Below are 57,671 nucleotides of genomic sequence, written 5' to 3'. Positions count from 1 at the left end.
TCGTAGATCTGCGCCAGTCTGAGGTTGGTATCGTAACTGGAAGGGTCCTGTTCGAGTACTTTTTCAAACAATGCAATGGCTTCCGGCAACTTTCTTTCCTGCCATGCCTTTTGCGCATTTTCATAATTCTCACGCGCTTTTCTTGACATTGTTGCGTCCTGGGCCGACGCGAAAATTGGGATGATGAAGACTACAAAACAAAATATGTAAAGAGCGCGGCGCATTATGGAATGTTCATAAACTTGTGGGTTTGTAACGACATTTTCCATTTCGGATTGCCTTTGATGTAGTCAATGATCAAAGGCAGCATCAGGTCTTGCTTACTCCACTCAGGTTGAAGCAGCAAGGTGCAGTCGTTAGAAACCAATGCGGCGTGCTCTTCGGCGAAGCCAAAATCACTTTTATTGTAAATGATGGCTTTAAGCTCATTTGCATTCCTATAAATGTCGGAATGCGGAATTTTAAATTTTTTGGGAGAAAAACACACCCAGTCCCAACGGCCGGTAAATGGATAAACGCCCGATGTCTCGATGTTGGTTTGGAAGCCGGCTTCCTGTAAAGCACCTGTCAATTCATTCAGGTTGTACATCAAAGGTTCGCCGCCGGTTATCACTGCCAGGCGGCCCGGAAATTTCAATGCGCCGTCTATAATGGCGTTAATGCTGTATTTGGGATGAACGCTTGCATCCCAGGATTCTTTCACGTCGCACCAGTGACAGCCTACTTCGCAACCTCCGAGGCGAATGAAGTAAGCGGCGCGGCCACTGTGCTGTCCCTCACCCTGCAACGTGTAAAAAGCTTCCATAACCGGAAGCTGGCTGGCCAATATGGGAGATGTTTCGGTAAGCAAAATTGAAAATGGTTGTTATTAAACAAGAGCAACAAATAAAGCTCTCTAAAAATCCCACAAAGGTAAGAATTTCAAAATTGCCAGTCCTTTTTGTAAATCATTGTATTATCCACCCAATCCAATAATAAGCCGGTTGCTCCGTTCCATGGCTTTTGCTATTTGTTACCAATTTCTTCTGCCAGTCCGATAAGAAGTCCTTCGGTTCCACGTACATAACATAGCCGGTACGAGTTCTCATACTGGACCACTTCGCCCACCAGGTGAGCGCCATGCTTGGTTAGTCTGGATACCATTTCGTCAATGTCTTCAACGGTGAACATCACACGTAAATAACCCAGGGAGTTCACAGGCGCAGTCCGATGATCTGATATCGTGGCAGGTGTGAGAAATTTCGAAAGTTCGAGTCGACTGTGGCCATCTGGGGTAACCATCATGGCAATCTCCACACACTGAGAACCAAGCCCGGTAACACGGCCAGCCCATTCTCCTTCTACTGTCCCTCGCCCTTCGAGCTTCAGGCCGATCTCTGAGAAAAACGAAATAGCATCGTCAAGGGATTCAACCACGATGCCCATATTGTCCATTCTTAGCAGTTTGTTTTTGTTCATTGTTTTATTCATTCGTTTGTTTCATTCCATTGCGTTTCCGTCTATGGGTTGCCTGAATGTAGAAGAACCCGATGGGGAAATATACTTATGGCCCCCCATTTGACATACGACAGGAAATTTATGGCCATCATTCTTAATTGTAATTTGCCGGCGGCCCCGCTAGACAACGCCTTAGTATACTATCTTGACCGCCTTCAAATTCCTGGTAGGCTGTCACGGTAGTTACGTCTTTATGCTTTGCTATTTTTCTCCACTGGGGCGATGCGTTATAAACCCCTTTCAGAGAAATAAGCTACCCATTTTTCCCAGCTTTTGCGGTTCTGAAACATTCCGTGAATGAATACAATCGTCTTCTTCAGAGATTTTAGTTGTGGATGAAATGTGCTTACAGCAATAACAATACCGTATCCCCGGAAAGCAAAAACAGGAGAGACCGAATTTTTTTCAGACGATGATCAGCCAAACACAACTTGGTCGCTACCCAGCAGGGGATGCAAGCGCTTTTGACTCTTGCCGGGTACGATTTTTAAAGAGGGCGGCCAGTCAACAACTAAAACCATTTTTGAAATGAAGATGAAAATCAACAAACTTTACAAAACTGCCACCGTACTGCTGATCGGTACGGTAATGCTTGGAACTATCTCGTGTTCAATGGAGGATCATAACCTGCCAGTTGGAGCATCGATCAAACCGAAAGGACCTAAGCCGGCTTTTGCTCCGGAGATCCACGAGGAAATGTGGGCCGTGATTGAAAAGCTGCTCAGCTACGGTGATCCTCCCATCTACACACTTACCCCTCAGCGGGCCAGAATGAACCACACGGTGAAAGATGCGGTCATGGACCTGCTTGCAGAAAACAACATAACCCCGCCAAAACCACAGGTTGACACTACGGGGGCAGACATCCCGGTTATCGGCGGTTCGATCCATGCCCGGATTTATACGCCTAAGAGCGGCATGGGGCCATTTCCTGTGATCGTGTATTATCATGGCGGTGGCTGGGTGATAGCTAACATTGACGTGTACGACCCATCGGCTGCGGCCCTATCTGAAAAAGTGGGTGCCGTGGTTGTTTCAGTAGGATATCGCAAAGGGCCGGAACACAAGTTCCCGACAGCACACAATGATGCAGTTTCGGCCTATGAATGGGTGTTAACTAATATGTCTTTGCTGAAAGGAGATAGTGCCAGGATCGGTGTTGCCGGTGAAAGTGCAGGAGGAAACCTGGCTGCCAACGTAAGTATCAAGGCGCGCGACAATGGCTGGGCCATGCCAAAACATCAACTTTTGGTCTACCCTGTGGCCAATTCGGATACTACCGTTGCCTCTTATAAACAGTATCATGACGCCAAGCCTTTAGATGTGCCAACCATTAAATGGTTTTTGCAGCATTATCTCAACGATCTTTCAGAGGCAAAAGACCCGCGCATTTCATTGGTTTTAGCTGATCTGAAAAACCTGCCGTCAACAACCATCATCGGCGCGCAAATTGACCCGCTGCAATCAGAAGGCATGCTTTTGCGCGACAAGCTTAATGAAGCAGGCGTGGAAGTTTCGTACGAGTTATATGAAGGTACTACGCACGAGTTCTTCGGGACCGCTGCCATTGTCCCCGAAGCCAAACAAGCCCAGGATAAAGCAGCCGAAGATTTCAAAAATGCTTTCAAATAAACACAGAATGGTAGCATCGAGGCTCTGGCGCTAATGGACTGAATAATAAAAGCGGTACGAGCTTTGACCTAATTCAATGTGATTGAGCCCGGTATAGTGCCGGGCTCAATCGCTTTTTGGCCAGGCCTTATTCTATGTTTTGAATTGATTCACGGGGCCGCTCTGCACTGGAACACATGAATTGCCAAAGACCGCTGGAACACTCGTTCCATTTTCTTTCTGTGGCTATTTAGAAAGATGACCACTTAAAGTTCTAAAATCCTTTGGCATAGATATTTAAGACTATACGCATCTTTTCACTTAAATCCATTCTGTACATCAGCCACTTCATGGGAAACCCTGCCAATTATGATTCTGATATGCTTTTTCAAGGACCAGGCCCAATGCGGGCACTATGCCGGGCGTTCGATTGGTCGCATACGGTTCTGGGAGCTAGCATGGACTGGACACAATCGCTTCGCGCAACGGTTCACTTGATGCTGGCTTACCCTTTCCCCAGTGTTGTTTTATGGGGAGAAGAGCTTACTCAAATTTATAATGATGGCTACAAGGATTTAATGGGTGACAAGCATCCATCCGGGCTCGGCCAGCCAACCCGGCAGTGCTGGCCCGAAGTATGGCACATTAACGAGCCGATCTACCAGCGCGTATGGAAGGGTGAGTCTTTTCGTTTTGATGACGCGCTTTATCCGGTTAATCGTTTAGGTCACCTGCAGGACGCGCGGTTTACCCTTGCTTACAGCCCGGTATTTACCGATTCAGATGAAATCGGTGGCGTTTTAGTCACAGTCTTAGAAACTACTATTCAGGTACAAGACCAAAAACTGGAAAGACAGGCACTTGCTCGCTCCGAGGAACGGTACCGTACGCTTTTTAACTCGATTGATGAAGGTTTTTGTTTATTGGAGCGCTTAGACACCAAGCAAATCGATTTTCGTTACCTGGAAGCAAACCCGGCATTTTTCCAGCACACCGGGGCAGGGCCCGTTGTCGGTAAGACAATCCGTGAAGCATTTCCCGGGGTGCCCCAGGAAACCTATTCCCTTTATGAAAAGGTTTGGCAAACGGGTCAGCCGGTGCGTACTGTACTGGATGTGATAGCTATTGACCGCACGATTGAGCTTTTTGCTTTCCGTGTTGTGGAGGGTGCTGAGAAGCGAGTTGCCATCTTTTTTAAAAACGTTACGGAAAATAGACGTCATCAGATGCACCTGGCCCTTTTAGTCGAAGTAAGCCAGGAACTGGCCGGTCTGGTCAGTATCGAGCAGACACTTGGGGCGCTTTCCAAGAAAATAGCTGCCTATTTCAGGTCTTCAAGAGTGGTGTTCAGTGAAGTAGGCGCAGGGCAGCAAAACATTACGGTCATACACGATTGGTATCAGGAAGGCTTGTCAAGCATGCTGGGTTCATACCCGATCGATGGTTTTTTAATAAAAAATTTCCAGCATGCATGCGCTGAAGGCAAGATGCAGGTCATCCACGACACGGCTAGTGACACCCGGGCCAACAAGCAAATGACGGCAGCGATCCGCGTAGCCTCCCTTGTTAACATTCCGTTGCTCCGTGAGGGAGAGTGTCGTTTTTGCATGACTGTGACGCATAAGCTGCCTCGCCACTGGCGTGAGGACGAAATTAATTTGATGGGGGAACTTGCCGAACGCATCTGGGCTAGGCTCGAACGCGTGCAGGATGAAGAGGCCTTGCGACAGGCAGAAAAGCGTCTCCGACTGGCCACGGAAGCCGCCGATATGGCCACTTGGGAATGGCAGTTGGATACCAACCAGATTTATTGGAACGAAGAGCACTTTCGGATATTTGGCCTTGAACCTCATGCCGGCCCTGTGGATCCCGAGTTGTTTTTCGAGCACGTACATCCAGATGACAGGGAACGGATAGGTGCCCAGCTACAACAGGCACTGGACACGGATGAATTGTTTGATGCGGAGTTTTGTGCTGTTTTGAAAGACGGCTCCACCCGGTGGATGAGTGGCTACGGGCGTGTAATGGAGAAAGAAGGTGACCGGCCAATGGTAATGAATGGGGTCATGTATGACGTTACCGCACGCCGCCACGCAGAGGATGCACTCGGTGAGTCAGAAGAGCGCTTTCGTGCTTTTGTAACGTCGACCTCGGATGCCGTTTACCAGATGAGCCCCGACTGGCGGCAAATGCACCACCTGGTAGGTAAGTCCTTTCTTTTGGATACGGCAACACAGAATACAAGCTGGCTGCATCAATATATCCCGTTAGAAGACCAATCGTTTGTACAGGAGGCTATTAACAAAGCGATAGCCAATAAAGCGCCTTTTGAATTGGAACATCGGGTCATACTGGCCGGAGGGGACATTGGCTGGACGTTCTCCCGGGCGATCCCTAAGTTTGATAAACAAGGCGAGATTACTGGATGGTTTGGGACGGCCAGTGATATAACCGGTGTAAAGCGTGCCCGTCAGGCCCAGCGCGAATCTGAATTACAGTACCAAATCCTGTTTGATTCGATCGACGAAGGTTTTTGCATCATTGAAGTCTTGTTTGATCTAAACCAGAGGGCAGTTGATTACCGTTTTTTGCAAGCCAATCCGGCATTTATCCGTCAGACCGGGCTCCCCAATGCTGTTGGCAAGACGATGCGTGAGCTCGCTCCTGGCCATGAAGAGTTTTGGTTTGAGATGTACGGGCGTATCGCCAACACGGGCGAGCCGGCCCGTTTTGAGCATCAGGCAACCGCATTGGGCCACTTTTATGATGTGTATGCTTTTCGTATTGGTCAGGCTGGTCAAAACCGGGTTGCCATTCTGTTTAACGATATCATTGCCAGAAAGAAAGCAGAACAGACTTTACAGGCAAGCCAGGCCCGCCTGGCTGCGATATTCGAAAGTTTACCCGTCGCAGTTGGGGAGCTGGACCCGCAGGGCAGGGTGGTTATTGCCAACAAGGCGATGGACCGTTATATGCCTTCGGGAATTATGCCCTCAATGGACAAAATCCGTCACGACCGCTGGCTGGCCTTTAACCCGGACGGTAGCCGCCTTCATCGCAGCGATTATCCCGGTGCCCGTGCGCTGCGTGGCGAGCGCGTGCTTCCGCCTATTGAAATGCGCTACACACAGGACGACGGTACTGCGATCTGGACCCACGTGGCTGCGGTACCTCTCACCAACAACGAAGGAAAGCTTACCGGGCAAGTCACCATCATTACGGATATAGATGAATTGAAACTGGCTGAAAGTGCCCTGCAGCAGGCAGACCGGCGTAAAGACGAATTCCTGGCCATGCTGGCCCATGAGCTCAGAAACCCGATGTCCACCATACGAAATGGATTGTCGGTTCTTTCCCTGACCAGGTCGGGTTCAGATCCCGTTGCCGAGCAAACTCTGACGTTGATGGACCGGCAGATGAACCACCTGGTGCGATTGGTAGATGATCTGCTTGACGTCAGCCGCATCAGCCAAAGTAAAATAGAGCTCAAAAGTGAGCGCATCGAACTAGGGCTGCTGGTGTCGGACGCAGTCAGGGCAATTAACGACCAATATGCGGCGGCCGGCAAACAACTGCACCTGACCCCATTGACCACGACTTTTTACGTTCAGGGCGATATAACAAGGTTGAGCCAGGTGGTCACCAATCTATTGACAAACGGACTTCGTTATACCGGCGAGCAAGGGCAGGTGTGGGTAAGTCTATCTCAGCAAAACGGAAAAGCTGTACTCCGCGTGGCTGATAATGGTATCGGGCTTACAACTGATCAGCTCACCTCCATCTTTGATCTTTTCGTACAAGCCGACAACTCGTTGGCCCGCGCTCAGGGTGGCTTGGGCATCGGACTGACACTTGTGCAGCGCTTGGTGAAGATGCATGGCGGTGATGTGGAAGCCCGTAGCGGTGGGTTAGGCCAGGGAAGCGAGCTTTTGGTTTACTTGCCCCTGGTAGATACGCATGAAAGGCAGCAAAGCGTAGCGGGCAGTGCTGAGGTTGAACAGCAGCGGGGCCAGCGTATTTTGGTCATTGACGACAATACCGACGCAACTTTACTGGTTACTTTGCTTTTGAAATTAAAGGGTTTTGAAGTCGACAGTCGCAAAAGTGGCTTGGAAGGCATTAGAGCAGCTGAAACAATTAAGCCGTCAGCCATCCTGTGCGACATCGGCATGCCGGGAATGGATGGCTATGAGACAGCAAAAATGATCCGGAAACAGTCTTGGGGTCAGACTGTTCCACTGATTGCCCTGACCGGCTATGGTCAGCGGGAAGATAAGCGTTTAGCCAAAGATGCAGGGTTTGACAGCCATCTTGTCAAGCCCGTTGATTTGAAAGATCTCGTCCAGCTGCTCGATGAGTTGATCAGCAAAAACGGATAGGAAAGCCTAGATTAAAAAAGCCCTTCATAAGACCAACTTCCGCCTTTATTTACTAAATATACCCCAATAGGGGTATTGCGTCTCTTTTGACAAGCCAGGAACTTTGCCTCAGGTCCATCAACAGGTGTATCGAATTTTAGAACCAAATCAACCCATCTCAACCCGGCCGCCGAACGCATGAAAAAACACTACTCTTTTTTTAATTCATACTTATTTTCCTTGCTGATCGCAGTATCGGCACTCACCTCCCAGGCCCAGGATTGGGACCACATTATTAAAGCTACTGTTGCCGATGCGCAGGGGTACAGAAAGGCCGATTCGCAATATGGACGCTCGGTAGCTATTTCAGGCAACTATGCGCTGGTGGGTGCCCCGGGCGAAAGACCCGGCACGGCAGAACCCACTGATTTCACCCCCCGGGGAGCTGCCTATCTGTTGTTGAACGACAATGGAAATTGGAGAATTGTTAAAAAGCTCGTTCGGCCGGCCTCCGAAAACACTACTGTATTTGGGATGATTGTCTCAATGAGCGGCGATTACCTGACCATTACCGGGGGAACGGGGCAGGGCGAATACTTTGCTTTTATTTATTATAAAAATCAGGGAGGTGCAGGTAATTGGGGAGAGTTGAAAAAGATTACGGCCCCTTATCTGGATGCCGCCAGTTCATTTGCGCAAGCGATATCCATGGACGGTGACTATCTGGCAATATCGTCGTTTTTAGACCTGGACGGATCGGTGCACATTTATAAAAAAAACGAGGGCGGAACCAACAATTGGGGATATTTAAAGAAACTGACGGCACCGCATTCTGAAAATTACCAGGATTACTACGGACGTGCCATTTGTCTGAAAGATAACCGTTTGATTGTGGGTGCACCTGCCGAGAATGAGGATCTCTCCGAGCAAAATGGCCTGGATAACGCTGGTGCAGCTTATATATACGGTAATAATAAAGGCGGGACAGACAACTGGGGGCTCATGTCCAAGGTAATTGCGCAAAACCGGGCAGCCAATGACAACCTGGGATGGTCTGTATCCATCAGTGGTGACTTTGCGATCGTCGGGGCATGGAAAGAAGATCAGGATGCTCAGGAAACGGCAACACTTCGTGACGCGGGCGCTGCCTATATTTTTGAGAAAGATCCGGCCAGCGACAACTGGGCACAGGTTCAAAAAATAACTGCTTCCGAAAGGAGATCCTTTGACAGCTTCGGCCGCAATGTGAATATCGTGGGAGATGTTGCGATCGTGAGCAATGTAACTTCTTTGGGACGCGACATTAGCCTATACTCGCTCGAAACAGGCTCCATTCATATCTTCAAAAGAAATGTGGGTGGCACCGGCAATTGGGGACTGCTGAAAAAGATCGATGAACCCGTCACGGGCCTCAACAACCAGTTCGGCAAAGTGATTGCCTTCAACAGTCAATACCTTCTTGCAGGAGCTCCGGCAGACGAGACGGACGCAAACGGCCAGAACAACCTGGTTAATGCTGGCTCTCTCTATATCTACGGTAGTGACCAGGGAGGAGCCGGAAACTGGGGACTGCTAAAAAAAGAGGTCCGTACCCTCATAGATCGTAAAGCGGAGGATTTGTTCGGCGCATCCGTGTCAATCAGCGGTAATTACGCAATAGTAGGAGTAAATGGGGACGACGAAGATGAATATGGTTTCAATCCGGTGGAAAACGCCGGTGCTGCCCACATTTTTCAGAATGTGTCAGGTACATGGAGACAAATACAAAAGATCTGCGCCCCGACCCGAAGCAGGTATGCGAATTTTGGGGCGAACGTATCGATGGATGGCGACTACGCAGTCGTGGGTGGGTTTGCACCCACCACAAGAGACGGCCGCCCCGACATTCAGGGGGTAGGATATATTTTTAAAAGAGAAGCGGCGCCGGATAACACATGGAAATTGAAACAAATTATCCAGCCGCCTAGCAGCGCCAACCTCCCGAGTTTTGGCTCATCACTTTGCATTAACGGGAATTATATCCTGGGTGGATCGCTAAATAATGGCAACGAACCGGGAAGTGTTCTGGTTTTCAAGAAAAATCCGGAAAATGATGATTTCGGGCAAATTGACGAAATCAAATCACCCTTCACAAATGTAGCCTCGGGATATTTCGGATCAGCTGTGAGCCTTAGTGGCGATTTTGGTGTCATCGGCGGATACGGTATGGGATCCGTATATGTTATTGAGAAAGATGCGGAGGGAGCTGACAATTGGGGTATCGTAAAAACCATTTCCGACCCCGCCTTTGAGACCAACAGCTACGGAAATTATGTTGCTATTAGCGGGGAGGATTTAGTGGTAGGCATTGAATACGCCACAGCTGGTGAGGGGCCCGTGGGAATCGCGGCGAAAATCTACAATCGCAATACAGGCGGTACGAATTCCTGGGGACTGGTGCGCCAAATCGCAATGACTGGCGAAGAAGACAAAAGGATCACCGGAGTAGCAATGGATCACGATAACGTCCTGGTCGGTTCGGTTTCTAGACCTGATGGATCCCTTGGTCGCATCGGGCTGTATCGGAAAGATAAAGAGGGTGCCAACCAATGGGGGAATGTTACAACATTTACAAGCAACGGATATCCATCCGTTGGCATTAGCGGCAATTACTTCGTGGCCGGATCCGCCCATGATTTGACGGATAACGAAGGTCTGCCCACCACAGATTATAGTGCAGGCAGTGTGTCCTTCTATCGAAAAACAGCAGGCACTCCATCAAACATGGAAATCCCCACTACAAGCGGTAATTATCAAAGTGATTATACGATTCAAGAGGGCGATCTGACGCATTACTGTACGGGTAACTACCTTCTTCTGAGCCTGCAGCAAACAGGTACCGGTGCTGATATTCCTGCAAATGCCGTCCAGTTTAGTCTTGGCACAGGTGCGAGCTATTTTACCGGCACCACCGGTTTTCTGTCAGATACCAAAGGAACAGCGGTAGTGAACCGAAAATGGAATGTCAATCCGGCGACGGAACCAACAAGTGAGGTTAAAGTGCGCTTTTATTATACCACAGAGGAATACGAGGCGATCAGTGCTGCTTTGGTTGCCAATGGAAAAAAGGGTTTGACAAGTGAATCCCAACTGTTTTTTTATAAAGTCAAAGACAATTCACTGGGCGATTTTCCGGATGTCAAAGACATCCCTTCCGAAAAAGTCCAGGTAATCGTTCAGGGTTCGGTTGCCAGCACTACAAAATGGGAGCCTGGCATTGAGCAGGGAAATAAGTACGCCGAATTTTTAGTGACTTCATTTTCAGGAGGGGGACTGGGTGGGGTTTCCCCGGAAGGCTCTCTGCCGGTGAAGCTTTCATACTTCCAGGTCCGTAGCAGAGAAAATCAGGCACTGCTCGAATGGCGGACTTCCGAAGAAACCCAATCGGATTATTTTGAGATACAAAAGAGTACGGATGCAAAAAGCTGGCAAACTCTTGGAAAGAAAAAAGCAGCAAGCGAAAGCAAGCGGGTGCTATTTTACGATTTCACGGATGCAAGCCCGTCTCCGGGAACAAGTTATTACAGGATCAAAATGGTAGACATCGACGCGTCATTCGCATATAGCAGCATACGCCATGTTACTTTTGAGCCGGAGAGCTTCATCGTCATTTATCCTAACCCAACCGCTGATAAGATCTACATATCAGGCATAAAGCCAGAACTCATCAGGTCAATCGAGTTGGTCAACTCATCAGGACAGCTCGTTTCGGTAATGAGTCCATCCGCTCAGGGACTTTCGACAAGAAAGCTTAATCCGGGCTTATACACGGTTACCGTAATCGGACTGGATGGGATACCTATTTTAAAGAAATCGATGGCAAAACAATGAATAACAAGATCACCGATCAACCGAATTTGATTCAGATGAAGCAAGTCTACGTATTGTCATTTCTCCTCTCCGTTTTAGTGGTTCCAAAGATCAATGTTTATGCCCAAAATCCCGCGCCAGTAGACCGGTCTGAGTATGGGAAGTATTTGGTAGCCTGCGGCAGTAAGCTTCGCATATGCAAAGATCCTGTCGACCTAGCCAGCCTTAAATTCCATTTTTTACTGCAAAATCTATTAATTCGGTGACCTTGCTCAGACCTAGCTTGAAATGAATATTTTTTCGGTGCGTTTTGATGGTAAAAAAACTCAGATGCAGCTGATCTGCAATCTGCTCATTGGTATACCCGTTTTTAATAAGCCTGATAATTTCGATTTCCCGGAAAGTTAAATTCAGCTTTTGGGCAAATGTGTCAATGAACTCGTCCGGATCGCTTTGATACGAGCCGGCAACGGCGCTGTCAAAGTAGAATTCGCCTTTCAGAACAGCTTGAATGCCCGTTAAAAGTTTAGAGGTCGTCGAGTCCTTTAATAAATAGCCGTGTAGCCCGGTTTTTCTGGACTCTTCCAGTAGTTTTGCCTGATTGTACATGGTGAGTACGATCACTTTTATGCCCGGATAATCCTTGATAATCCGTTTGCCGATATCGATACCGTTGATTCCTTTTAAATTGATATCCAAAAGAATCAGATGCGGCCTGAGCTGCTCGATGGCCGGGAAAATATCCTTTGACTGGTAAACTTGTCCGCAGACCATGTAATCCGGCTGCTCATTGATCAGGCGTTTGAGCCCCTCGTTGAAAATATGATGATCATCGACCAGTAGTATCCTGGTCTGACTTGTCAGGCGCATTTGAAACAGAACGATAAGGAATGTCGAGTATCACGGATGTACCAGCTTCTCCACTTTCGCGATGCAGGCTGGCGCCGATATAATCCGCTCTCAATATACTGTTTTTTAACCCCATTCCGGGAACTATTTTGTAGGATTTTTTCGACTTATCGCCAATGCCATCATCTTCCACCACAACTCTCAGAAAATCAGAATAATACAGTAATTGTATCGATGCACGGGTAGCCTGCGCATGTTTGAATATATTTTGGACCAATTCTGATACGATCCGGTACGAGTTCAGTTCTATTTCCAGCGGCAGGCGGTGTATTTCTCCGCTGACAATGAATTGGAATGACGTTGGCTGGGAAGGAATCTCGGCAATGAACTGTTTGAGGGAATTTGCAAGTCCGATCCGCTCAAATTCCGGCGGCATCAAGTTGTGTGAAATCCTTCTCAAATCATCGCTGCCTTTCTTGATCAATGGGTCGAGCTCGTCGAGCTCCTTTGCCACCGAATCGATTTTTACTTTAAACCTGAGATCAGACAGTCTCCGGCGGATGGTTGCCAGCGTGCCGCCCAGGTCATCATGTAAATCTGCTGCAATGCGCTGCCTTTCTGCATCCTGCGTGTTGACAATGGAAGATGTGAATTGTTTCTCCAAGGTATTCAAACCCGTTAAATACCGGTTCCTGTCGCTGATCAGTTTGTAGCCCAGGCCGATCCCCAGAATAACGACTTCAAAAAAGGGCAAAAATGGAAATGACTGATAGTAAAACCAGGTTCGTTCGAGCTCGAAAGTAAGGGTGAGTATGAGCCAGCATGCGCTGATGAACAATGGCAGCATCGCAATCAGATATAGCATTGCTACGCGCTTTTTGTGAATGAATGCTGAAATTACAAGGCTCAGGATCAGCAGCATATCCAACATGGCGACCCCGGAAAGGATCACCGAGCTGGTCCCTGTAAATGGGGTCAGTAACAAATACATCCCAAAACCAAGGACAAGCGTCGCCTGAACAATGAAAAAATAGTACACCCATTTTGCCAGGAATGATCTGATTTCCAGAAAGTGAACAGCAAAAAGGATTGTGAAAAAATTCAAATAGCAGATAAAGACGTTCTTGGTATTGTCTTCCAGAAATGGAATGTTCAAATGAAAATATTGCGTCAGAATTCCTTCCATACTGGCAATCGTGAGTCCATAGGAGATGGTATAACCTGAATAAAACAGTAGTAATCTGTACTTGGTGAACAGATATAGTATCAAACTCAGCAGGAAGGTGAAGGTGAACACACCAAGGCTGAGGTACAAGAAAAAGTCGTACGTGGTGTTAAAGGTGAAAAAATACTCCTCATCAAAAAGCCCGAGAGGTAAGACGATAAAGCTTTCTTTGCGATATACCCGCCAGTAAACCGTAGCACTTTCGAAAGGTCCTAATCTCAGCGGGAAGGAAAAGAACCTGCTTTGGACCGGCTTTTTACTGATATACGTCTCCCGGTTATAGTGCTTTTTTGAGTATATGATCTGCTGATTGCTATCGAGTACATAGTAGCAAACGTCATTGAATTCGTTGTAGCGCAGATCGGCAATCAGGTCCTTTTCTACGGATGTGTTGTTTTGAACCGTATACCTGATCCAGTGAAAGCGACTATCCATTCCAACAGTGGGGATTTCCTGGGCAAGCAGCTTGAAAAATTTTTGCGTTACACTATGAATGCTCTCCTGAGATGGCGTGCTATACATGTAGACATGGCCCGCCAAACTTGTTTTTTCAAAGTCTGGGCCTATTGCGAACGGAATGTTTTGTTTGGAGAGCTTTGAGGTTATTTTGTCAGGTACGGTCTGAGAATAAGCGGGTTGCCACAAGAAAACCAATAGTATTAAGATCAGCCTGAACATAGTAAGGGTTAGTACAATGCACATCCGTCGAAGGAAAGCACCAGCTTGGGTTGACTTAGTAAGGTACTTCAACAATCACAAAGGTGCCTGACCGGCTGACCTCCAAAACAAGATTTCCACCCAGATGAGTCGCTAATAACGAACAGCTAGACAGGCTTTTTTGGATAATGGCTTTCGCCTCCAAAGTGGAGTCGATCTTTTCGTCTGCCTCGACAACGATTCGGAGTTCGCTCTGGCAATACAGTATTTGTAAAGAGCCGCGCCGGACGTGTTCCCTGCGCGAAATGTTCTGTAGCGTTTCTGACGCTATCCTGTAAATGGCGAGCTCCTTTTCCGGAGAAATGGTCCGCTGATTTCCAGCTGTCAGAAACAGGAAACGGGCTCCCTGCTCCGGTAGCGAATCCACCGCATGCTGGACGCTTGCCGCCAATCCGATTCTTTCGAATTCCGGCGGCATCAAAGTCTGAGAAATGCGCCTGAGATCGTGGCTGCTTTTATAAATGAGAGGATCTATATCTTCGACGACCTGCATAGCGAGTTGTTCAGTGCCTTTCAGATATAAGTTTTTCTTCAGGCTGGCGAATTTCAGGCGTATGGTGGCGAGCGTTCCGCCAAGGTCATCGTGAAGGTCGGCGGCAATTCTTCTCCGTTCCAGTTCCTGTGTTTTGAGAATGGAGGATGTCAGTTCACGTTGCAGACTGTGAAGGCCATAAAAGTATTTGTCGCGTTCCCTGATTAGTTTGTTGCCGAGTTCGGTCCCCAACACCACCATTTCGATGATCGGGATGACGAGCAATGAAGTGTAGTATAGCCAGGTCGCCGGAACGTCAAAGAGCATAATAAACACGAACCAAATACAGGTAAGGAAAAAAGGTGCGGTGGCCAAAAAGTAAAGGTAAGCCGCACGTTTATGATGATACATGCCATGAATCATCATCACGAAAATCAAGAGCAGGGAAAGTCCGCCTAGTAAAAAGAAAACGGAAACAAAACCGGCCCCTAATGAAAAGACAGCAATCGTCAGAGCGAGTGCGGGAAGAATACAGGAAAGGTAGTCGGTGAATTTTATGAAACGAATTGAAATGTGATTATCTGCTCCCAGGAAATGTTTTGAAAATTGCAGCAGGAAAAACAGCATGAAACCGGTGGCAACCAGTCGCGCACCGATGGCGATATCAAAAGGATCGATGTGAAAGTACTGAAGTGCAATTCCGTCATTGATGATGCACAGGAAAAAGTAAAAAAGGCAATAACCCGCATAATAGAACAGCACCTTTAATTTTGTGATAACAAACAAGATAATGCTCAGGAGGAATGCCGAAAGTATTACGCCCAGGCACAAAAAAGCGAGCGAATCGTAGATGCGCAGAAACGAGTCAAATGAGTCTTTGCTATACAGCCTGAATGGCGCTACAACACTGTTTTCGTCGCGGTATATTCTCCAGTAAATGGTTGCTTTTGCTTTGGCAGGCAGATCAACCGGGAATGCAAAAAAGCGGCTGGGGATCGGTTTCTTGTTGATCAAAGTCCGTTGACTGAAATGTTCCTGCTGGTAAACGGTTTGATTCTTCTCATTGACAATGTAAAAACATACGTCCGTCAATTCATTCAGATGGAGGTAGGATATTAATTGGCTGTTTTCGGGTGTTCCGTTTTTGATATCCATCCGGATCCAGTGGTAGCGGTTATCCTGTCCAAAGTGTGGGATTTCACGTTTTATCAGGCGGAATGGAGGCCTCTGAGACAGGATCTGCTGAACTCCCAGATTACTGTCGGCAGTGCTGAAAGCATAGACATAGCCGAATAAATCGGATTCGCTAAAACCATCGTTTGTGGTAAAAACATTTGCCTTGCCGGAAATGTCAGAAGGATCCGATTTTTGCGCGCAACAAACAGCAGCAAGACTGAGACAGATGATTAGTTTGAGGAGAGGTTTGAGCATAGAATGATATTTGGCGAAATATACGGGGAGAGGTTGCATGTAAAAAATACCCCCATCGGGGTATTGCTGCAAGCAGGTGTACCAGCTGAGATTTGCAGTAGTAAACCCTTCTTCAGTCAGTGCGTATGAAGTCAATTTTACATTTCGTGGTCGTCATGATGTTCTTATCCTGTCAGCGGGATATTACTATCCGGATCAATGATGAAGAGGAGGAGGAACCGCAGGAAGAAACGGGCGGGCCTGTTGACCCTTCCAATGCAGAGCAACTATCAAAATCGCTAAAAATCGCCGGGGCCGCGCGGGTGGAAAGCCCGGCGCTTCCCGCATCTTCCAGCGTTCCCGACGCGCCGGTTGTACTCAATTATGACCAGACCGTTTCATATAGTTCAGGAAGCACCATTGTTTTGCCGGCCGACATCAGCTCAGTCTCCGGGATTATAGGCGTTTACATACAGGTTAAAGGAGCTGCGCACTATTATGATGTACCCATTAAAAGGCAAATTGACGATGTGGCTTCGATTCCAATCGATTTGTCATCGCTGGTGACCGGAGGTACTTTTATATTAGTATGTAAATATTACGATAGCAACAGAAGGATCAGTGCTGCAAATGAGATCAAAGTTACCGTGACCAAGCCAAGCAATTGTGCGACTACCAAAGTTTCCGGAGGGCAGGGATTGACAAGTAACATTTTTAAACTCGGCAATGCATCCGGCAAAATCAGGATCAGCTACGATACCTATGTCGTTAAAGATAAGATCGACGTTTTCCAGAAAGGGGTGTGGATCGGAGGCACCGGCCCGCAAACTGATCGGAGCACGCTTCGTAAGGCACTGGACTGCAATGTGGCAACTGAGAGTAAGGGATATTTCGGCAAAAAATCGGCATTCCTGTTTAACTACGATCCTGCACTGGGCAGTGATATCGAAGTGGTGGTTTCAGGTTGTGAAAACGGCGGGACGCTATGGCAGTACACATTTTCCTGCCCGGGGGATATTGGAAATTTTGACGTGCCCGTACTTACTACCGCACCGGTTACCAGCATCGGCAGTGACGCAGCCAAATCAGGCGGGTCCATTTCGAATGACAACGGTTCGGATGTTACGGCCCGGGGTATCGTATGGAGCACCACTCCTGGCCCGACGGTTGCTTTAACATCCAAAACAACAGACGGTAAAAGCACGGGTACTTTCACGAGTTCGATGGCGGGCCTGCAACCGAATACCAAATACTATCTGCGGGCTTATGCTACAAACGATGCCGGGACCGGGTATGGAAATGAAATTAGTTTTGTAACGATTGTAAATGTTAACATGTCGTTGGATGGGAAGTGGCTGAGTGCCTCAGGATTAGGTATTGAAATTTCTGGAACCTTAGGGAAATTTTACGCTTTTGGCAGTGCCTGGCAGCCGTCAGTAGATAAAGGTGTGGTCAAAATCGGTGATCAAAAATTCAAAAATATCAGCAAGGTTTCGGCAAACAAATGGAATTTCCTGGAAATGGCAGTGAAGATCACGGCCGGTGTACCTGTCGGACAAGTATGGTCTTATGATGGCGTTATCACCATGAGCAGCGATGGTAAGAGCATTACCACAACGTCGAATACAATGCTGGATGGAAGATCGGAATACTTTACGAACACTTATATCCGGCAGTAGCTATCTCCTCAGTCAAACGGAACCTTCAATAGATTCATAGGGCTGATCAGCCCCACCATACTGAAAAAGTGAGTACGTATATACCGATACGTTGAATGTTGCCATTGTGAAAATACCCCCATCGGGGTATTGCAGGACTTGCTGATTCCATTGCAAATTTGTCATACGAAACCCAACTCTATCATCATTTTTTGGATGAAAAAACTTCTGCTCTTATCATTTTTTTACCTGTTCCTTTTTAGTCTGAGCTGCACGCGGGAAGTCAACGTTCAGCTGCCAGGTCCGGTGGTAGAGGAAGGCCAGATTTCGGGTAGGGTCATTTTGCCACAAAACACAAAAGCAGATACCGCCGGGTTAGTCGTGCTTTCTTCTGTTGGCAGCAGTATCCCGGTGGCTTCCAAATTTGCGCTCGACACGAGTGGCAAGGTTTCAACCACCGTGCTTAACAATAGCCAAGGTGACGTACTCTTATTGGGTTACAACTATCCCGGCCAGACCGATTACAGCATTTCGAGCGAATCGACGGCATTGGCGCTTTTGATGAACACGCTTACGTTGCGCTCATTGTCTTTGTCGGGCAAGCTCGAAATGATCGAAAAGATCAAAGCTGATCCTGCATATAAAGAGCTGGTGCAACAGGTCACCATGGGATTACAGGCAGGTCGGGCCGTTACAGATACGACCAATACCGAAATGATCCAGGCCATTGCTACTGTATTCAAATCCACCACAGGTTTGAGGACAACGGCAACAACCGGATACAAGGATCCTATCAAAATCACGACTGCCAATACGGAAGTACTGCTGCAAAACAACCAGGTAGCCCACACATATGTGGCTGGGGTTTATAAGGATAACAAGGCCGTCGGCCCCAAATATGTGATCGCAGGCCGGACTCTTTTTGCGACCAGCCTTTCAGAAGCTGCGGCCGGTGTGTTTGGCGATGGCTACGGAATTCCTGCGCCCGTCCAGTTTACGCTTTCGGGAAATGGCGAGTATACGATCAAAATCAGGTCGGGTAAACCTTTCGCCGGCGATGAAACATTGGAAAGCCGCATGGCCAGAAATGAAAATGTACACCGGTTCCTGCTGGGCATTTTGCGCGATATTTTCCCGATACCCCTGGATTGTAATGAGGCATTAGTTGAATCTGTACCGGCAACACTGACCAGCATTATGGCTAAAAGAGAAATGGCATTGGAAAATGCGAACTCGGCGGCTGTCTTTGCTGCATTGACTTTGGAGATTACCGGCGAAGCGCTACAAAGTGCCGAGGATCTTTTGGAAGAATGCGGCGGCGACCTGGACTCTTTTAAATTCCTGAAAAGCGTCGGCAAAACATTCTCGCTGCTGGGTATTGCTACCAAATTCATGACCGCAGCCAACATTACTGCACACACTAACGATTTATTTCAGGCCAAAGCATCCATCGACAGCTGTTTTCAGGTGGTGGGATTAAAACTGGTCAAATGCGGCGAGCAGCCGGTTTACCGGGTAGATACGGTGAGTGGCGGCAACCAGAAAGGGGAAGCAGGTAAAGCTTTTCCAAAGCCATTAGTTGTGAAGGTGCGTACCGAAGATGGCAAGCCTGCCATTAAAGCGACGGTCAACTGGGTAATCAAATCCGGCGGTGGCAAAGTAAGCGCAACCGAATCGGAAACCAATTACGACGGCATTGCGCAGATAAGCTGGACGCCCGGAAAAGGGGAGCAGCAATTGGAAGCATATGCAAATAAGGCCAAAGGCTCAACGACAGCGCTCTTTAAAGCTAATGGATTTGACGGCAATGATAGGAAGGTAGAGATCGCCTCAGGTAATAGTCAACAGGGGCAGTATGGTAAAGAACTTGCCAAGCCCCTCACCATCCGTGTATTAAACGGCGAAGGGAAACCAGAGGCCGGTGTAGAAGTAACCTGGAAGATCCTGGCTGGCGGGGGCGATTTCGGGAATTTGCAACGCATTACCAATGCAGAAGGGTTGGTCTCAGCCAATTGGAAACTGGGCCCGTCCGGCGGGCAGAATGTGGAAGTTTCGGTGAAGAAGAAAGATGGGACGCCGGCGGTGGGTTCGCCGGTGGTGTTTACGGCGGGTGGGGGTAAGGAGGGTAGTCTGGGAACGTTGATTTTGGGGACTTGGAAATGGATTAAAGAATATGGCAAGGAAGATGGTCAATATTACGAAGAAACTTATGATGATGCAGAGGATATAGACTATCTCGTCTTCAAAGAAAATGGGGCACTAATTGACCGGACGATTCATGTTCACCGCAATAATGAGCTCGATGAGTCATATGGCAGTTACCGAGTAGACGAAAACAAAAGGGAATTATACATTCATTGGGATGATGATGATGAGGCCTACGCAGGGTCAATTGAAACATTAGATGAGAGTAAAATGGTCTTATTTTCGGAATTTGAAGACGGTTATGGGTACAGCGAATTTGAAAGGGTGGCCGAGTCAGGACGCATTTCAGCATCGAAAGCTAGCTCCGCTAAAAAGACACAGGTACACCGGAAGCCTGACAGCGTTAGAAAAGGACATTCACCAATTCGAGTTCGAGACAAATACTGATCCGGGGTCTAATTTCGGCTCGCTTAACCATGTGCTTTTATGAAATACCAGTCTTTTATACTGATTTTTAAAAGTATTCATCACAAACTTTAATAATCGTTGCAAATGCGGGTTGTATGTCTTTTGTTTTTGCTGCTATCAGGTTCCTTGGCCTGTGCCCAGAAAGAATCTGATTTAATTATTAAGATAGATTTAACCTCATTGAGTGTCATTATTGATGAAATTGGAGAGCAGGATGTTACTTATTTTTTAACAACGGATATTTCCCGCAAATCACCTCTTCGCATCAAACGGGACAAAGTATGGAAGATCATTTATGCGAATAACGACGTCGAACTAATAACGCCGCAAACGGTGACGAAAGCGATTGAGCCTAAGATAAAAAAGGCCATGGAAGAAACTTATTCGGACAACAATAGCAAACCAAACATAACAGAAAACCAAGCAAAACGAATTTCCGGAGGAATATCAAAACCGCATGGTGATTCGATTTCTTTCAAGTCTGAGAAGAAAAAAAACAGGCTTTTTATAGCAGGTAGTGTTACCAGGCAAAAGACAGGAAATTATTATACCGGGCTCGGCCCTTATGAATATCATCCGGGATTTAAAGTGGGCTATGAGCGCTTTGCTTTTAACAAGGGGCGCAGTCCGAATCAAAAGAAATCCAATGCCGGATTTGGCATAGAGATCAATAACTTGTTTGACTACTACGCAGAATACGAAGATTTTACGCTCGAAAACGACTATTATAAGGGCTCCAAACATATCCTTAGTCCTTATATTTTTCGGGAATTTGACATCAAAAGGTTTTTCACTTTTGGTATCGCCGGCGGGCCATTTGGTTCGGTTACCTGGGTATCATCGGCCAGTTCGAACGATATCAACCCAAGTCAGTCAGCAGCAAAGGTAGGAGGAGGGCTTCATTCGTCGGAGTACATACAGAAATATCTCGTACAAAATCGCCGTGGCCTGCGAACCCTTTATGTGAGGATGGGTTTTGACCAGTATCTCACAACAACGTCTGGTTTCAACGGTACATTTTGTTTAGCAATTGGCTTTTAAAGCTTAGGATTATGAAGAGAAGTTTTACATTCTTGATGACTTATGTCGCGATTTTTACGATTGCCTTTGGGTGCGATAGTAATTTTATGACAGACGATTTCGATGATTTGTCTGAAAAAATAAAGGCTAAAAACACTGGATCAGGTGGGGGCCCAATTTCTCCTGGTGGATCTGAGGAGGAAGGAAATCAGGGAACGCCGGGAACCGGGAATGTGAATCTGGCCTGCGGCAATGTGTTGCCGAATGGCTTTCAGTGTATCGCATCACAATCCGGAGCTTCAACAACTACAACATACAAAATTCCGGAACTCGTTGGAGCCTGGGATTCAAAGGATTTTGATTTTTGTGTCTCTTATTCCAGTGACGGAACCGGTGTGATAACCTACAAAGCGAGCGGGTTTAGCCCAGGTAGTGTTCAGAATATTAAGTGGGGTGCGATGGTTAATTCAAAAGGCGAACTCATCAAGTCCAACGCGGGAACAATTTACATTGTGCATCAAAGTACCGGGAGTACGCCCGTCGATTCACAAATCGCTGTCCTGAGTTTTAAGCAGTCAACAAAACAATGGTATGGATTTGACCTGGTGCCTGTGTCTTCCTGCGGTGGTGTCGCTTCAGGGAAAGGAACAATAATGGTCTGGTGCAGTCTACCCGAATATGGATTTCCGAATGGCCACAATGTGATTAACGTCAGTATTTCCAGCGTTGGTGGTACGGGATATGTATCTGCTGGCCAATATAAATCAGCTCCTGCCTGCGGAGCAACGTATTGTTATACCCGGGAAGTGACACCGGGGGAACACAGGGTAAGCGGCAAAATTTATTTTATAAAGCCACTGGGAGGGGAAGCACCTCCACCATATAGCACATCAAAAACAGTTACTGTTTATGCAAATCAATGTACAACTGTGGATTTGCAATGATGGCTGCCAGTTATAATGATGTTACGTACGTGTCTTCAAGACCAGATTTAAACCCCAACAACTCTACTTAAATATGAAAATAATTTACCTAATTCTGTTAACTGCTTTATGCAGCACTTCCACCCAAGCCCAGGAAACCCTTTACTGGTCCAACGGCAGCAGCTTCCCCTTCAAACTCATCGAAGCTACCGAAAGCATCGTAAAAGTGGGTGAGATGAAAGGGGAGCGGATGGTGAAGAGGAGTGTTCCCCGGGAGAATGTGCTGGTCGCATTTAATGCCCGTGGTAACTATCTTTTGGTCTCGGATCTGCCTTCCGATCCTGCACAGGCTTCGCAGCAGATTATGAATTTTTATAATGCGGCCGGACCGTCAAATGATTTACTTGTGCAGGCTAGTCCGCTCAAAGTCATCGAATGCAACATCAGCTACAAAAGCGATAATGTGGTAAATTACAATACGCCGCAGGGTAGTACCGCGTCGATCAACAGGAATGAGCTGGCGCTGATCATTTTTAAAGAAGGGCACCACGAATTTATCTTACCCGCCACCGATGCAGCCCCATTACTGGAAAGCGCAAAAGCGCAGGTACAAAAGGCGATCAGCCAGCCGGCAAAAAAGTCAGTCCCGCAGGGGCAACCCAATGTGACTGCTGAAAAGATGGTAGAGACAGCTTCGGAACAGGTTGCGGCTCCTGCACAAAAATGGAATGAACCCGTGGCGCAAAAGCAGCCTGAGCCAGCAGTTCAGAAGCCGGCGGAGCCAGTTGTTCAGGCAGCAGCTCCAAAGAAAGGTTTGTCTGAGGAAGAGATCAGTTCGTATGGTAAAAAGGGCATAAAAAAAGTGGATGAATTCGTCCAGTATCTGAACATCATCAGCGACAAGAGCATTGATCCCGACAAAAAGGATGATGCCATCGAGCAGGCAGTCAAATTGTTTCTTGCGGACGCTACCATCGAAGTTTCTTCCTCCAACCGGCAAGGGAAGCGGAAGTACCCGGTTAAAGACTATCTGACCAGGCTCAAACTGCTTCCTTATAGCTCGACCAGTATTGCCTGGAACGAGGTGAATTACGTGAAAGACCTGACCGAAGCCAGTGATGGGAACTATTACGGAACGATCACTGGATCGCAAACTTTTACCGGATACGGCACTAATAATCAGGATGTCATGTATAGCGATGTGACCCAAAAGAGTGTCAAGGTGAAACTGCAGTCTTACAAGAAAACGGTGGAGGGGCAGCAGACTACCAACTGGGATATTTTACTGGGTAATGTCGGAATTAGTGTAAATCAATAGAAAATGCGGCGGTTTATTTTTTGCGCAATCGGGCTGTGCGTGTCCTTTATGGTCGGGGCGCAATGCGTGAACATTTATGGAGATGTAAGAGATGCTTATACAGGTAAACCAGTCGCAGGCGTTTTGATCAATCAAAAAATGAAGGGGAAACTTCAACCACTTTCACGAACTTCCGCCATGGGGCAATTCCAGGCATCGCTCGGATGTGGTGCAGAAGGCATTAGTCTGGAAGCAAAAGGGTACCGCCCCCAGATTTTGCCGGTCAATCTGATCGGGCAGGCTGAAAGTAATGGATTTCAGGTTCCTGTTAAATTGGTGCCGATTGACAAACAAGCGAGCGACCAGCCGTATTTTCAGGAGCAGCAGCAGTTTGTTTCACTATCTAATGGACTTACGAATTCAGTACAGCGGGCCACCAGGTTGTTCGAGGTGACCGACGCGCTGACGGGCAAAAAAGTGCAGGCTGAATTGTGTTTGTTCTATACCAAATCAGGCAAAAAGGACTGTCAGCAGCTTTCCGGCGAGCAACCGGGGTATGAAGTGGATTTTACCAGTACAGACATTGTGGCCATCGAGGTAAAGGCAAAAGGGTATCAGGATTATTTCGGAAACCTGATCATGGATCGGCTGGACAACAAAAAAAGCAAATACCAGATCAGGCTGAGTGCCCAGTTCTCTATGCTCTCGTTGACCGTCAAGGGTGGTGACCAAAAGGTAGAATGCCAGCTCTCGGGAAATAGGCCGGTTTCCATGATTTCAACGGATGGGATACACTTTTCATCGGAAATTCCTGCGGTGGGAAACTACCAGCTGGTTGTGAAAACCAAGGAGGGCGCAATACTGCATTCAAAATCGTTGGCAGCTTCAAGTGGGATGAATCTTTATGCGGTCAATATTCAGTCGGCACGAATTGCAGAGAAACCGGCACGGATTCCGGAGCTGCCGGTAACTGCGATCGAGAGCACCCCTCGGACAATCTATTTTGACAAAAGTGATTACAAACTACGTGAAAAGAGCAAAATCGTACTGGATTCGCTGGCCAGCTGGCTCAGCCAAAATCCTTCGGGGTACCTGAATATGATCGGCCATACCGACAATGTGGGTAACAGCAAACTCAATCTGACACTCTCCGAATACCGCGCTCGGCTGGCCTACCATTTCCTCGAACAACGTGGTGCGGACGTAAGTCGGGTAACGTATACAGGAAAGGGTGATGCATTTCCTGTGGCGCCGAATGACAGTGAGGCCAATAAAGAAAAGAACCGCAGAGTGGAGATACAGCTGTGGAACAAACCTTAAACCGAATGGATATGCGAAACCTATACCTGGCCATTTTATTACTTTTCACCTCACTGTTTTGCGTTGCGCAAACTAGCCAGTCGGATACCATTTACCGGGTGGACCGGTCGAAGATCGCAGCCGTTATTGACGAAGTATCGACGGAGGAATTACTATACTTTTTGCCGGGAGATAAGGATCAAAAGAAGATCAAGATAGCGCGTGGGGAAGTCTGGAAAGTAGTTTATGTAAATGGCGAAACCGAAATTTTTAATTTGCCGGGCCCGCTAAAAACGGTAAATGACAAGCTTTTCCTGAAAAACGGCGAGAGCTTCCAGGTGAGCATTCAGGAAGTGACAGCAGAGGTAGTCAGGTTTTCTCTTGCAACCAATGAGCAAAAACAGCTCCCATTGACGCAGGTCGAAAAGATCGTTTATGTAAATGGAATCGAGCATAGTTACGCGCAGGAGCCGGAGGCCACGCCGGTTCAGGCGGAGACGAAAGCAGCTGCGGCAGCTGTTTCCGAAAAGCAAGAACCGGCGCTTGTCACGCCACAAAAACCGGTCGCTGTCCCAACCGCGCAGCCCGCGCCGACGAGCGAGCCCGCAGCAGCCAGACCCAATGAGATCATCATCAAAATACAGCACGAACCTGCGCCTGAGAATTCAGGTAAAGAACCTCGGCAAGAGCACAAAGGTTACGTAGGTATCCGTGTCGGCGGTTCGATGACATCATTCTATACGGGTAAAGTAGCGTGGCCGAAGAAGCCTTTTTACAATTGGGAAGCAGGATTGGGATTTAGTCTGGCCAGCACCAAACATTACAATGCCCGCCTGGAACTGGTTTATGCCAACAAAGGCTCCCGGGAAACATCATCAGATCAGCAGCCCGAGATCACAAGCCGGACAAAAATCACCTACGGACAGGCAAACCTGCTGCCCCTCATCCTGAAAGCAGGCGGAAGCAAGTTGAACCCGGCGATTGGAGTAGGGGGCTACTACGCCTACCGGATCAAGCACGTCTCTGAGTTTAAGGAAGCGGATGGCGAGTATGAGGCCGACGATCTGACCCAGGACCTGATCGATCACAAATTTGACTACGGTGCCCTTGTGATGCTGGCGTTCTATTCCGGGGACAGGCCCTTGCTTGAATTCCGGTACGAGCATGGTCTGGCCGAAGTGATGAAGGGTTTGAAAGTTAAAAATAATGGACTAAGCGTATCTCTGTTTCTCAAATTTTAGAACCTGTCAATTTAGAACCTATGCGTTGCTTTATACTTTTACTTTTGACCCTGTTTGCCGTTTCAGTTCGCGCGCAAACTTCCTCCGATCAGATCTATAAACTTGATAAAACGAGCATTCAGGCTGTTGTGGACGAAATTGGCGATACGGAGATCATTTACTTTTTACCCAAAGACACTGCAAAGCATACTGCCCTGCGCATTTCCCGGAAACTGGTTTGGAAGATCGTTTACGAAACCGGAGAAACGGAGCTGATCAATGCGCCCACGCCTGCAACGGCAGCAACAGCAAAAGAGCCAACCGAAACCAAAGAGTCAGCCGTGAAGCCAGACCGGATCTTTCTTGCAAACAAAACAATGATCACGGGCAAAATAACAAAGGTCACCAAGGATAAGATCGAATACACACGCCAGGAATCCGGGCCGAGCTATGAAGTAGCACGTAAAAATCTGACGAGAATTGAATATGGCAATGGACAGGTGGAAGATTTTGCATCCGTAAAGCCGGGTGCGCTTGCGAAACTTTCTGTTACGGCGGGCGTTGACGGGAATTATCTGCTGGGTTCGAAGATATGGACCGATAAGGAGGAGGGTGCGGGGTTAATGACATGGCTGGGCGGGAGCGTGAGGGGCAATTACCAGCTCGGAAAATCCATTGCTGTTTTCCTCGCATTAGGTTACAGCCAGGCATCGGTTCAGAAAAACTATCTGGCAGGGGAGGAGCTGCTTTACAAGCAGGAAATGACCCTCGCCGGACCGAATGCGGGGATAGGTATTAAATACTTTTTCAAAGAATCGCTTTACGTGGTCGCACAGGGAAAAGGCAATTTTTTGAAAGCCAAGACATTGATTTTTGAAGACGGGGAGGAAACCAAAGACCAATTGTCGGCCGCCTGTCCTTCTTTTGGCATCGGGTTAGGCTTTACCAAAAAGATCTCGCGGGTAGTGGTGGAAGGAGAACTGCATTATCAGCTGATGCAGAGCACGTTTGAATCCGTGACGGATCCTTTCCACATGGTCGGAGCCAGGGTTGGTATTGGAATGGCCGGTTTTGGGAAAAAGTAGGTGGTTTTTTACGAATGAAGCTGTAAGCAGGAATTTAATTGGGATTAATAATGAAAGCAAACCACATTAGAATGCGCTTTTATGCCGGTATTTCACTACTGATTGTAAGTACGCTTATTGCCTCTGAAACTGGTTTTGCGCAGGATACGCTAAGCATCCGCGACCAGCAGGAAATCCAGCTTCTGGCGCAGCGGAAAGTAGAAAAAGGGTTAGGGGATTTGCTCAATACGATCGCATTTGAAGATCTGGGTGATTTTGAAAGAAAGGCGCTGAGAGCGGATAGTTACGGCAGCTCGCCCAACAAAATATTCTTCAACGAAAAAGTGATCGTCGAAAATGACGTAAACCCGGAGCATACTTCGAAGCAAACGGGCGCAGATGTGACCGTAGAGCGGTATCTGGCCGATTTTGAATTGTTTTATCCAAAAAGCATAGACAGGACCGTCTCATTTTCAGAATTTAAGGTTTCAAAGCTCAAAAAGTCGGATTACTATTATGTGAAAGTTTATTTTCAGTCGCGGTTCGGGGGGACGCATTCCCAGATCAAAACCCCTTATAAGGAAACGGCCAGGGTTGCGGAGGTGAGGGCGGAAAAGAAGGGGAAGAAATGGCTGACATTCATAACCAGCCTGGGTTTTGCCACGCAGGCGGATTCCGTGCAGAATACATTCAATGATGTCGTGTTAAGTGCCGTGCCCGTTTTGACAGATAGCAGCCGGGAAAGCCAGGAAATAAATCCGGCCGACCTTGCCAGGCAGAAAGAGCGCGAGACTGAAAAAAGAGCGCTGGAAGAATACAACAACTGGCTTACTAACGGTGACAATGCCTTTGCAGCCAAAGATTACGACAAGGCACTGGAAGCGTATACCGAAGCCGAAAAACGGAACGATTTCGATGATCTGCTGCCTAGAAGGAAGATTTATCAGGTTAAGAGAGCATTTGAAAGGGAAAAGCAGACCCAGGTGGAGCTGTTGAGGGAATATCTGGCAAAAGCGAACATTGCTCAGAAAACAAGGAGCTATACCGAAGCAATCGGATATTTCAAGAAGGCTTACGAATTAAAACCTGACTCGACCACGCTGGGTGAGACTATCAAGACACTCAACCAGAAATCCAGCCTGAAAACCGAGCTGGATGAAAAATACAATCTGGGTAAATATGCCGAAGTGATCAAGGATTACTCCCGTATCCTGAAAAAGGAAAAGAATAATTCGGACCATTACCTGGGCAGAGGCCTGGCCTATGCGGTTACCAATGATCACGACCGTGCATTAAAAGATTTCACACAGGCGATCGAACTGGATTTTGCCAACCTGGCCGCATTGCGGGCACGTTCCGAGTTGTACACTTCCAAAAAGGATTATCCCAAAGCCGCCGCTGATCTGACCAGCTATCTGAATATCGACCACGCGGCAGTTGACATTCTGACCAGACGTGCCAGGTTAAGAACGCTGACCAACAATAAGACCGGTGCATTGGAAGATTACTCCAAGGCAATCGAGCTAAACCCAGCCAGTGCGCAAACTTATTTTAACCGCGCATTATACCACATTCAGCAAGAAAATTACTCAGCAGCAGTAATAGACCTGACAAGTGCCATTGATAAAAATCAGTCGTATAATGAGGCCTATTACCAGCGTGGTTTGTGTCAGATCAAGCTCAGCCGCCCGGAGATCGCAGGAAAGGATTTTGCCAGAGTAAGACAACTGGGCATCACCGAAGAGCAAAACAAAGAGATCACATCCATTGCATTACAGTATTTCCACATCGCGTTCGGGCGATTTAGCGAAAAGAATTATGGCCCCGCAATCACCGGGTTTGATGAAGTGATCCATATTTTGCCTAATCACTCACAGTCCTGGTACCACAAGGGGCGGAGCCTGGAAAAAGTGAGTGACACGCTTGCGGCCATGGAATCTTATGACATGGCAATTCTGCATTTGCCGGATTATGGTGAAGCATATCTTGACCGGGCTTATCTCTGGTTTTATATGGGTAGATACGAAAAGGCCGAGAAAGACTTTCATAAAGTAGTCCAGATACAGCCTTCCAATTACCTGGCAGTGAAAGGTGAGGGCGATGCGGGTTTTGCATTGAAAGCTTATGACCGGGCCATTGTTTCTTATGAAAATATTAAAGCAAACGAAAAGAAAATAGGGCAGTCGCTTACTTCCCAGCAGCTTGCGAGTGTTTACAATAATTTGGGTTCTTCCTATTTTTTTACTGAGCAACCAGAGAAAAGTATTGAGGAATTCGATCGCGCGATCAGCCTTAACGCAACGTTTTCTGATGCATATTACAATAGGGGTAAAGCGTATGAAAGTACTAAAAACCTTCGCCGCGCGATTTCTGACTACAAAAAATCCACTGCACTCGATGCCACCAACTCATTGAAATATTTCGCACTGGGCAACGCATTATACAGTGATGAAGCCTACGAAGAAGCTGGTCGTGCCTTTTCCGCTGCCATTGAAAACGACCAGGACAACAAGTATGAGCTGGCCAGATCAACCGCGCGCAGGGCCGATTGCTTCATTGCAATGGCCCAATACAAGAATGCAGCGGCTGATTATCTGAGCGCATTTGCATTGGATTCAGCAACGCAGACTCCGGAGGGGAATTATAATCTGGGAGTTGCATTCCTGCACCAAAAGGAAGCAAACCAAAGCTTGAAATTTCTTTTAGCGGTTGGTAACAAAGACCGGCTCAAAGGTCTGTCATATTATGCAATTGGCTGCGCATATATTTTGCAGCGTAAAAACGAGGAGGCCTTGAAGTGGTTCGAGAAGTCATTTCAGACCGGGTTGATTACAAAAAGCTACATCCGGCGGGACAAGCTTCTGGATAGTGTTGACAAATCCTTCGCAAGTACTGCGGCATTCAAGGATTTAGTCAATCAGAATGTGATTAAGTGAATGCTGCACGCAGTGTCAACACCTAAAACGCCATGAACTTTCCAGAAATCGGCGCGGATGTACAAAGTCTATAACCGTTGTAGAGTTATATTTGCCAGTCTGCTAAAAAAAGCAGAAAATGCATTTAGCTCACTATGAAAGTTTTTACGTTTACCTTACTGATTTTACTGACTTCCGTCATCTATGTTCAGGCGCAAACCATCACCGGCAGTGTTGCAGACAGACAAACCAAGCAACCATTGGCCTACTGTTCTGTTGCACTTTTCAAAAGCCTGGATTCTACTTTGGTTACCGGATTGCTAACGTCTGAAAAAGGTGCTTTTAAGTTTGAAAATGTAGCGTTTGGCTCATATTACCTGCAAACGCAATACATCGGTTATAACAAGGCGAAGGCATCAATACCCGATTTTTCCGGCCAAAATCTGATGGAAATGGGGCTGATTGCAATGGATGCCGATCCCAGGACTTTGCAGGAATTGAATGTTTCGGGTCAGCGCCAAACACTGGAAAATAAAGTCGACCGGCAGGTTTACCGGGCAGATACGTTTTTAAGCAGCCAGGGTGGCACCGCTACTGATGTTTTGAAAAACACACCGTCAGTAACGGTTAGCAGCGAAGGCGACATTACCCTGCGCGGTTCATCGGGATTTCTGGTTTTGATCAATGGCAGGCCCGTGCAAACCGACGCAGCAACGATCCTGAACCAGATACCAGCCAACACGATCGAAAATGTCGAAGTGATCACCTCGCCTTCGGCGCGGTTTGATCCGGACGGAAAATCGGGCATTATCAACATTACCACAAAAGCGGCGCTGGCCGGAACCAGGTCTTTTGCGGCCAATGTTCAGGGAGGCTTGCCAGCAATTTACCGTTATGATAACCTGCACAATCCGTTGCGTTTCGGCGGAGATGCTACACTTAATATTCGTTCCGAAAAATGGGACCTTAGCCTGAGTGGTAACTACTTGCGCAATGATATTGCAGGCCAGCGTAGCGGAGATGTAAATACGACCATTAATAACGTTTTCACCTCGTTTCCATCCGATGGCGAGCGGAGTTTTATCCGCTACAACAACACCGCACGCGGCTCTGTTTCCTTTACACCTCGTTCCAGTGACACGTTTTCGGCGGGATTTTACACCGGATACCGTTCCCAGTCCCGCCGTGCCGACATTGTTTACAACAATACGAAAACTGACCTGGCCACAGGGAGTGTCGTAGGCCGTATAACTTATTTCAATTCAAATGTGGCACGAAAGTCGGGCAGGATCACATTGGGGAACCTGGATTATACACACACGTTCGGTAACAAATCGGCGCTGGCTATTTCCGGACTGGTCGAGAACGCAGGAATGGATGGGCTTACAACGAATATCAATCTTACAGAGCCTTCCCGCAATGTGGTTCTGCAAAATAGCCGGAACCCGAGTGAAAACCCATTAAATGCATTCCGGTTGAAAGCGGATTATAGCATTAACGTCGGCTCCGGAAAGCTAGAAACAGGTTATCAGTACCGCAATCAGGTCCAGAAGGGGACTTTCCAATACCTTGATTTAAACCTGGAAACCGGGTTCTTTAATATAATCCCAGAGTTCAGCAGCAATACCAAAGTGACCAATCAAGTCCATTCTGTTTACGGGCAATATGCGGCAAAGCAGGCCAAACTGGAATACATTGCCGGTTTGCGTTACGAATATTCTACCCGCGCATTCACGGCCGGCAGACAGGATACCCGGAACCTTGATTTATCTAATCTTTTTCCTTCACTTAATTTACAGTACCAGTTTACCAAAACACTGCGCGCCCGCGGTGGTTACAGCAAGCGTGTGCAGCGGGCGACAAACAGTGAGCTTAACCCGTTTCCCGAACGCGAACATTCAGAAACGCTTGAATCAGGCGATCCCGATATCCTTCCCGAGTTTATTGACCTTTCAGAGCTGGGGATCGTCAAGGATTTCAAAGAAGGCAGCGTTTTTGCGACCGTCTATAATCAGCGTATTAAGAATGTTGTGAACCGGGTCAACAGTGTGTATAACGACACGATTTTAAACCGCATTTATACGAATGCGGGTCTTGCAACCTCCTGGGGGCTTGAAGCGGGCAGTACATTGAACATTGCAAAATGGTGGCAGTTTTATGCCGGGGGAAATGTATATCACTACAAAATCAGAGGTGCGTTATTCAATAATGAAGTCCATGTGAACACATCCAGCTGGATTTACGCGATCAATGCCAACACGACATTCAAATTTGCCCCGACTTTTCAGCTGCAGGCATCACTGAACTATTTGTCAAAGCGGGTTACTGCCCAGGGAGAAGATTCGCGTTTTGTCACCCCCCACCTTTCAGCCAGAAAAACCTTTCTGAAAGGAAAATTGGCCGCCACACTTCAATGGCAAAATGTTGATCTCGGGCTCATTGGTTCAAACAAGCAGCGGATCACCACCTTCGGAAAAGACTTTTTCACGACGACCAACTACATTCAAGAGACTGATATCTTCCTTTTAAATGTGAGCTATAATCTCAACCAAACCTCGAAAAAGGCCAGGCTGCCAGCCAGCGAGTTTGGAGAGAGGGAGTTTTAGTTTTGAGGGAATAAAGTATTCATAGGAGAGTTTTGATGCAAAAGCCAACAATGGCGGCTGCCAGGATGATGTAAGGTTCTTGCAATTTCTTGATATAAACCATTGACAGTATGGTGGTTATGGCAATCAATGCAGAAGCAGTATCGACAATCGAGCGGGTAGCGATCACGAATACTGAACCGACCAGCGCACCCACGACGGCTGCTGTAATCCCATCCACAAACGCTTTGATACTGGTATTTTTTGAGATCTTCTTAAAGTAAGGCGCAGGCAGGACTGTGAAAACAAAGCACGGAAGAAAAACGCCCAATGCAGCTACGGCAGCCCCGGCAAACCCGGAAACCAGAAACCCGATAAATCCGACTGTGATGACGACCGGCCCGGGAGTGATCATAGCGACTGCAACAGAATCCAGGAACTGCTGCTCGTTGAGCCACCCCATTTCATTAACTACCCCGGCCTGTAAAAAAGGGATGATCGCCAGCCCGCTCCCGAATACGAATGCCCCTGCCTCGCTGAAAAAAAGTCCGAGTTGGACAAGCTTGCCGGGCTCATATTGCCAGAAACCCGTACCGGCTAAAAGTATCACTGATAAGGAGGTATCTCGTCTTTGCAGCCATTTTAGCGGCGCTTTTACCACCATATAAATAAATCCAAGAAGGATAAAAAGCCAAACTTCCTCTCTTTGCGTGATAGCGGTAACGATTGCCATCGCCAAAAAGAAGAGCCACAGCAGCCATTTGCCTTTAATTGCTTCCGGCTCAATTTTACTGATTGATTTGGTGGTCAGCTTATAACAACTCAGGGTGATAATCCCAATCACCGCAGAGCCTACACCGTAAAACACGGACTGCATCCAGGGAAGCCCGCCATAAAGCTTGTAAGCCATTCCCAGCAAAACAACCATTACAAAGGACGGTAGCACAAATGCAAGCCCGGTGAGCGTCGCCCCCCCAATGCCGTAGTGCACATAGCCCAGGTAAATGCCCAGCTGGGCGGCTAGCGGTCCGGGCGCAAGTTGGGCGAGTGCCAGTCCTTCACGATATTCATCTTCGCTGATCCACTTTTTGTCTTCCACCAATTCCCGGTGCATATAGCCAATGAGCGCCACGGGGCCCCCAAAACCCATGGTGCCAAGTTTTAGAAAGTACCTGGTGAGATCAGATAAAGTGTATGAAGGCAGCCGATCATTTATTCTGCTGTTTTCATTATTCATGTTGCTGTCTGGTGATTAGGCTGCAATACTAGCAGCAACAACACCTAAATGATAGAATGAAAATGACGGATTTGTACAGGGATTACTTTTTGGGTAAATTTTTTCGAAAACTGCTGGGTTCTGCGCGGTATAATAATCTATCACTAATCAGGCACATTTGTGCTCCATAAAGCTCAGACGATCAATTCCAGGTCTGAATACCAATTACTCCATGCCATAGTAGATAGCAGGCAACAACCAGATGCAGTGCGGTTAAAATGCCAATGTGAATGTAGATATTCCTGCTCAGCATGGTTTTGCGTTCTAATGCAATGCGAATGACAGACCAGGCCGTAGCAAGTGCAAAACCAATCGTCAGGGCCATGATGGAAACAGACACAAAGCTGATTTTCCCCAGGAGTTCAAACGGATCTTTTCCGCCGATAGAGGCCATTATTGACGCACAGATGAAAAGAAGGCTGGCTATGACCGGCCACAAACCAATAGTCTGGTGCGTTAATCTGCCAGCTTTGCCCATTCGATAACGAGCTAGCCGGATAATTCCGAAGATTACAGAGCCGATCAGATAGCAAGTCCACAAACCTAGCAGAATGAGCCGGCCAAATGCCACGACAGGTGACACACGCTTGAGTACCTGTGTATCTGCCTGCAGTACATCGCCTGCAACCGGATCATACGCTTTCACCATGCTGATTTTTCCGGTTTGGTTGGAGATAAATTGGTGATCGGTGATGGCCTGATAGGTTTCTACCCCTCTGCCGAAGACGTTTGAGCTGAAAATAAATTTTCCTTTTCCCCAAATGTGCTGCACGTTAATGATCCGGTCCAGATAATCGCCTGCCTGAATCCTGGGGTTGATCAGCGTATAATAACCATTTATATCCGTGTCGGGGACAAATGCGGAGCTGTCCGAACGAATTGTCTTGTCTGATTTCAGATGGTGTGTTTGAAAACTGCGCACCAGCTGTTGAATGCGGTAGAGGGCATTTCCGTCACCCGAATTGATCATGATCGCATAGCCTGCCCGATGGTCGGGCAGATAAGAAAAATCGGTTAACCCGCCGTTTACACCCCCACCGTGTGACCGGTAAACATAGCTTTTATATGGCGAGGAATAATTGGACAACCCGTATCCGTATTCCAGGCCTTGCTTGGCACCGATCGTGGTTGCCGACATTTCCATGCGTTCAAGAGACTTTTCACTTAGGATCCTCAGGCTGTCTACACGGCCCCTTTGAATGAAGAACCCGAGCATCCTGGCCATGTCTTTTGCAGAAGCATTGATCGATCCGGACGGACGGACGCTGATATTCCAATACTTTTGCGGCTTGTTTTCCAGGTACAGTGTTGCACCCGACCGCTTATACAAATCCGTTGCGAAGTAAGTCATTGTTTCCATTCCCATCGGGCTGAAAAAATGCTCCTGGATGTAATGCTCAAAAGTCTGGCCTGTGATCTTTTCGATAATGTAGGCAGCCACCGGCGGTCCTGAATTAGAATAAGACATGCGCGTCCCCGGCATCCAGCGGGAGGTCCGCGAGTGAGGGTGATAGTCAAGACCCTGTTTCAGTGATAGTTCAGGGTCGTTCAAGGCATAATCCGCCAGATGAAGATCGTCCCAGCCCGTGGTGTGTTCCAGCAGATGTTCCACCCGGACGGGAGCGTCGTCTTCCCATGGGTTAACGAATGCAACATCAGGAGCCAGATCGCGCACTTTATCTTTAAGACTTACACGGCCTTCTTCCTGCAATTTTAAAATAGCCAGAGAAGCAAACATTTTAGATACAGAACCAATCCGGAACATCGTATTTTCATCGGCATCCCTATTTTTTCCCAGGTCCGCTTTACCCATTCCGGTGACCAAGAGTACGCTGTCACCCTGAACCATTGCCAGGCCAACTGCGGGCGTTCCGGTTTCTTTCAGGACTTTCCGGAGGGCTATCTGCAGCTCTTTCATTGTCTCCGGCTCTTTTGTTTGTGCTCTCAGCCGGGCTGGAAAAACTATTGCCAAAATAATTAACACGAATCTGAGCAGAACTGAAATGGAGGCCATTGTCTCTTAATTTTTGATAGAGGATACGGGTTCAATAATGAAGCAGGCACATTTATTATTTTACTCTATAAGGCAGGTGGCGGGAAATGCTACATGTAGTTGTTGGTTTACATCTCTGAGAGACTTTTCTTTACGGAGGTGTGAAATTTTTTGCAATTAGATTATGAAAGAATACAGATTTGAGTATACTAAAACCGGCTTACTGATTGCGATTGCAACTGGCTCTCTTATTTTGGCGATCGTAATTGCACTCTTACTCCCTGATCTTGGCTTGTTATTTGGTATAAACCTTAATGCCGTCATTGGTCTGGCAACTGGAATACTGATTATATTTCTCGCCAGAAATAACTATAAAAAAATTGCAGAAGCACTACTCAGTGACGAAGAAGCAATTTTTAAATTCGACGGGAGTGAAAGTAAGGTAGAGTTTCAAAATCTGGAATATTACAAAATTGAATACGGCAACGGCGTCTCTTTAACCCTAAAAATGCAGGACCAGCCGCTGATTAACTTTGTCGCGAATAGTAATTTTTGTAATGCACAGTTACTAGATGGTTTTTGTACCAAACTGGAAGAGAAGATGCTGGCCTACAAGGTTCAAACCAGTGCCGCTCTAGTGCGCAGACCCTCGATTTTTGAGCAAAAGTGGATGCTGTATTTTTTGCTGACTGCAACCGGAATAATCATCTTTTTAACGTTCCAATCGTTGAGCCAGAATGGTAAAATAGCCCATTCTATTACCTCAACATACTATATATTCTCTGTTTTATGGTTAGCCTGGATTGTTGCCCGAATCAGAAAAAGATAGAACCAGGCAGGTTAAATAAGGATAGCCCTCTATCATAAACATCAGGCGGCCCGGTCAGATGGGTCTACGGATACCTTAGTTTCATATTTTGACCAACTTCTTAACGACCCTTTTTTTTTCATATTCAAAAAGTAGTAAATATAACCCCGCAGGCCATGATGTGGTATCGACGTCAAAGGTTTCGTTGATCTGATATTCGGTGGAGAGCAGTTCAATGCCTGAAAGGAAAAATACTTTGAATTTCAGCAATTGACATTGCGCTCGCCAATTGGAGCTGTCCATTTGAACCGTGAACTTGTTGTTGACTACCGGGCTGGGATAAACGAGCAGATCTTCACCGCAATTTGTAATGTTTGGCACATAGGGTTCAAGTGGCGATGTGTTAAAAGTGGATTGCAAAAAATTAGGAAGCCCTTCATAAATCCTTCCATCTTTCAAATCGAAACGAACTTCATGCAGACTATTTTTTGATATGATCTCATTCGGATGATCAATGACGAGCAGTCCAACTCGGTCCAGAGAGGCCATATATAACTTTCCATCCGGGCCCAATTGCATGGAGCCACCCACATATGTGGGATTGTTGTTTAACATATCTGGGGATACAATTGGCAAAGGGGGGAGGCCAAGATGAAAGAGATCGAATTGGTAGCATCCTTCGTCATCTATCAAGGCCAAAAATAATTTCGAGTTATCTGGTGAAAAAGACAAGCTATATTGATTGGAAAAATTGCCCAGACTCCGGTAATTCGAAATGGTTCCGGTTTTGCTGTCGAAATCGTACAACTCAAAAGGCCGGTCTCTCCCATAAACTGCCACTCCTAGCATGCGACCATTGGGTGAGGCCTTAATGCTTCCGATAGATTCGCCAAAACCCATGGTTTCGGGAGGTACTTTCCTATGTACAGTGCCGATCTTTGTTTCACGGGCAGCGGCAACACCCGCCGGGGAAATTAAATAAACAAGAAATACATCGCTATCCCATCGGTGAGAGATTAGCCAAAAGTCCCTTTTATTGGCATGTGGGACTGCTGTCAATTTTTCGGAGCCAAATTTTTCCAGCAATCGATTTTTGTGGCTAGCCACCACGGCACCTTTCCCTTCTGAGAGAGCCATGTCAACCACGGAATAATGAAGTCCTCCGTTTTGGTCGGGGTAAGATCTTGTGGTAAATAAGTAAAACTGACCTGATCTGCCTGGTACCGGAAGAACGAGAGCTGATTGTGTGGAAGTTGTACTACCCAACAATTCTTTCCCATTTGCCATGATCTGGTGATCGGCAGTCCACACGGTTACCCCGTCGGTATAAAAGAAAAGTTTCCCCGACTTTGAATCAGAAGCGACCGTGGTCCCCTCGGGAGTGCGCATAGGATTGCCATAAACCGGAACCGGCTTGCCGGTTGCAAAAGAAACCCCTACACCGCGTCCGAAAAACCAATTATCGGCTTCGCGTTGGGCAGAGACTGCCGGATGGATTAATAAAAGAATGGCTAAAACGGCACTTTTTAGAAATGTCATAGCTCTAAGCAGCATTATTTTTTCTGGCAACTACTGATTATCGTGAATGTACATTGTCTTGGTAGGTAATGCGACATTCATCCAAAATGAACAGAAATGTGTCTCTATTTTGCAGTGATCGCGCTATTACATACCGTAATCGTGGCAGGCAGAATATTTTTCTTGATGAAATCTGATGCGATGTTCTTAGAACAGCTAGGTGACTTGGCTAGCTTTTCTTTTTAATAAAATACAAATAATCCCCGTCGCCATAGCTCCCTTCACTGGTGATAAGCGCAGGGAAAGTCATATCTGCTTGTATAAATCCTTCGGTGCAGAGGGAGTCTATACTATCTGTATATACTTTGAACTTGAACGTTGCTTTGCTGTTGACGGGACTTTTAGCCAGGGCCGGCGTCCAGATTGTCCCTGCATATTGCGCGCTGCCCGAAATTCCCGTCCGTTCGAATAAACCAGATCCTGTAAACCCGCCGGATGATAAGGTGGGCGCCGACATTAAAAGGCATTGCTGAAAACGCCCGTAAATCCTGAAAGACGGGTTCACCTGCGACTCTCCCCATTTGGTCACAGTCAGCGTTACTTCCCGGGCAAATTGATCACCTGGGTCTAAATAGAATAGCCGGTTTGACGCCATATCAATGTATCCGTTTGCATTTGTCTGATCTTCAACTGTCAGACGCCACGAATAGCCTGGTCCCGAACGGTCGTCGATCTCTCCGAATTGCCATTCCCCAGGATTATTGACTTCCGGCTCAGGATTTTTCTTTTTGCAGTTCCAGATTGTTACGGATAAAATAAAAAACACAATGACGCGGGCAATTTTAGTCATCACCGTACGGTTTTAAATGTGACCATTGATTTACTTAACGTTACAACGAAAAGCTGAAATAAAAAGTAAGTTATATCTTAGAACGGAATGAAATATTTTCTAAGTTTTCTCTTTGTGCTTTTGCTGTCATCCTGCAAAGAAAAACAGCCGGAGCCTATTTCGGTTTCCGATCGGGAACTGGCGTTACAGGGCATCGGCAATTCCGCCATCATGCGCAGCTTTCTTGACCTTCAAAATTCAGTGAATGCGCTTAATGAGTTTGCGATTTCATATCAACACGATTCTACTAACACACAAAAACTGCTCAGGCTGAGAAGGGAGTGGCTTAATGCGGCTGTTGCCTGGAAAATGTCCGCAATCTTTTTGCAAGGGAAACTTGGCGCTGACACCGCCTCTTCTGATCTGTATGCCCGGGCAAATGCAGCGGCCATCGATGCTATTATTTTGTCAAATGTCCCTCGATTTGACAAAACTTACATGCAATCACTTCCTGAAACATCCACAGGTTTGGCGGCGATCGAATATCTGATATACGGCACAAACAATGGAAATGCTGAGCCGGTCATTTCAGCGTTTAGTGCGGTGGGTTCGCGCCGAGGGGCTTTTCTGCACGCACTTTGTCTGGATTTGAAGCGGCAGAGCGATCAGCTTTTGTATCAATGGAGCATTTCGGGTGGCGGTTACCTCAATCAGTTTACAGCATCCAGCGGGGCTGGGCGAAATTCGTCGATTGGCGTGCTGACCGATAATATGATCACCACTATCTCCAAAATCAAAGAGGATAAGCTTGGCACGCCTTTGGGAATAAATCAAGCTGCTGCCCGCCCGGATCTCGTGGAATCCAAATACAGTGGCGAGTCCGCAACATTAATCCGAGCTGAATTGCAAAGCGTACAACAGATTTTCTCCGGAAAAAGAACCCTTGGCGTTGGATCACCAGCACTGTACTGGCTTCTGGACGAGGCCGGTGCCAGGTCGGGCGATACTGCATTGAGCGCAGCGATCGAAGCGCAGTTTGCCGACATTTCCCAGAGGCTCGACCTTATCACAATTCCCCTGGAACAAGAAATCCTAAACAATCCGAAGCAATTGGGACAAGTGTACGAATCACTGGAAAAGCTGCAAAAATTAATTGAAAATGAGGTTGTTGCCGGGCTTTATTTCCAGGACTAGTTTTAGTTGGTCCGGGCAGGTTGACAAAGGGAGTCTCACAGGCGCAAAAACATTTATCGTAATATTGCAATTAATAAATTACACGTTATATTTGCAGCATGGGAGTTACGAAAACGGAAATATTCACCGAGCAGCAAAACCGGATTGCGGATCTGGCCAAGGCGTTCTCGCACCCGGCCAGGGTTGCGATCCTGCAACTACTGGTTGCCAGGAAGTCCTGTGTATGTGGAGACCTGGTCGATGAGCTTGAACTTGCCCAAGCCACAGTTTCACAACACTTGAAAGAGCTGAAACGGATCGGGATCATTCAGGGTGAAATCAACCCGCCCCGCGTTTGCTATTGCATTAACCCCGTCGTGTGGGAGGAAGCACAAAAAACCTTTGGAGCCCTGCTAGAGACTTTTGAACTTACTACATCCTGCTGCAATTAGGCAGGGTATTTTTTTGAGAATATTAATCGTAATATTACATTTAACCAATAGAATCCATGAGCCAACCGAGTCCAGCCGCCCGCGGCCCGATAACCTGGGGTGATTTCAAAAACACCCTCGAACAAAATCCTGATTTACACCTTCAATTTCAATACGAAGAAGGCAAATTCGTCGATAGTTCTTACCACATCACCGAAATCAAGCAAGCTCCGATCGTATCTGTGGATTGCGGCGGGCAAATGAACAGCTGGACAGAAGTAATTGTCCAACTCTGGGAGCCTTCGGTGAAAGAGGTAGACCGCTCGATGAAAGTAGGCAAGGCGCTAAAAATCGTGAACCTGGTTGAAAAAACCCTGCCTTTAAACCCAAATGCGACGGTTAAGATCGAATTTGGCAATTCAAAGTTCGATACACGCCAGATGTACCCTGGTGAGTTTCTTGCCGATGGTGAAGCATTCACGGTTAATCTTGTTCCGGACTTCACACAATGCAAGGCGCTCACCCGCAACCAAAGCTGTGGCACGACAGCTTCATGCTGCGCGCCTGTACCTGTTAAACAAGAACTGGAATTAGTTACCTCGGAGGGAGCCAGCTGCGAGCCCGGCTCCGGATGCTGTTAAGCAAACAACAAACACGATGACACTACAAATTGAAAATGCCAGGCCGGAAGAAAAGGAGTTGGTGATGAGCCTACTCAAAGAAGCTGACCTTCTTACCGAAGATTTGCCGGAGGGCCTGCCCAATTTTCTTTTAACGAAAGAAGAGCAAACCCTTGTTGGAGTCGCCGGTCTTGAACTGTTCGGATCCCTTGGCTTGCTGCGTTCGGTGGCCGTTGACCCCAATCATCAGGGTAAAGGTATTGCCGGCCGGATGGTTGAGCAGCTTCTGGCTGGTGCTGACGAGCAGGGATTGCAGGCGGTTTATCTGATCACAACCACGGCAGATCATTACTTCGACCGGTATGGCTTCACGGCTGTGGACCGTCTGCAAGTTCCGGAAGCAATTCAGCAAACCCGGCAGTTTAGCGGCCTTTGCCCTTCATCGGCTGTCGTCATGAAAAGAAATTCAAAGCATCAAACTGCATGAATAACCCACGTCTTTCTTTCTTAGACCGCTATCTGACCTTGTGGATCTTTCTGGCCATGCTGATCGGTGTGTCAATAGGCTATTTTTTACCCGGGACGCCTGACTTTATCAATCAGTTTAATTCTGGGTCAACCGCAGCGGCGGCCGTTAACGTTCCACTGGCTATTGGCCTGGTACTGATGATGTACCCGCCCCTGGCGAAGGTGCGTTATGCTGAGCTTCCGAAAGTGTTTAACAACACTAAGATCCTGGGGCTTTCCCTGCTTCAAAACTGGGTTATCGGGCCGCTGCTGATGTTTGGCCTGGCTATGATCTTTTTGCCGGATAAGCCGGAATATATGACCGGTCTCATTATGATCGGCATAGCCCGCTGCATTGCGATGGTCATCGTCTGGAATGACCTGGCGAATGGCGACCGCCTGTACGCGGCAGGACTTGTTGCTTTCAACAGTATTTTTCAGGTCTTGTTTTATTCGGTGTATGCCTACGTGTTTGTTACGGTTTTGCCGCCGCTTTTCGGACTGAAAGGTTTTGAGCAGGGCCACCTTGTGGAAAATATTACGATTGGCCAGGTCGCTCAAAGCGTTTTTATCTATCTGGGTATCCCATTTTTGGCAGGAATCATTTCCAGGGTCGTATTAAGCAGGCTTTTTAGTAAAGACTGGTACGAGCATAAATTCCTTCCGGCCATTAGCCCGATCACTTTAATTGCCTTGCTGTTTACGATTGTGGTCATGTTCAGTTTGAAAGGTCAGCTGATTGTAACTATCCCCTTTGACGTCCTGCGCATTGCAATGCCGTTGACGATCTATTTTGCAATCATGTTTTTTTCTGCTTTCTATTTGTCCAAGCGTGCAGGCGCAGATTATGCCAAATCGACTTCCCTGGCCTTCACTGCCGCAGGTAACAATTTTGAGCTCGGGATCGCGGTCGCCATCGCAGTATTCGGGATTGATTCGGGGGCGGCATTCGCGGCCGTGATCGGACCGCTGATCGAAGTGCCGGTCTTGATCCTGATGGTCAATTTCGCATTGAAACAACAGCACAAGTTTTCCAATTAACTACTTTTTTAAATGAGAATTGCCTTTTTTTCAGACATTCACGCCAACCTACCGGCGTTAGAAGCGTTTTTCAAAGATGTTGAAACCAGAGATACCGACGCTATTTATTGTTTGGGAGATCTGGTCGGTTACAACATCTGGCCTAATGAAGTTATATACCAGATCAGAAAGCGGGGAATCCCTACCATTGCCGGCAATTACGATTTTGGGATTGGGAGGAGCAGCGATGATTGTGGATGTGCCTATAAAACGGACGATGAAAAAGAGAATGGTAAAGTATCGATTGCCTTTACCAATGAAATCATCAAAGACGAGCAGCGGGCCTACCTGCGTACACTGCCGGCACACATTCGTTTGGACTTCCAGTTGAATGACAGGCCACTTTCGGTGCTTCTGGTGCACGGCAGCCCCCGCCGGATCAACGAATATCTTTTTGAAGATCGCGACGAAAAAAGCATGCTGCGGATCATGGAGCAGGCCGGTGCAGATGTGATGCTTTTTGGGCATACCCACAAACCTTATCACAGAATTCTTAACTTAGTCGAGGCAGACGGCACAGATCATTTCCGTCACGCGATCAATATTGGATCGGTAGGTAAACCAAAGGATGGTGACCCAAGAGGCGGCTATGTGATCCTTCATATTAATGCGGATGCATCAATTTCAAGCAAAGAAAGTATTACGACAGAATTTATACGCTTTCACTATGATGTTGAAAAAGCGGCCAAAGCGGTTGAAGACAGCATCCTTCCCAACGCCTATGCAGAATCATTACGGTTGGCAAAATAGTATGGTTACAACTTTTTATACTAAATACTTGTCCTGTGGTGAACTGAACGGACCTTAACAATGAGACGTGTAAATCTGCTTTTTCTCTTTAATTTTCTTCTTTTGGGGGTTATTGGCTGCATCGATGGCCAACAAGATGTATTGCCTGACATAGAAATAAACGAAACTTGTTTTAGCGGTGATGTTGTGAAAAGAGCGAAGAACCAGAAAGGCACTATCTATTATGATTCAATCGAACAGAGGTTTGCGGTATATGTCACAATACCAGGCACTTATGATTCACAGGATGTAGGCTTTATCTGCGACAAGTTAGATACGCTGAAAAAAGACAATTTATCTATTGTATTCACAGGCACCTATTATCCGTACTTAGAGGATCGGCAAGCTCCGGTCGCGGGACAAGAATATTATTTTCTGGATATCCAGAAGTTCAAAGTTCTCGAAAAGCAATAGCAAGACATCCGTAGGCTGTATGGTTGCACCAACACGCTCACAAAACGTCCCATCAGTCGACGATCTGAACCGCATTAATAAGGAACAGCTTTCCCAGTTAGATGGGTATGAAAATGAGAAGAAAGCAAGAATATAATGATAATGTAGTGAGAATGAAAAAAAGCAGCCATTTTATGAAAACTGACCTTTTAGGTTTGATTTTACTAATGTTTGTTACTACGTTTTCCAGAGGGCAAAACATAAAAACTGAATACAATAAATTGCTTATAGGAAGCTGGGAGTATGATGTTGCCTACGATACAGTAGGGGTGGCGAGCAACGGAATAGAAGAGACTGAAAATTTCTTTTTTAAAGATATGATAGTAACTGAAAACAAGGTGAGAATTTCCGATATGACCGCAAAATGGAATGGAAGATGGGAAATTAAGAATACCGATGAGCTTTTTATCTATCTCAATAATAAAAAGACTTTAAAATACTGCATCACAAAATTGCAGGACAAGAATATCGAATTACAAAGTTTCGGAGATGCATTTCCGACGCTTGGTTATAAAAGAAAATGATTGTTGCTGGATTAGAATCAAAGATTGGTGAGATCGCTTGCGGCCGTATATTTATTCAAGGTATGCCCTATGTAAAAACATACTGGCTTAAAAAACATGTTTTAAATCTTTCTTATGAGGCTAATACGCTGACTTTTATCAAGCTAAAATAGCCGATTTTCCAGTTTCTTGAATTACTGACTCTCAGGAAACGTCCCTCCTGTGTGACGATCTGAGCTACCTAAAATGGGGATAGCCGACAGTTAGGTGAAATTGGTGAAATAACCTAAGTCAAATGCACTTTACTCAGTGCCTTCAAAGCAATGCCATTAAATTGCCGTATAAATGCCGCGTCACATTCAAGGGATAAAGACTTGATTGGGCTTAACTTGCATGAAAGAACAACAACTATGCAAACCGGACAAAAAATTAAGGAGATCAGGACCAGATTGGGTATGACTCAACAAGAACTAGCTCTGAAAGCAAAGGTCAATCTGAGAACCATTCAACGAATCGAAAATGGTGAAGTGATACCCCGAAGCTATACACTTAAAATCATTGCGTCAGTTTTGAACATAGAGGCAGCAGAATTGTTTGATCTAAACCTTCTGGAAAGTGAGCAGGAAACCCCCAAAAGGCACAAGGCGATGTTAATATGGCTGCATTTAGGCGCAATATTCTTTTTGCCATCTTTCCTCATCTGGTTTTTCGAAAAAGAGCATGATTTGGATATCAAGCACCATGGCGCAGATGTTATTAATTTTCAATTAAGTATGCTCGCGATTTTACTTCCCTGCCTGTTTTTCCCAGGACTGCCTCAACTGATTGCTTTATTCACAATCATAGTCATCTTAATAAATACTATCAGAGTAATAACTGGTAAATCATACCATTATCCATTGGCAGCTAGAATATTGGGTCATAAATAACGATATAGGCAGGATCTCTTTGATTGTTGCTCAATCAGTAATGATGATATCTGCAATGACCGGTAGATGGTCAAAGTCATTTATACCTGTCCGCGGAGCAGAAACATTCATGATTTTTATGTTTTTACTCGTCACGATATTGTCGATATTTTTATCGGCTTGTCCCTGTCTGCCTTCCGAGATAAGTGTACCACTTGCCGTACCAAACCAACCCTGATGACCGCCATTAGCCATATTGAAGCCGGCCTCCCTGAAATGCATTTGTTCCGCATCGGATGAATTCATATCTCCAAAGCATATAAAATATTCGTATTGCTTCAAATCCTCAATAAATGCGTTCAAGGCTGGCACATGCCAGTCTTTTTGCCAGGGAATATGTGTGGATATAACGGTAATGGTTTTATTGCCAACTTTCAAATCTCCAATTAGAGCATAGTAATCTCCGTGGGTGTATTTGAACCGGAGATTGGTGAGCTTGTAGTTGGTTGCAATGCCGTTGTAGATCCATTTATGTTCGTTACCGAAATAAACGTTGTTATAAAAAGGCTTTAAAAGTTCTTCCTGGGCATTAAAAGAACTGTCCACATCAAAGTGTTTATTCCATTCCTGAACACCGATGATATCCAGACTTTGTTCACTTAACCATTGTCTCCAGGCAGACACTTGTCTTTTGGCCATGCCGGTTATTTCTTTTTTTTGAGCTCCGCCAGGCTGTCCCATAAAACGGAAACCGCCTGCCAATCCCTGATTGAAGTGACCCACATTAAAAGATGCGACTCTGAGTTTCAAAGGAAACGTATTTGTTGTCTGAGCTTCTGCCAAATAAGAACAGGATAACAAGCCAAGGACGATGAATAATTTTTTCATGTTAAATATGAATTGAAAGATATTTTTACTCCTGAATTGACTGGGTTAGTAACCCGGATTCTGATCTTTTGCCTGATCCAGACTTTTGTTATAGTTAAACTCCGAATCCGGAATTTTCCATAGATAATGCTTCTGGGTAATTTCAGTAACGTTTCCGTTCACGTTTTTAAATTGTCCCACCAGTTCTTTCTCTTTTTTCAGACGAACAATAAAATCCCAGTGTTTACCTTCATTGATCCGCTCATATCTTTCTTCCTTGATCAATAAGTCAACAAATTTATCTGTCGTATTGTAATCAGTCAAACTGTAATCCAGGGCTGGGTTCGGCTGACCGGGCGCATATCCATATGCCCGCCGGCGAATCGTATTGATCGTTTCAATTGATTCCTGCGTCGGGCCACCGGCGACTCTTGCAGTTGCCTCCGCATAGGTGAGTAAAACATCTGTATAGCGTATCAAAGGGATGGATACATTAGCGCCCCCGCCTGAGGAAATGGGGTCCCAGTATTTTGTAAGTAAGCAAGTGAATTTCCCATAAGCATCCGCACCGAACACATAAAATCCAACATTGCGGTTATAGCGGAGATCTTTTTGGTCCCAGGTAGAAATTACCTTATTTCTCAAATCGGTATAATGCGTGAAATAGCCGAAACCGTTGAGCATTTTTTTGCCTGGTTGCATTTCATATTGCGGATGGGCCGTAAAGGATATGTAATCCCAGGTTTTATTGTCGGTACGTGATGTCTTGATGTAAAAAACCTCCTCTGTGGACGTAACCAGATCATAACCGAACACTTTGTCAAAATCTCCCGGGGAGGCTACGTTCACCAGTGAGTAGGATTTGCTGGCAATTACCTCTCCTGCCAACGCTTTTGCCTGTGCATAATCCTCGGTGTACATGTAGACTTCGGCAAGCAGTGCTTTGGCTGCATTTTTACCTGGCGTTCCAATCATACGGGGAGTAGTCGGAGTATTGGCCACCGCGTACTTTAAATCCTCGATAATGAATGAATAAATCTCACTGGCGGAGGATTTTCCTAAATCCCATTCACCTAAATTAGCTTCTGTTCTTAATGGCACACTACCCCAATGCCGTACAATATTGAAATAGTTTAATGCTCTTAAAAAGCGTAATTCACCTAAGTAAAGGACAATTTCTGCTTCGGTCATTCCACTGGCCTCCGGAAGCCGGCCAATTGCTGTGTTGCAGAAAGCGATGGCCCTGTAAATGGAAGTCCAGTTGGTGGTAATGCGGGTGTCATGCGTGGCATTGATCACACCCGTATAATTATACCCGGAGTAAACGCCTTTTGGATAACAGTACTCGGTGTTGATCTCTAATGTAGCATACCAATTGGCATTATAAGCTCCTCTCATGATATCCAATGGAGCTAATACTGCTGCATTTGCTTCCTGCGGCGTATTGTAAAAGGTAGAACTGGCCAGCAGATACGTGAAGTCAGTCTCATTCAGAGGATCTTCGCATGCTGTAAAAGTGGTGGCTAATGCGGCAAGTACTAAAATTTTGAAAACGTTACTTTTCATATTGTTATAATGGTTAAATCAAAATTGAATTTTGGCTCCGAAAGAGAATGTTTTACTGTTGGGATACGTAAAATGATCTATGGCTCCGTTTATATCGCCACCTTTGGAGCTGACCTCCGGATCCAATCCCGTGTATTTTGTAAATGTCAGGTAGTTTTGGGCGCTCACGAATACACTGGCACTTCTTATCCAGGTAAGGCTCTGCGGAATGGGTATATGGTAGGCCAAGCTGATATTTTTCAGGCGCAGATAGGATCCGTTTTCCAGAAACCGATCGGAATATCGAAGCGTACCCGCTCTTTCGATTTTAGGGTAATTCGCATTGGAATTATCTTGTCCTTCTCTCCAGCTTTCGTAATAAACCTTGCGCGCAACATTCATTCCTTGTGAGTAACTGTAATTGCGCATTTCGCTGAGGTTGAACACCTTGTTCCCCTGGCTGCCCTGCAATAAGGCGTTCAATGCCCAGTTTTTGTACCTAAAATCAAGGGTTAACCCATAGATAAAATCTGGATACGGCGAACCTGCCAGGTAGCGGTCATCTTTATCCGTGTACAGGCCATCACCGTTAACATCTTCGTAAGATAGCTGTCCGGTTTCGTTTAATCCTGCATCCTTATACAGGTAAAATGCACCTAACGGTTCTCCCTCCCGGATAATGGTAATAGACCCGGACCCATAATTGGAATAGGTAGTACCAAGGATATCATCTCCTTCGGCGAGCTTAACTACCTTGTTTTTATTATGCGAAATATTGAAGGAAGAAGTAAACTGAAAATCCGGTTTGTCGATCACTACTCCTTCGATCGCCAGTTCCACACCGGTGTTGTCCATACGTCCGATGTTTTGGGTCGAGGAGATGAAACCGGAGGATGATGGCAGAAATACCGTACTCAACAGGTCGGTGGTGTACTTGTAATAGTAGTCCCCGGTGATGTTTAGTCTGTTATTAAACATGGCCAGGTCAAAACCCAGGTCAAATTGCGTGGTTGTCTCCCATTTCAAAGCACCTGGGTAAGTAGAGCCCGGGGCGTAGTAAGTAAAATTTCCATTCCCGGTAGCTGCTTTTCCAGCGAAAAGAAGGTTTTGGGTAGAATAGGGGTCAATGGCAGTTGAACCCGTTTTACCAAAGCTGGCACGTATTTTCAGGTCTGAGAGTTTCTGCACCGAAGTCATAAACGATTCTTCAGATACCCTCCACGCCAAGGCCGCCGAAGGGAAATAACCCCATTGCTGTCCCGGTGAATATCGGCTGGAACCATCGGTTCTCACGCTGGCCGTAGCCAGGTATTTGCCTTTGTAAGAATAATTTACCCTTCCCAGATACGACATTAATGCCCATTTGGAATAAGAAGTGGATGGCGTATTGATAATTGCCGCGGTTGCCAGGTCATTGGTTGCGGGCAGGTCCGACAGAAAAGTATTACCGGACGCGGCAAGGCTCTGACTTACAGATTGCTGGTAAGTTTGCCCTACCATAAAATTAAAACTATGAATCTTGTTGAAATCAAGGTTATAGTTAATAATGTTCTCATTGGTAAAGTTGGTATAACGCGAATGATTGACCGATGCACTGTTGTTTTGGTAGATAAATCTGGACGTCGTATATGCGTCATATCTGCTATCTGAATTCTCAATTCCGACCGAACTCTTGATGGAAAGCCCGTTGAATGGCTTGAAATTAAGAGATGTGTTTAAATTGCTGATGTTGGAATTGGTTCTGTACTTGGACTCATTGGCCATGATCAGAGGGTTTTTCAACTCATGAGAAGACCAGGAATACCAGGAACGCAGATCCTTATAACCCCCTTTTTCATCATACGGAGTGAATGCCGGAGAGGCCGAATAAATGGCTGCGATCATCGAGGAACCACCCACGCCGCCGTTATCGGACTGATTCATTCTGTCTACCTTCGAGTATCCGAGTTGCACGGCCATATCCAGGTATTTATTCGGATTGAAATCCAGAGTTGAACGAACGTTGTACTTATTGAAGGCACTGTTGGAAATCAGTCCGTCCCGCATCATCGCAGAGCCGCTGATATGATATTTTATTTTATCAACGCCCCCGGAAAATGTAAGGTTGTGATTGCTGATAGGCGCGTTATTAAGCATCAGGTCTTGCCAGTCGGTCCCTTTGCCCATGGCGGCTATTTGCGCATCGGTGAATGCAGGTTGGTCCAGGGTATTTGAATTTACCAGGTATTCATTATAAAAATTCCCCCATTCCTGGGCATTCATCAGATCAAGCTTTTTGAGCTGAGACTGGATTCCGTAATCGAAATTGTAGGAAATATTCGTTTTACCGGACTTGCCTCTTTTGGTGGTAATGATAACGACCCCATTTGCTCCTCTTGATCCATAAATTGCTGTGGCAGAAGCATCTTTTAATATTTCAATGGATTCTATGTCATACGTATTTACCGTGTAATTACTAAACGGGATACCGTCCACAACATACAGCGGCGCATTGTTGCCCTTAATCGAATTGATGCCCCGGATACGAACAGAAAAATCCCCATCAGGAGCTCCGGTGTTTTGCGAAATCTGTACGCCTGGTGTACGGCCCTGCAATCCCATAATCGGGTCAGGAACAGTGTAAGCAGTTAAATCCGAGCCCTTTACAGATGATACCGAACCGGTTAAGTCTCTTTTCTTTACTACCCCGTAACCTATGACCACGAGTTCGTCCAGGGACCTGTCGTCCGCTGTAAGAGCTACATCAATAGTTGTTCTGCTCCCGACAGGCTCTTCCTTCTTATTCATACCCACAAAAGAAAATACCAAAACGGCATTTTCTCCCGCTACAGGAATAGAATATCCTCCATCAACATCCGTTAAAGAACCCGATGATCCACCTTGCTCCCGAACCGTCACTCCTGGCAGGGGAGTATTATCTCTGCCATCCGTTACTTTACCGCGGACAATTCGCGCCTGTGCTTTGGCATCGTGGTCTGTCAAAAACAAACAAAGCCACCAGACCAGTAAAACTCTAAGAATAGAATTGATTTCCATATTAATAATAATGATTAGTTGTCATTGACAATGATTGATGCCTGTCAATAATCCTCCGACTATTCTGGTTTTAGGTACGGGGCAAGACCGGTTGTGACCGGAGGAAACATGTCCAGGTTCTGAGCGCAAAAGTAGATTATCCCGGGCGGAGCAATATTTCCTTAATGCAAAGAAATCGTTAACTTGAGAGTAAGAGACAAAGCCGCTGAATTAGCCGGTGGGATCCGATACTGTGATATAGGTATTGGGTGGCTTTGCGAGTTGTAATGCGATTGCTCTACACCAGTCTTTGTCTGATTGCGAGGCTCACCGCTTCGGTGGCACTGTTCACGTAGAGTTTGTCGTAGATATTCCGGATATGGTTATTTACGGTATTGTATGAAATACCGCATTCGGCCGCGATCAGTTTATAGCTGTAACCTTTTACCAAAAAGCCGAGGATCTGTTTTTCGCGCTCGGTGAGGTGATAGTCTTTTTTTACCTGCGTTTCGGCAGAGAAATGCCGCAAAACCCTGGCAGCGATACTGCCCGTCATGGGAGCGCCGCCTTCGAGCGCCTCTCTTAAACTTTCCAGAAACCGTTCCGGACTTGTTTTTTTTAGCAGATACCCGTTCGCGCCAGCCCTCAGGCTGCCGAAGATGCGCTCATCTTCTTCAAAGTTGGTCTGGATCAGCACGGGCAAAGCGTCAAAATGCTTGCGCACAAGCCTGGTTGCTTCGATGCCGTCCAAACCGGGCATGTCGATGTCCATGAGTACAAGGTCGGGTTTGGAGCTGGTAATGTCTGCCACCAGGTTGGTGGCGTTGTGAAAGGTACCCGTGCATGTAAAGTCTGCGGAAAGGTTCAGCAGCATTGCCACGCTGTTGAGCCTTTCCTGATTATCGTCGAAAATGATGATCCTTGATGTCATTCCGCAAAATTAGTGACTTAAAAGCTGGTATTAGATAGCAAATACTCACCATACAAAGTCGGCTAAAAGGCTAATGAGACTTCCGTACCGCTCATTTCCCGGGATTGGATCGTGAGCTTGCCCTTCATCTGGGTCGCACGCTGATGCATATTGGCCAGGCCGTTTCCTTGTCTGGCATTTGCGGGATTAAAGCCTTTGCCGTTGTCTTTAATAACCATTATGACACGGCCATTCTCGTAGTTGATGTTGACATGCAGCGTAGTGCACCCGGCGTATTTGGCGGCATTATTGATGGCCTCTTTAAATATCAGGTAAAAGTTTTTGCGCGTTTGCATATCCAGTTTTATCCTTTCAAGCTGCTTGTCTGTTTCAAAATGGAATGTAATGCCTTTGGACTCGGCCAGTCCGCTCCCGAAGTGGAACATGCGGGCTAGCACATCTTGTATCTCATCGCTTCCTGCTTTTACACTCCATACAATGTCGCTGAGGCCCTCTTGCACCTGCTGGGCATTTTCTTTAATTTTTTGAACAACCTGCTGATGTTCGGCTTTATCCATTTGCATCAGCAGCGCCTGGCTGTAAAACGTGATACTGCTCAGCGTGCTCCCGATTTCGTCGTGCATATCGGCGCTGATGTCATTTCGTATGCGCTGGATCTGCAACACCTGCCCGAGCCGGTAGCGGTAAAAAAGGTAGATTAAAAAACCGATAGCCAGCGTGCTGAGGACAAAAAACCAGGGGGATTTATACCAAGGCGCAACCACTTTCACGGGTGTCTGCCATTCCTGCACACCCCAATCAGCGCCTGCCACGGAAACCTGCACCCGTAGATTGTAAGTGCCGGGCGGCAGACTGTTCAAAAGCAGCTTATTCCCATTTTCGAACATATGCCAGCCATCATCGTCCCATCCGTCCAGTCGATAGCGGAACCGGTTGAGCGCAGTGTTATGATAATCCGGGCTCATAAATGAAAAAGCAAAAAGGCGGTCGCCCGGGCTGAAAATGATCTGGCTGCCCGACGGATGGTTTGTGACCGTATCCGTTTTGTTTTGACTTGCATTGAATTTGGAATAGGATATCAGCTGCAATCCGCGGTCTTTTTGTGCGCTGGTATCCAGCCGTGCCGGATCAAAGGCAACAATGCCGTTCAGGCCGCCAAAATAAAGGGTGCCGTCTTTTGATTTGAGATAGGAACCGTGGTTAAATTCGGTATGCGGCAGCCCGTCTGAAATGCCGTAGTTGTAAAACTTTTGAGTATAGGTGTTGAAGCGGGACAGGCCTTTATTGGTGCTCAGCCAAAGGTTCCCACGTTCATCGGGCAGGGAAGCATAAATGTTGTTGTCGGGCAGTCCGTCCTCGGTGGTAAATAGCCGTGCTTTTTTCAGAGTAGTATCAATGCGGATCAATCCCTGAGTCGATCCGGCCCACAATGCATTGTTATACCACACACTGTGAAATATCTGCAATGCGGGCAGCTTGATCTTGTCTGTGGAAGCCTGCCCGTAATGTTCATGAATGGTCGCATCCTGGTTCAGGATATACAAGCCATTGGTGGTGCTGACCAAAGTCCGGTTATCCGTCCAGGGCGTGAAGTGGTTTACACGTTCATTTTTGATATATCTGCCTGCTTTGTCATTGAACAAAACCGGTTTCAGGTCCCGGGTATCGATCATGGCCATCCCGCCCCAGGTTCCCATCCAGAAAGAGTGATCACTCAGCTTGTAAAAGGAAGTGAAACCGCGGCCACTGACAAAAGGAAACTCCACCGGATAGTACTCCTCAGTCTCAGGCTTGATCTTAATGAATTGGGTGCCGTCCGTGACGGCATAAACCTGGTCTTTTGCAAACAGCACTTTATAAGGGATCACATGATCACCCGGGATGGTCTTCGGACGGTGCAGGATCATGTGGCGGGCCTTTGCTTTGACCGGGTCGATCTGATGGAACATGTAAACCATGCTATCAGCGTGAAAGCCATAAGAGCAAACCCAGATTTTCCCGGTGCTATCCTCTGTAATGCCGCGGATGCTGCTGCCAATGTCGCCGGGTTTTTCCAAAGGCACACTCAGGTATTTTCTGAAAACCTCCTCGGTAAGCGTGATCTTGAAAAGACCATCGACGCATGATATCCAGAAACTGTCATCAGTGCTGAGGAACGTTGCAAAGAAAAAGATACTGGCGCCCGATTTTTGCCGCAGCCGGGTGGTTAATGCGGTGAACTCACCCGTTTTTTTGTTTAGAAAGCCAACTTCCTTTTTGGAGTTATACCATACATGCGCTTTTGAATCGTGGTAAATAAGATCCGGAATGATCGGCGCGTCGGCGTCCATGACGGAGCCGAACGTTTGTTTTGCAAAGAAGTATTTGCGCATCCGGCCCTGTTTGCTTCCGGATTGCTGATAGTAAACGGTTATCTCGTCCGTGCCGGATTGCACAACGCTGGCAACCTGTAAATGCCAGCCAGAATGCTCCGTTCCCAGCAAATTGATCCGCCGGACAAAGTTTGCCTTTTCACTGATCACATCCAGATAATTACCGCCCGTGTATGCATACACATTGCGCTTACCATCAGAAAAAAGCCTGGAAACCTGACTTTCTGCTGAGAGGGTATGCTGCGGGCTGGCCGGCGGCGTATAAACAGCAGCGGGAACAAGATTTTTGTCGATCTTCACTAGCCTGCCCGCTGAAATCGCTACCCATGCGTTGTGATTTTTGTCAAAAAATATATCCAGATTTTGTTTTGAATCCACCCCTTTGACGGATCGCGAAGGATCGACAGTAATGCAAGTGAGATTAACAGGATCCACGATGCTGACGCCATTGTTGTGCGCCAGCCAAATGTTTCCGACCGGGTCTGTCCGCATTTGGTTGATCAACGTGCTGCCGCCAATGGAGCGGGTGAGCATACCAGTGAAATTCTGGAATGTGTAACCGTCATAGCGCCAAAGATCCTGCCCGGTACCCACCCACATGAAACCCCGCCCATCCTGCGCCAGGCTGCGGGTATTTCTGCTGGGTAATCCCTGCTCAGGTCCCAGCAGCTGAATGTTAATGCGCGTTTCCGGTGCCTGGGCTATGCAGGGATTGATAATGTTTTGGAATACAAAAAGAAGTAATACCAAATAATGAAATTTTACGGACAGCCTAAAAATTCTAACCCTGGGAAGCTTTTGTTGCACACAGGGACGACGGTCAGCAATTATTAAGAAATTCAAGGATATACGCCGAATGATGGTAACAAGAAAAGAACTTATGCACTTTCTGTTAATAAGACATTTAAAACGGGTTTTTAATCAAAAATAAAAGCGGCATATAGCAAGAATTTGCTATTGTGCCTTGTGGCGACATTGTCTTCTTTTGTCACCACAAAACCAAGCATCAATATAAGTCAGGCACCTGCTCTGGCTACTTCCAGAATAGGCTGCTTTTCAGATAATCAGATTTACTCAACGTTATATTTTTTTACCGAATGAAGAAACGCTACATTTCCTCCCTCAGTCGGCTTTCCTTCATGATCTGCCTGCTAGCGGCGGTTCAACCGCTGCTTTACGGCGCAGTCCGGCAGGGTGATGCTTCAAAGGCACAAAGGTCTGCCGAAAGAAAATCAGCCGCAGCAGCAGTTCCCCCTATTTTGTTTGTGAATGGAAGCAGGACGGAAGGGTCGTTTGATGGCAGTAGTTGGGGAAATGCATTCAACAGCTTAGCGGAAGCGCTTAAATATGCCCACGAAAATAGCGGAGTTCAGCAAATCTGGGTCGCTAATGGTGTCTATCGCCCTGGATACGACTTCGATTATATAAATGAAGAAGGGGAAGATCCAAACGACTATACATTCAGGTTAGTACCCGATGTCAAGCTGTTTGGCGGCTTCAAAGGGGTTGAGAATTCCCTTGCCGAACGCAAACTAACGACAGTTTACAGTAAAGAATTTAAAACTCCCGAAGAGGATGAAAATCGTTTTACCATTCTCGAAGGAGACAACCTGCGATACCATGTAGTCACGTCGGCCGGTGAAGTGGGCGGTGCCAGCCTGGATGGATTTATGATCACGAACGGAAATGCGGGCGCCACGTCTGATGCTTCCGTAGAGGGCATGACCATTCCACGAAATGCAGGCGGCGGAATTTTGGTTGTTAATTCGTCTCCATTGTTGACCAATCTCCAGATCAGATACAACGCTGCGGTAAATGGTGCCGGGATCTTCCTGAGTAACTCGTCTTCATCAATAAGCAATATTGAGATTGCCAACAACCGTGCAGGAAATAATGGCAGTGCGATCTATACTTCTCAATCCAATGTCGTTTTAACCAATTCGATCTTTCATGACAATCGTGCGGACGGAACTGGCAGCGTCTTACTGTCCAATTCTTCCGATGTATTCACCAATGTTACCATTTATTATAACAATGGGGAGTTTGGCGGTGGCGTGTATGTTTCGGGCGGTTCTCCCAGGATCCGTAACACCATTATCTTCAGAAACGATAGCTCCATAGGAATTCAGGTAGAGGTCGTGGATGGTGGCACCCCTTCATTCGCCAATTGCCTTGTTTTGGGAAGTGGCGGAAGCGGCTCGTGGAATAGCGGTTTCGGGCAGGATCTGGGTGGAAATATCGACGCAGACCCTGTCATGCATCGTTTCGCAAGTACTACTTTTGGATTGCACCCCGGCAGTCCTTGCATCAACAAAGGCAACAATGTGTTTTTTCAGCCAGGCCAGACGCCAGATCTTTCAGGGTTTACAACGGATCAAAGGGGAACGCCGCGGATCATGAATGGCACGGTAGATATTGGCGCTGCGGAAAGTGTATTCGGAATTTTATCTTCCAACCTCACCCCGAACGACGACGAAATATTGTTTGTAAAAAAGGGCGGCAGTGGCACAAAAGATGGATCCAGCTGGGAAAATGCCGCGCCCGAGCTGGCTGACGCACTTTTTGCAGCTAATCTCAATGACCGCATTTACGAAATATGGGTTGCGGGTGGAACGTATCATCCATTATACCGCCCTGATAATTTCTCGAATGCGGATCCGAAGAGCCCGTACAATTCTTTCCTGCTGGTTCCTAGCGCCAGTATATACGGCGGATTTAAAGGGGATGAAACAGAACTGGCCGATCGCGATCTTGGCCTTACAGAAAATGCCAGTATTTTGAGTGGCGATTTCAATGGAAATGACAATTTCAATTTCACTGACCTGTACAATAACGGGATCAAAAATGAATTCAGTGAAAACGCGCACCACGTGGTTTATGGTTTCGGCAGCAATGAATTGAATGGTTTCACGATCGAAGGGGGGAATAATACGTCTTCAATTCCGGGCGAAACGCTCCTCATTGACGAAACAATAGTTCCCACTGAGTACGGCTCGGGCATTTTGGCTCATTCGGGAAGCGGGATTTTTGAAAACCTGGTGATCAGAAATAACCTGGGTAATAAAGGTGCAGGATTTACGGCATACGAAAGCAGCGAGTCGATCACCAATTCGGTTATTTACCACAATTATAATAAGGGATCTGGCGCCGGTATTATGATCGCTTACCCGGACGTTTTGGTGATCAATAATACGAATGTGCTACAAAATCAGTCGGCAACCGGGCCAGGCGGAGCGGGTATCTCTTCGACTGGCAGCGGCCTTTTCTTGATTGGAAGCAGTATTATTACCAATAACATATTGCGGGACAATGAAGACTCTCCCCATGCTAATCTGTATTCCGATGGATCATCTGAGGCTCATTTAGGCAATAATATCATTGCCGGAAGTGGGGGAAGTGTGAGCTGGCAGTTCGATGATTTTGACGATGAAGGTGGAAACATGGATTTGGACCCTCAGTTTGTGGATATAA

Annotated in this window: 39 protein-coding genes (2 of these 39 running past the window's edge); 24 read left to right on the top strand and 15 right to left on the bottom strand. The window is 46.7% G+C overall.

Annotated elements, in window-relative coordinates:
* The 3 genes from LZG72_RS20320 to LZG72_RS20310 form a co-directional block, all read right to left on the bottom strand.
* Positions 1 to 149 carry the 5' end (the start) of an OmpA family protein gene (locus LZG72_RS20320; RefSeq protein WP_233876535.1) on the bottom strand. Its footprint begins 1,678 nt before the window's first position, so the window shows 149 of its 1,827 coding nt (coding positions 1–149); it begins with the start codon at positions 147 to 149; the stop codon falls past the left edge of the window.
* A gap of 74 nt (positions 150 to 223) precedes the next feature.
* Positions 224 to 805, bottom strand: coding sequence for a 7-carboxy-7-deazaguanine synthase QueE (locus LZG72_RS20315; protein WP_233876643.1), 582 nt, complete (start codon positions 803 to 805; stop codon positions 224 to 226).
* Between the two features lie 200 nt (positions 806 to 1,005).
* Complete coding sequence (locus LZG72_RS20310; RefSeq protein WP_255701085.1) at positions 1,006 to 1,434, bottom strand: VOC family protein; 429 nt, start codon at positions 1,432 to 1,434, stop codon at positions 1,006 to 1,008.
* 591 nt (positions 1,435 to 2,025) lie between these two features.
* On the opposite strand from LZG72_RS20310, the gene LZG72_RS20305 reads away from it, so the two are divergent.
* The 3 genes from LZG72_RS20305 (at position 2,026) to LZG72_RS20295 (ending at position 11,336) form a co-directional block, all read left to right on the top strand.
* Positions 2,026 to 3,129, top strand: coding sequence for an alpha/beta hydrolase (locus LZG72_RS20305; protein ID WP_233876533.1), 1,104 nt, complete (start codon positions 2,026 to 2,028; stop codon positions 3,127 to 3,129).
* A 437-nt stretch (positions 3,130 to 3,566) separates the two neighbouring features.
* Entirely contained in the window at positions 3,567 to 7,487 is a 3,921-nt protein-coding gene (locus tag LZG72_RS20300) for a PAS domain S-box protein (RefSeq protein WP_233876531.1), read from the top strand.
* Between the two features lie 177 nt (positions 7,488 to 7,664).
* A complete protein-coding gene (locus LZG72_RS20295; protein WP_233876529.1) occupies positions 7,665 to 11,336 on the top strand; it encodes a T9SS type A sorting domain-containing protein in 3,672 nt (1,223 codons plus the stop codon).
* A 204-nt stretch (positions 11,337 to 11,540) separates the two neighbouring features.
* Here LZG72_RS20295 and LZG72_RS20290 read toward each other — a convergent pair whose 3' ends face one another.
* From LZG72_RS20290 to LZG72_RS20280, 3 genes are read right to left on the bottom strand one after another with little or no spacing between them, the layout of a single operon-like run.
* On the bottom strand, positions 11,541 to 12,185 hold the full coding sequence (locus LZG72_RS20290; protein ID WP_233876527.1) for a response regulator transcription factor: 645 nt from the start codon (positions 12,183 to 12,185) through the stop codon (positions 11,541 to 11,543).
* Positions 12,145 to 14,067, bottom strand: a complete 1,923-nt coding sequence (locus tag LZG72_RS20285; RefSeq protein ID WP_233876526.1) for a 7TM diverse intracellular signaling domain-containing protein — start codon at positions 14,065 to 14,067, stop codon at positions 12,145 to 12,147. Before LZG72_RS20285 ends, LZG72_RS20290 begins: the two co-directional genes overlap by 41 nt.
* Before the next feature lie 55 nt (positions 14,068 to 14,122).
* On the bottom strand, positions 14,123 to 16,009 hold the full coding sequence (locus LZG72_RS20280; protein ID WP_233876524.1) for a 7TM-DISM domain-containing protein: 1,887 nt from the start codon (positions 16,007 to 16,009) through the stop codon (positions 14,123 to 14,125).
* A gap of 125 nt (positions 16,010 to 16,134) precedes the next feature.
* Here LZG72_RS20280 and LZG72_RS20275 point away from each other — a divergent pair, with 125 nt between their 5' ends.
* From LZG72_RS20275 to LZG72_RS20230, 10 genes are all read left to right on the top strand, one after another.
* Positions 16,135 to 17,667 carry a hypothetical protein gene (locus LZG72_RS20275; RefSeq protein ID WP_233876522.1) on the top strand — a complete coding sequence of 511 codons (1,533 nt, stop codon included), beginning with the start codon at positions 16,135 to 16,137 and terminating at the stop codon, positions 17,665 to 17,667.
* A 195-nt stretch (positions 17,668 to 17,862) separates the two neighbouring features.
* The gene (locus LZG72_RS20270) at positions 17,863 to 20,238 is read left to right on the top strand and encodes a lipocalin family protein (protein WP_233876520.1); all 2,376 of its coding nucleotides are present in this window, start codon (positions 17,863 to 17,865) and stop codon (positions 20,236 to 20,238) included.
* A gap of 201 nt (positions 20,239 to 20,439) precedes the next feature.
* On the top strand, positions 20,440 to 21,300 hold the full coding sequence (locus LZG72_RS20265; protein ID WP_233876518.1) for a hypothetical protein: 861 nt from the start codon (positions 20,440 to 20,442) through the stop codon (positions 21,298 to 21,300).
* An 11-nt stretch (positions 21,301 to 21,311) separates the two neighbouring features.
* Positions 21,312 to 22,223 carry a hypothetical protein gene (locus tag LZG72_RS20260; RefSeq protein ID WP_233876516.1) on the top strand — a complete coding sequence of 304 codons (912 nt, stop codon included), beginning with the start codon at positions 21,312 to 21,314 and terminating at the stop codon, positions 22,221 to 22,223.
* Between the two features lie 73 nt (positions 22,224 to 22,296).
* Positions 22,297 to 23,520, top strand: a complete 1,224-nt coding sequence (locus tag LZG72_RS20255) for a hypothetical protein (protein WP_233876514.1) — start codon at positions 22,297 to 22,299, stop codon at positions 23,518 to 23,520.
* A 3-nt stretch (positions 23,521 to 23,523) separates the two neighbouring features.
* Positions 23,524 to 24,819 (top strand): OmpA family protein, encoded by a 1,296-nt coding sequence (locus LZG72_RS20250; RefSeq protein ID WP_233876512.1) that lies wholly within the window; start codon positions 23,524 to 23,526, stop codon positions 24,817 to 24,819.
* An 11-nt stretch (positions 24,820 to 24,830) separates the two neighbouring features.
* A complete protein-coding gene (locus LZG72_RS20245) occupies positions 24,831 to 26,039 on the top strand; it encodes an outer membrane beta-barrel protein (protein ID WP_233876510.1) in 1,209 nt (402 codons plus the stop codon).
* 20 nt (positions 26,040 to 26,059) lie between these two features.
* Positions 26,060 to 27,103 (top strand): hypothetical protein, encoded by a 1,044-nt coding sequence (locus tag LZG72_RS20240; protein ID WP_233876508.1) that lies wholly within the window; start codon positions 26,060 to 26,062, stop codon positions 27,101 to 27,103.
* Between the two features lie 50 nt (positions 27,104 to 27,153).
* A complete protein-coding gene (locus LZG72_RS20235) occupies positions 27,154 to 30,018 on the top strand; it encodes a tetratricopeptide repeat protein (protein WP_233876506.1) in 2,865 nt (954 codons plus the stop codon).
* 134 nt (positions 30,019 to 30,152) lie between these two features.
* The gene (locus LZG72_RS20230) at positions 30,153 to 32,603 is read left to right on the top strand and encodes a TonB-dependent receptor domain-containing protein (RefSeq protein ID WP_233876504.1); all 2,451 of its coding nucleotides are present in this window, start codon (positions 30,153 to 30,155) and stop codon (positions 32,601 to 32,603) included.
* 19 nt (positions 32,604 to 32,622) lie between these two features.
* Here the strand turns inward: LZG72_RS20230 and LZG72_RS20225 are convergent, their stop codons facing one another.
* Positions 32,623 to 33,819: a chromate transporter gene (locus LZG72_RS20225; RefSeq protein ID WP_233876502.1), complete on the bottom strand. Its 1,197-nt coding sequence runs from the start codon at positions 33,817 to 33,819 to the stop codon at positions 32,623 to 32,625.
* A gap of 181 nt (positions 33,820 to 34,000) precedes the next feature.
* Positions 34,001 to 35,776: a serine hydrolase gene (locus tag LZG72_RS20220; RefSeq protein WP_233876500.1), complete on the bottom strand. Its 1,776-nt coding sequence runs from the start codon at positions 35,774 to 35,776 to the stop codon at positions 34,001 to 34,003.
* Positions 35,777 to 36,035: 259 nt separating this feature from the next.
* Between LZG72_RS20220 and LZG72_RS20215 the strand changes: the two genes are divergently transcribed.
* A complete protein-coding gene (locus LZG72_RS20215; RefSeq protein ID WP_233876498.1) occupies positions 36,036 to 36,680 on the top strand; it encodes a hypothetical protein in 645 nt (214 codons plus the stop codon).
* Positions 36,681 to 36,761: 81 nt separating this feature from the next.
* Here LZG72_RS20215 and LZG72_RS20210 read toward each other — a convergent pair whose 3' ends face one another.
* Positions 36,762 to 38,198 carry a T9SS type A sorting domain-containing protein gene (locus tag LZG72_RS20210; RefSeq protein WP_233876496.1) on the bottom strand — a complete coding sequence of 479 codons (1,437 nt, stop codon included), beginning with the start codon at positions 38,196 to 38,198 and terminating at the stop codon, positions 36,762 to 36,764.
* 208 nt (positions 38,199 to 38,406) lie between these two features.
* On the bottom strand, positions 38,407 to 39,027 hold the full coding sequence (locus LZG72_RS20205) for a hypothetical protein (RefSeq protein WP_233876494.1): 621 nt from the start codon (positions 39,025 to 39,027) through the stop codon (positions 38,407 to 38,409).
* Between the two features lie 87 nt (positions 39,028 to 39,114).
* Here LZG72_RS20205 and LZG72_RS20200 point away from each other — a divergent pair, with 87 nt between their 5' ends.
* The 9 genes from LZG72_RS20200 to LZG72_RS20160 all read left to right on the top strand — a co-directional run bounded on the left by LZG72_RS20200 (position 39,115) and on the right by LZG72_RS20160 (position 45,491).
* A complete protein-coding gene (locus tag LZG72_RS20200) occupies positions 39,115 to 40,200 on the top strand; it encodes an imelysin family protein (protein WP_233876492.1) in 1,086 nt (361 codons plus the stop codon).
* Positions 40,201 to 40,298: 98 nt separating this feature from the next.
* A complete protein-coding gene (locus LZG72_RS20195; RefSeq protein WP_233876490.1) occupies positions 40,299 to 40,631 on the top strand; it encodes a helix-turn-helix transcriptional regulator in 333 nt (110 codons plus the stop codon).
* A gap of 56 nt (positions 40,632 to 40,687) precedes the next feature.
* Entirely contained in the window at positions 40,688 to 41,251 is a 564-nt protein-coding gene (locus LZG72_RS20190; protein WP_233876488.1) for a DUF6428 family protein, read from the top strand.
* Between the two features lie 16 nt (positions 41,252 to 41,267).
* Positions 41,268 to 41,717: an arsenic resistance N-acetyltransferase ArsN2 gene (gene arsN2 / locus LZG72_RS20185; RefSeq protein WP_233876486.1), complete on the top strand. Its 450-nt coding sequence runs from the start codon at positions 41,268 to 41,270 to the stop codon at positions 41,715 to 41,717.
* A complete protein-coding gene (arsB, locus tag LZG72_RS20180) occupies positions 41,714 to 42,778 on the top strand; it encodes an ACR3 family arsenite efflux transporter (protein ID WP_233876484.1) in 1,065 nt (354 codons plus the stop codon). The genes arsN2 and arsB overlap by 4 nt, the downstream gene beginning before the upstream one ends.
* A 12-nt stretch (positions 42,779 to 42,790) precedes the next feature.
* Positions 42,791 to 43,567: a metallophosphoesterase gene (locus tag LZG72_RS20175; protein ID WP_233876482.1), complete on the top strand. Its 777-nt coding sequence runs from the start codon at positions 42,791 to 42,793 to the stop codon at positions 43,565 to 43,567.
* 60 nt (positions 43,568 to 43,627) lie between these two features.
* Positions 43,628 to 44,020: a hypothetical protein gene (locus tag LZG72_RS20170; RefSeq protein WP_233876480.1), complete on the top strand. Its 393-nt coding sequence runs from the start codon at positions 43,628 to 43,630 to the stop codon at positions 44,018 to 44,020.
* 113 nt (positions 44,021 to 44,133) lie between these two features.
* Positions 44,134 to 44,583 carry a hypothetical protein gene (locus tag LZG72_RS20165; protein WP_233876478.1) on the top strand — a complete coding sequence of 150 codons (450 nt, stop codon included), beginning with the start codon at positions 44,134 to 44,136 and terminating at the stop codon, positions 44,581 to 44,583.
* A gap of 389 nt (positions 44,584 to 44,972) precedes the next feature.
* Positions 44,973 to 45,491, top strand: a complete 519-nt coding sequence (locus LZG72_RS20160) for a helix-turn-helix domain-containing protein (protein WP_233876476.1) — start codon at positions 44,973 to 44,975, stop codon at positions 45,489 to 45,491.
* Between the two features lie 30 nt (positions 45,492 to 45,521).
* On the opposite strand, the gene LZG72_RS20155 is transcribed toward LZG72_RS20160, so the two are convergent.
* The 5 genes from LZG72_RS20155 to LZG72_RS20135 all read right to left on the bottom strand — a co-directional run bounded on the left by LZG72_RS20155 (position 45,522) and on the right by LZG72_RS20135 (position 54,950).
* Complete coding sequence (locus LZG72_RS20155) at positions 45,522 to 46,358, bottom strand: endonuclease/exonuclease/phosphatase family protein (RefSeq protein WP_233876474.1); 837 nt, start codon at positions 46,356 to 46,358, stop codon at positions 45,522 to 45,524.
* Positions 46,359 to 46,403: 45 nt separating this feature from the next.
* A complete protein-coding gene (locus LZG72_RS20150) occupies positions 46,404 to 47,903 on the bottom strand; it encodes a RagB/SusD family nutrient uptake outer membrane protein (protein WP_233876471.1) in 1,500 nt (499 codons plus the stop codon).
* Positions 47,904 to 47,921: 18 nt separating this feature from the next.
* Positions 47,922 to 50,918 (bottom strand): TonB-dependent receptor, encoded by a 2,997-nt coding sequence (locus LZG72_RS20145; RefSeq protein WP_233876469.1) that lies wholly within the window; start codon positions 50,916 to 50,918, stop codon positions 47,922 to 47,924.
* Positions 50,919 to 51,195: 277 nt separating this feature from the next.
* A complete protein-coding gene (locus LZG72_RS20140; protein WP_233876467.1) occupies positions 51,196 to 51,828 on the bottom strand; it encodes a response regulator transcription factor in 633 nt (210 codons plus the stop codon).
* 62 nt (positions 51,829 to 51,890) lie between these two features.
* Positions 51,891 to 54,950 (bottom strand): two-component regulator propeller domain-containing protein, encoded by a 3,060-nt coding sequence (locus LZG72_RS20135; RefSeq protein WP_233876466.1) that lies wholly within the window; start codon positions 54,948 to 54,950, stop codon positions 51,891 to 51,893.
* A 347-nt stretch (positions 54,951 to 55,297) separates the two neighbouring features.
* Between LZG72_RS20135 and LZG72_RS20130 the strand changes: the two genes are divergently transcribed.
* Positions 55,298 to 57,671, top strand: partial view of a choice-of-anchor Q domain-containing protein gene (locus LZG72_RS20130; protein WP_233876464.1) — the 5' portion only. It continues 1,247 nt past the right edge of the window; the window shows 2,374 of its 3,621 coding nt (coding positions 1–2,374); it begins with the start codon at positions 55,298 to 55,300; the stop codon falls past the right edge of the window.

The sequence above is a fragment of the Dyadobacter sp. CY323 genome, assembly GCF_021390245.1.
Lineage (GTDB): Bacteria > Bacteroidota > Bacteroidia > Cytophagales > Spirosomataceae > Dyadobacter.
This window is presented reverse-complemented; position numbering and strand designations above follow the sequence as displayed.

Bases quoted from the DNA above. Each gene is read 5' to 3' on its own strand.
- LZG72_RS20315 (WP_233876643.1), bottom strand. From the start codon at position 805: ATGGAAGCTTTTTACACGTTGCAGGGTGAGGGACAGCACAGTGGCCGC.
- LZG72_RS20310 (WP_255701085.1), bottom strand. From the start codon at position 1,434: ATGGACAATATGGGCATCGTGGTTGAATCCCTTGACGATGCTATTTCG.
- LZG72_RS20305 (WP_233876533.1), top strand. From the start codon at position 2,026: ATGAAGATGAAAATCAACAAACTTTACAAAACTGCCACCGTACTGCTG.
- LZG72_RS20300 (WP_233876531.1), top strand. From the start codon at position 3,567: ATGGACTGGACACAATCGCTTCGCGCAACGGTTCACTTGATGCTGGCT.
- LZG72_RS20295 (WP_233876529.1), top strand. From the start codon at position 7,665: ATGAAAAAACACTACTCTTTTTTTAATTCATACTTATTTTCCTTGCTG.
- LZG72_RS20290 (WP_233876527.1), bottom strand. From the start codon at position 12,185: ATGCGCCTGACAAGTCAGACCAGGATACTACTGGTCGATGATCATCAT.
- LZG72_RS20285 (WP_233876526.1), bottom strand. From the start codon at position 14,067: ATGTTCAGGCTGATCTTAATACTATTGGTTTTCTTGTGGCAACCCGCT.
- LZG72_RS20280 (WP_233876524.1), bottom strand. From the start codon at position 16,009: ATGCTCAAACCTCTCCTCAAACTAATCATCTGTCTCAGTCTTGCTGCT.
- LZG72_RS20275 (WP_233876522.1), top strand. From the start codon at position 16,135: ATGAAGTCAATTTTACATTTCGTGGTCGTCATGATGTTCTTATCCTGT.
- LZG72_RS20270 (WP_233876520.1), top strand. From the start codon at position 17,863: ATGAAAAAACTTCTGCTCTTATCATTTTTTTACCTGTTCCTTTTTAGT.
- LZG72_RS20260 (WP_233876516.1), top strand. From the start codon at position 21,312: ATGAAGAGAAGTTTTACATTCTTGATGACTTATGTCGCGATTTTTACG.
- LZG72_RS20255 (WP_233876514.1), top strand. From the start codon at position 22,297: ATGAAAATAATTTACCTAATTCTGTTAACTGCTTTATGCAGCACTTCC.
- LZG72_RS20250 (WP_233876512.1), top strand. From the start codon at position 23,524: ATGCGGCGGTTTATTTTTTGCGCAATCGGGCTGTGCGTGTCCTTTATG.
- LZG72_RS20245 (WP_233876510.1), top strand. From the start codon at position 24,831: ATGCGAAACCTATACCTGGCCATTTTATTACTTTTCACCTCACTGTTT.
- LZG72_RS20240 (WP_233876508.1), top strand. From the start codon at position 26,060: ATGCGTTGCTTTATACTTTTACTTTTGACCCTGTTTGCCGTTTCAGTT.
- LZG72_RS20235 (WP_233876506.1), top strand. From the start codon at position 27,154: ATGAAAGCAAACCACATTAGAATGCGCTTTTATGCCGGTATTTCACTA.
- LZG72_RS20230 (WP_233876504.1), top strand. From the start codon at position 30,153: ATGAAAGTTTTTACGTTTACCTTACTGATTTTACTGACTTCCGTCATC.
- LZG72_RS20225 (WP_233876502.1), bottom strand. From the start codon at position 33,819: ATGAATAATGAAAACAGCAGAATAAATGATCGGCTGCCTTCATACACT.
- LZG72_RS20220 (WP_233876500.1), bottom strand. From the start codon at position 35,776: ATGAAAGAGCTGCAGATAGCCCTCCGGAAAGTCCTGAAAGAAACCGGA.
- LZG72_RS20215 (WP_233876498.1), top strand. From the start codon at position 36,036: ATGAAAGAATACAGATTTGAGTATACTAAAACCGGCTTACTGATTGCG.
- LZG72_RS20210 (WP_233876496.1), bottom strand. From the start codon at position 38,198: ATGACATTTCTAAAAAGTGCCGTTTTAGCCATTCTTTTATTAATCCAT.
- LZG72_RS20205 (WP_233876494.1), bottom strand. From the start codon at position 39,027: ATGACTAAAATTGCCCGCGTCATTGTGTTTTTTATTTTATCCGTAACA.
- LZG72_RS20200 (WP_233876492.1), top strand. From the start codon at position 39,115: ATGAAATATTTTCTAAGTTTTCTCTTTGTGCTTTTGCTGTCATCCTGC.
- LZG72_RS20195 (WP_233876490.1), top strand. From the start codon at position 40,299: ATGGGAGTTACGAAAACGGAAATATTCACCGAGCAGCAAAACCGGATT.
- LZG72_RS20190 (WP_233876488.1), top strand. From the start codon at position 40,688: ATGAGCCAACCGAGTCCAGCCGCCCGCGGCCCGATAACCTGGGGTGAT.
- arsN2 (WP_233876486.1), top strand. From the start codon at position 41,268: ATGACACTACAAATTGAAAATGCCAGGCCGGAAGAAAAGGAGTTGGTG.
- arsB (WP_233876484.1), top strand. From the start codon at position 41,714: ATGAATAACCCACGTCTTTCTTTCTTAGACCGCTATCTGACCTTGTGG.
- LZG72_RS20175 (WP_233876482.1), top strand. From the start codon at position 42,791: ATGAGAATTGCCTTTTTTTCAGACATTCACGCCAACCTACCGGCGTTA.
- LZG72_RS20170 (WP_233876480.1), top strand. From the start codon at position 43,628: ATGAGACGTGTAAATCTGCTTTTTCTCTTTAATTTTCTTCTTTTGGGG.
- LZG72_RS20165 (WP_233876478.1), top strand. From the start codon at position 44,134: ATGAGAAGAAAGCAAGAATATAATGATAATGTAGTGAGAATGAAAAAA.
- LZG72_RS20160 (WP_233876476.1), top strand. From the start codon at position 44,973: ATGCAAACCGGACAAAAAATTAAGGAGATCAGGACCAGATTGGGTATG.
- LZG72_RS20155 (WP_233876474.1), bottom strand. From the start codon at position 46,358: ATGAAAAAATTATTCATCGTCCTTGGCTTGTTATCCTGTTCTTATTTG.
- LZG72_RS20150 (WP_233876471.1), bottom strand. From the start codon at position 47,903: ATGAAAAGTAACGTTTTCAAAATTTTAGTACTTGCCGCATTAGCCACC.
- LZG72_RS20145 (WP_233876469.1), bottom strand. From the start codon at position 50,918: ATGGAAATCAATTCTATTCTTAGAGTTTTACTGGTCTGGTGGCTTTGT.
- LZG72_RS20140 (WP_233876467.1), bottom strand. From the start codon at position 51,828: ATGACATCAAGGATCATCATTTTCGACGATAATCAGGAAAGGCTCAAC.